53 protein-coding genes and 1 pseudogene (1 of these 54 only partly in view) are annotated in these 56,767 nt (G+C 61.1%); 17 read left to right on the top strand and 37 right to left on the bottom strand.

Features of this window, described 5'->3' with window-relative positions:
- The 13 genes from V3W27_RS07550 to V3W27_RS07485 all read right to left on the bottom strand — a co-directional run.
- Nucleotides 1-846: the 5' portion of a flavohemoglobin expression-modulating QEGLA motif protein gene (locus V3W27_RS07550; RefSeq protein ID WP_003222055.1), read on the bottom strand. 432 nt of this gene lie to the left of the window's left edge; the window shows 846 of its 1,278 coding nt (coding positions 1-846); the start codon lies at nt 844-846; its stop codon lies off the left edge, out of view.
- Between the two features lie 24 nt (nt 847-870).
- Nucleotides 871-1,428, bottom strand: a complete 558-nt coding sequence (locus tag V3W27_RS07545; protein ID WP_103368437.1) for a hypothetical protein — start codon at nt 1,426-1,428, stop codon at nt 871-873.
- 157 nt (nt 1,429-1,585) lie between these two features.
- Nucleotides 1,586-2,299: a TetR/AcrR family transcriptional regulator gene (locus tag V3W27_RS07540; protein ID WP_007964212.1), complete on the bottom strand. Its 714-nt coding sequence runs from the start codon at nt 2,297-2,299 to the stop codon at nt 1,586-1,588.
- Nucleotides 2,300-2,404: 105 nt separating this feature from the next.
- A complete protein-coding gene (gene lysS / locus V3W27_RS07535; protein ID WP_003222049.1) occupies nt 2,405-3,907 on the bottom strand; it encodes a lysine--tRNA ligase in 1,503 nt (500 codons plus the stop codon).
- A gap of 112 nt (nt 3,908-4,019) precedes the next feature.
- Nucleotides 4,020-5,115 (bottom strand): peptide chain release factor 2 gene (gene prfB, locus V3W27_RS07530; protein WP_096795805.1). Its coding sequence is split into 2 segments (ribosomal slippage): nt 4,020-5,042 and nt 5,044-5,115, totalling 1,095 coding nucleotides; the frame shifts between segments, so codons are not numbered across the junction.
- 235 nt (nt 5,116-5,350) lie between these two features.
- Entirely contained in the window at nt 5,351-6,352 is a 1,002-nt protein-coding gene (locus V3W27_RS07520; protein ID WP_025112221.1) for a diguanylate cyclase domain-containing protein, read from the bottom strand.
- 48 nt (nt 6,353-6,400) lie between these two features.
- Nucleotides 6,401-7,411, bottom strand: a complete 1,011-nt coding sequence (locus V3W27_RS07515) for a chemotaxis response regulator protein-glutamate methylesterase (RefSeq protein ID WP_007964205.1) — start codon at nt 7,409-7,411, stop codon at nt 6,401-6,403.
- Nucleotides 7,408-9,702, bottom strand: a complete 2,295-nt coding sequence (locus V3W27_RS07510; RefSeq protein WP_285375968.1) for a hybrid sensor histidine kinase/response regulator — start codon at nt 9,700-9,702, stop codon at nt 7,408-7,410. The genes V3W27_RS07515 and V3W27_RS07510 overlap by 4 nt, the downstream gene beginning before the upstream one ends.
- A complete protein-coding gene (locus V3W27_RS07505; RefSeq protein ID WP_007964201.1) occupies nt 9,699-10,394 on the bottom strand; it encodes a chemotaxis protein CheW in 696 nt (231 codons plus the stop codon). Before V3W27_RS07505 ends, V3W27_RS07510 begins: the two co-directional genes overlap by 4 nt.
- Nucleotides 10,391-11,668, bottom strand: a complete 1,278-nt coding sequence (locus V3W27_RS07500) for a CheR family methyltransferase (RefSeq protein ID WP_330206323.1) — start codon at nt 11,666-11,668, stop codon at nt 10,391-10,393. Before V3W27_RS07500 ends, V3W27_RS07505 begins: the two co-directional genes overlap by 4 nt.
- Nucleotides 11,665-12,183 (bottom strand): chemotaxis protein CheW, encoded by a 519-nt coding sequence (locus tag V3W27_RS07495; RefSeq protein WP_027610993.1) that lies wholly within the window; start codon nt 12,181-12,183, stop codon nt 11,665-11,667. The genes V3W27_RS07500 and V3W27_RS07495 overlap by 4 nt, the downstream gene beginning before the upstream one ends.
- Nucleotides 12,183-13,805, bottom strand: a complete 1,623-nt coding sequence (locus V3W27_RS07490; protein ID WP_330206322.1) for a methyl-accepting chemotaxis protein — start codon at nt 13,803-13,805, stop codon at nt 12,183-12,185. The genes V3W27_RS07495 and V3W27_RS07490 overlap by 1 nt, the downstream gene beginning before the upstream one ends.
- A gap of 365 nt (nt 13,806-14,170) precedes the next feature.
- Nucleotides 14,171-14,893, bottom strand: a complete 723-nt coding sequence (locus V3W27_RS07485; RefSeq protein WP_330206321.1) for a tellurite resistance TerB family protein — start codon at nt 14,891-14,893, stop codon at nt 14,171-14,173.
- Between the two features lie 178 nt (nt 14,894-15,071).
- Between V3W27_RS07485 and V3W27_RS07480 the strand changes: the two genes are divergently transcribed.
- The 8 genes from V3W27_RS07480 to V3W27_RS07445 all read left to right on the top strand — a co-directional run bounded on the left by V3W27_RS07480 (nt 15,072) and on the right by V3W27_RS07445 (nt 25,073).
- Nucleotides 15,072-15,986, top strand: a complete 915-nt coding sequence (locus tag V3W27_RS07480) for a LysR family transcriptional regulator (protein WP_007967749.1) — start codon at nt 15,072-15,074, stop codon at nt 15,984-15,986.
- 130 nt (nt 15,987-16,116) lie between these two features.
- A complete protein-coding gene (locus V3W27_RS07475) occupies nt 16,117-17,574 on the top strand; it encodes a gamma-aminobutyraldehyde dehydrogenase (protein WP_330206455.1) in 1,458 nt (485 codons plus the stop codon).
- An 83-nt stretch (nt 17,575-17,657) separates the two neighbouring features.
- Nucleotides 17,658-18,809, top strand: coding sequence for a putative ABC transporter substrate-binding protein YdcS (ydcS, locus tag V3W27_RS07470; protein ID WP_096795797.1), 1,152 nt, complete (start codon nt 17,658-17,660; stop codon nt 18,807-18,809).
- 201 nt (nt 18,810-19,010) lie between these two features.
- Nucleotides 19,011-20,048 (top strand): ABC transporter ATP-binding protein, encoded by a 1,038-nt coding sequence (locus V3W27_RS07465; protein ID WP_150370346.1) that lies wholly within the window; start codon nt 19,011-19,013, stop codon nt 20,046-20,048.
- A gap of 1 nt (nt 20,049) precedes the next feature.
- Nucleotides 20,050-20,985, top strand: coding sequence for an ABC transporter permease (locus tag V3W27_RS07460; protein WP_330206320.1), 936 nt, complete (start codon nt 20,050-20,052; stop codon nt 20,983-20,985).
- The gene (locus V3W27_RS07455) at nt 20,975-21,784 is read left to right on the top strand and encodes an ABC transporter permease (RefSeq protein WP_003222021.1); all 810 of its coding nucleotides are present in this window, start codon (nt 20,975-20,977) and stop codon (nt 21,782-21,784) included. Before V3W27_RS07460 ends, V3W27_RS07455 begins: the two co-directional genes overlap by 11 nt.
- Before the next feature lie 166 nt (nt 21,785-21,950).
- Nucleotides 21,951-23,375 (top strand): gamma-aminobutyraldehyde dehydrogenase, encoded by a 1,425-nt coding sequence (locus V3W27_RS07450; RefSeq protein ID WP_330206319.1) that lies wholly within the window; start codon nt 21,951-21,953, stop codon nt 23,373-23,375.
- A 213-nt stretch (nt 23,376-23,588) separates the two neighbouring features.
- The gene (locus V3W27_RS07445; RefSeq protein ID WP_330206318.1) at nt 23,589-25,073 is read left to right on the top strand and encodes an APC family permease; all 1,485 of its coding nucleotides are present in this window, start codon (nt 23,589-23,591) and stop codon (nt 25,071-25,073) included.
- Here V3W27_RS07445 and V3W27_RS07440 read toward each other — a convergent pair.
- Entirely contained in the window at nt 25,070-25,234 is a 165-nt protein-coding gene (locus V3W27_RS07440; RefSeq protein WP_160056119.1) for a hypothetical protein, read from the bottom strand. The genes V3W27_RS07445 and V3W27_RS07440 overlap by 4 nt on opposite strands.
- A gap of 438 nt (nt 25,235-25,672) precedes the next feature.
- Here V3W27_RS07440 and V3W27_RS07435 point away from each other — a divergent pair.
- Nucleotides 25,673-26,178, top strand: a pseudogene (locus tag V3W27_RS07435) (BRO-N domain-containing protein).
- Nucleotides 26,179-26,227: 49 nt separating this feature from the next.
- Here V3W27_RS07435 and V3W27_RS07430 read toward each other — a convergent pair.
- Nucleotides 26,228-26,413, bottom strand: coding sequence for a hypothetical protein (locus V3W27_RS07430; RefSeq protein ID WP_003222012.1), 186 nt, complete (start codon nt 26,411-26,413; stop codon nt 26,228-26,230).
- A 392-nt stretch (nt 26,414-26,805) separates the two neighbouring features.
- On the opposite strand from V3W27_RS07430, the gene V3W27_RS07425 reads away from it, so the two are divergent.
- On the top strand, nt 26,806-28,434 hold the full coding sequence (locus V3W27_RS07425) for a glucan biosynthesis protein D (protein WP_139053775.1): 1,629 nt from the start codon (nt 26,806-26,808) through the stop codon (nt 28,432-28,434).
- A 159-nt stretch (nt 28,435-28,593) separates the two neighbouring features.
- Here the strand turns inward: V3W27_RS07425 and V3W27_RS07420 are convergent, their stop codons facing one another.
- From V3W27_RS07420 to V3W27_RS07405, 4 genes are all read right to left on the bottom strand, one after another.
- Nucleotides 28,594-29,127 carry a GNAT family N-acetyltransferase gene (locus V3W27_RS07420; RefSeq protein WP_330206317.1) on the bottom strand — a complete coding sequence of 178 codons (534 nt, stop codon included), beginning with the start codon at nt 29,125-29,127 and terminating at the stop codon, nt 28,594-28,596.
- Between the two features lie 82 nt (nt 29,128-29,209).
- Nucleotides 29,210-30,316, bottom strand: a complete 1,107-nt coding sequence (locus V3W27_RS07415) for an NADH:flavin oxidoreductase/NADH oxidase (protein WP_330206316.1) — start codon at nt 30,314-30,316, stop codon at nt 29,210-29,212.
- 270 nt (nt 30,317-30,586) lie between these two features.
- Nucleotides 30,587-32,296, bottom strand: coding sequence for a single-stranded-DNA-specific exonuclease RecJ (gene recJ, locus V3W27_RS07410; RefSeq protein ID WP_330206315.1), 1,710 nt, complete (start codon nt 32,294-32,296; stop codon nt 30,587-30,589).
- Between the two features lie 55 nt (nt 32,297-32,351).
- Entirely contained in the window at nt 32,352-32,894 is a 543-nt protein-coding gene (locus tag V3W27_RS07405) for a YaeQ family protein (protein ID WP_330206314.1), read from the bottom strand.
- 146 nt (nt 32,895-33,040) lie between these two features.
- Here V3W27_RS07405 and V3W27_RS07400 point away from each other — a divergent pair, with 146 nt between their 5' ends.
- Nucleotides 33,041-34,240 (top strand): CaiB/BaiF CoA transferase family protein, encoded by a 1,200-nt coding sequence (locus V3W27_RS07400; protein ID WP_330206313.1) that lies wholly within the window; start codon nt 33,041-33,043, stop codon nt 34,238-34,240.
- Nucleotides 34,188-35,147 carry a TIGR02285 family protein gene (locus tag V3W27_RS07395; RefSeq protein WP_330206312.1) on the top strand — a complete coding sequence of 320 codons (960 nt, stop codon included), beginning with the start codon at nt 34,188-34,190 and terminating at the stop codon, nt 35,145-35,147. The genes V3W27_RS07400 and V3W27_RS07395 overlap by 53 nt, the downstream gene beginning before the upstream one ends.
- A gap of 175 nt (nt 35,148-35,322) precedes the next feature.
- On the opposite strand, the gene V3W27_RS07390 is transcribed toward V3W27_RS07395, so the two are convergent.
- The 7 genes from V3W27_RS07390 to xerD form a co-directional block, all read right to left on the bottom strand.
- Nucleotides 35,323-35,604, bottom strand: a complete 282-nt coding sequence (locus V3W27_RS07390; protein ID WP_027610974.1) for a DUF3509 domain-containing protein — start codon at nt 35,602-35,604, stop codon at nt 35,323-35,325.
- A 162-nt stretch (nt 35,605-35,766) separates the two neighbouring features.
- A complete protein-coding gene (locus V3W27_RS07385; RefSeq protein ID WP_330206311.1) occupies nt 35,767-36,174 on the bottom strand; it encodes a DNA-binding protein in 408 nt (135 codons plus the stop codon).
- A 116-nt stretch (nt 36,175-36,290) separates the two neighbouring features.
- Complete coding sequence (locus tag V3W27_RS07380) at nt 36,291-37,655, bottom strand: transporter substrate-binding domain-containing protein (protein WP_103368453.1); 1,365 nt, start codon at nt 37,653-37,655, stop codon at nt 36,291-36,293.
- 119 nt (nt 37,656-37,774) lie between these two features.
- Nucleotides 37,775-39,184, bottom strand: a complete 1,410-nt coding sequence (gene thrC / locus V3W27_RS07375) for a threonine synthase (protein WP_027610971.1) — start codon at nt 39,182-39,184, stop codon at nt 37,775-37,777.
- 66 nt (nt 39,185-39,250) lie between these two features.
- Nucleotides 39,251-40,555 (bottom strand): homoserine dehydrogenase, encoded by a 1,305-nt coding sequence (locus V3W27_RS07370; protein ID WP_007908972.1) that lies wholly within the window; start codon nt 40,553-40,555, stop codon nt 39,251-39,253.
- Between the two features lie 131 nt (nt 40,556-40,686).
- On the bottom strand, nt 40,687-41,418 hold the full coding sequence (gene dsbC / locus V3W27_RS07365) for a bifunctional protein-disulfide isomerase/oxidoreductase DsbC (RefSeq protein WP_007967782.1): 732 nt from the start codon (nt 41,416-41,418) through the stop codon (nt 40,687-40,689).
- A gap of 253 nt (nt 41,419-41,671) precedes the next feature.
- Entirely contained in the window at nt 41,672-42,568 is an 897-nt protein-coding gene (xerD, locus tag V3W27_RS07360) for a site-specific tyrosine recombinase XerD (protein ID WP_007967784.1), read from the bottom strand.
- Nucleotides 42,569-42,676: 108 nt separating this feature from the next.
- Between xerD and V3W27_RS07355 the strand changes: the two genes are divergently transcribed.
- Nucleotides 42,677-44,485, top strand: coding sequence for a cation:proton antiporter (locus V3W27_RS07355; protein ID WP_330206310.1), 1,809 nt, complete (start codon nt 42,677-42,679; stop codon nt 44,483-44,485).
- Nucleotides 44,486-44,602: 117 nt separating this feature from the next.
- Here V3W27_RS07355 and V3W27_RS07350 read toward each other — a convergent pair whose 3' ends face one another.
- The 6 genes from V3W27_RS07350 to ffh form a co-directional block, all read right to left on the bottom strand.
- A complete protein-coding gene (locus V3W27_RS07350) occupies nt 44,603-45,016 on the bottom strand; it encodes an acyl-CoA thioesterase (RefSeq protein WP_108181783.1) in 414 nt (137 codons plus the stop codon).
- A 91-nt stretch (nt 45,017-45,107) separates the two neighbouring features.
- Nucleotides 45,108-45,458 carry a 50S ribosomal protein L19 gene (rplS, locus tag V3W27_RS07345; RefSeq protein ID WP_003175895.1) on the bottom strand — a complete coding sequence of 117 codons (351 nt, stop codon included), beginning with the start codon at nt 45,456-45,458 and terminating at the stop codon, nt 45,108-45,110.
- A gap of 45 nt (nt 45,459-45,503) precedes the next feature.
- On the bottom strand, nt 45,504-46,256 hold the full coding sequence (gene trmD / locus V3W27_RS07340) for a tRNA (guanosine(37)-N1)-methyltransferase TrmD (RefSeq protein ID WP_003221981.1): 753 nt from the start codon (nt 46,254-46,256) through the stop codon (nt 45,504-45,506).
- 3 nt (nt 46,257-46,259) lie between these two features.
- Nucleotides 46,260-46,796, bottom strand: coding sequence for a ribosome maturation factor RimM (gene rimM / locus V3W27_RS07335; protein ID WP_047601381.1), 537 nt, complete (start codon nt 46,794-46,796; stop codon nt 46,260-46,262).
- Between the two features lie 5 nt (nt 46,797-46,801).
- Nucleotides 46,802-47,053, bottom strand: coding sequence for a 30S ribosomal protein S16 (rpsP, locus tag V3W27_RS07330; RefSeq protein ID WP_003185073.1), 252 nt, complete (start codon nt 47,051-47,053; stop codon nt 46,802-46,804).
- Nucleotides 47,054-47,314: 261 nt separating this feature from the next.
- The gene (gene ffh, locus V3W27_RS07325) at nt 47,315-48,691 is read right to left on the bottom strand and encodes a signal recognition particle protein (RefSeq protein WP_330206309.1); all 1,377 of its coding nucleotides are present in this window, start codon (nt 48,689-48,691) and stop codon (nt 47,315-47,317) included.
- A 195-nt stretch (nt 48,692-48,886) separates the two neighbouring features.
- Here ffh and V3W27_RS07320 point away from each other — a divergent pair, with 195 nt between their 5' ends.
- From V3W27_RS07320 to V3W27_RS07310, 3 genes are all read left to right on the top strand, one after another.
- Nucleotides 48,887-49,699 carry a cytochrome C assembly family protein gene (locus tag V3W27_RS07320; protein WP_027610969.1) on the top strand — a complete coding sequence of 271 codons (813 nt, stop codon included), beginning with the start codon at nt 48,887-48,889 and terminating at the stop codon, nt 49,697-49,699.
- A gap of 12 nt (nt 49,700-49,711) precedes the next feature.
- The gene (locus V3W27_RS07315; protein ID WP_330206308.1) at nt 49,712-50,944 is read left to right on the top strand and encodes an HlyC/CorC family transporter; all 1,233 of its coding nucleotides are present in this window, start codon (nt 49,712-49,714) and stop codon (nt 50,942-50,944) included.
- Between the two features lie 356 nt (nt 50,945-51,300).
- Nucleotides 51,301-52,617, top strand: a complete 1,317-nt coding sequence (locus V3W27_RS07310; protein WP_098967376.1) for an MFS transporter — start codon at nt 51,301-51,303, stop codon at nt 52,615-52,617.
- Between the two features lie 118 nt (nt 52,618-52,735).
- Here V3W27_RS07310 and purT read toward each other — a convergent pair whose 3' ends face one another.
- From purT to V3W27_RS07285, 5 genes are all read right to left on the bottom strand, one after another.
- Entirely contained in the window at nt 52,736-53,917 is a 1,182-nt protein-coding gene (gene purT, locus V3W27_RS07305) for a formate-dependent phosphoribosylglycinamide formyltransferase (RefSeq protein WP_003221968.1), read from the bottom strand.
- A gap of 99 nt (nt 53,918-54,016) precedes the next feature.
- The gene (locus tag V3W27_RS07300) at nt 54,017-54,484 is read right to left on the bottom strand and encodes a VUT family protein (RefSeq protein ID WP_007967799.1); all 468 of its coding nucleotides are present in this window, start codon (nt 54,482-54,484) and stop codon (nt 54,017-54,019) included.
- A gap of 155 nt (nt 54,485-54,639) precedes the next feature.
- Nucleotides 54,640-54,855 carry a DUF1289 domain-containing protein gene (locus tag V3W27_RS07295; protein ID WP_095138285.1) on the bottom strand — a complete coding sequence of 72 codons (216 nt, stop codon included), beginning with the start codon at nt 54,853-54,855 and terminating at the stop codon, nt 54,640-54,642.
- Nucleotides 54,852-55,376 carry a gamma carbonic anhydrase family protein gene (locus tag V3W27_RS07290; protein WP_330206307.1) on the bottom strand — a complete coding sequence of 175 codons (525 nt, stop codon included), beginning with the start codon at nt 55,374-55,376 and terminating at the stop codon, nt 54,852-54,854. The genes V3W27_RS07295 and V3W27_RS07290 overlap by 4 nt, the downstream gene beginning before the upstream one ends.
- Before the next feature lie 47 nt (nt 55,377-55,423).
- Nucleotides 55,424-56,023: a CoA pyrophosphatase gene (locus tag V3W27_RS07285; RefSeq protein ID WP_007967803.1), complete on the bottom strand. Its 600-nt coding sequence runs from the start codon at nt 56,021-56,023 to the stop codon at nt 55,424-55,426.
- Between the two features lie 146 nt (nt 56,024-56,169).
- Between V3W27_RS07285 and V3W27_RS07280 the strand changes: the two genes are divergently transcribed.
- A complete protein-coding gene (locus V3W27_RS07280) occupies nt 56,170-56,721 on the top strand; it encodes an NUDIX hydrolase (RefSeq protein WP_027610966.1) in 552 nt (183 codons plus the stop codon).
- Nucleotides 56,722-56,767: the final 46 nt, after the last annotated feature.

The raw sequence follows: 56,767 nt of genomic DNA, 5'->3' as shown, positions 1-56,767 counted from the left end.
GGTGCGGTTGGTCAGTTTGCGCAGGCGGCTCGGGTAGGAGGCGAAGGTGATGATTTCCATCAGGATCGCCAGGCCTTCCTGGGTCACCGTCGAAGACGGTGGGCCTTTGGACAGGAAGGTGCAGATCGGCTGGTTCAAGCCATTGAGCGTGGTGCCGACGTGCACCAGACCTTCGTGGACTTCCAGTGCACGCACGTCGCGGTCGTTGAACAGCGCGTCGGTGCGGATCTTGATGTAGTCGGCGCCTGCCGCCGCGTCGGCGACGATGCCGTCGGACTCGAACACGCGGATGGTTTCCTCGGCCTCGCCGAACACCTTGTTCAACCGGGTTTGCAGCAGGTGCACGGCATCCTTGGCGGTGAGGATCTTCGGTTCGTCCTTCAGGTCGCCACGGCCATCGATGTTGTTCAGGTAGTCGGACATCATCAGGCCGAGGTCGGCCAGGGTCGGGTCACCGGCGTGGAACGCATCGGAGGCGGCGCCGTAGAGTTCCTGGGAGATCAGGCCGAAATCCTCGGTGCCGCGCGCTTCGAGCATGCGCACCACCATGCGGTATTCCTTGCACATGCGCCGCATGATCTGCCCGACCGGATTGAACTGGCCGAGCTGGCGGGTGATGTCGCGCTCGATGTTCTGGAATTCCAGTTTGACCTTGCTCGAATCGAAGGACAGCGGCCGATTGAGGTAGTAGTCGCGATCCACCGCCGGCATTTCCTTGCCCTTGGCCTTGAGAAAGCCCTTGCGGATGTTCTCGTCCCACTTCACCGCATCGAGCACGCGGATCGGCGTCTGCGCCAGCACAATGCGATCGGACAGCGTGCGTATCGTCTGCTGGTAATCGTCCACCCGAAACTCCTGTAGAAAACTGAATTATTTGGCGCGGGCCTGGCGCTGATAGCGCGCGGCCTCGACGAATACATCGGAATTGGCCGGATCGTCGAGATAAGCAAAGACCTTGTCGAGGCTACTGTCGACTTGCACGCCGTCGCCGTCGTCTTCAGTCTGGAAAGCCTTGCCGTCGAGGGCTTGCTGTTTGATCGCCTGATTGATCTGTTCGAGGTCGAGGTTGTACACCACCAGCTCGTGTTTGTCGGTGAGTTCGAAACCGGCGATGGTGTATTGGCCACCGTAACGCGCCGGCACTTTCGCCGACAGGTACCAGCGACTGCCATGGCGCGACACGGTGAACGGGTACGCCTCGCGCTCGTGAGGCCGGGCCTTGAACCAGGTGATGGCCTGATAGCGATCATTGCCGACGCGGGTCAGCTCAAGGTTCATCGGCTCGCCCCAGGCATTGGTGCTCGACCACGTGCCCAGCAGGCCCTTGGGCGCCGGGTCACTGGCAGGCAGCGGATCCTTGAAGGTCACCAGACAGCCACTGAGCAGCAGGAACGACAAGGCGATCAGCACGCCACGCCAGGCTTTCATTCAATACTCCCTATGAACATGCGTCGCCCTGATGATCGGCTCAGTCCCTTGTGGGAGCGGGCTTGCTCGCGAAGGCGGTGGGTCAGTCAACTGAAGCGTTGAATGTGATACCGCCTTCGCGAGCAAGCCCGCTCCCACAGGGGATCTGCGTCGGCTATCAGACCGAGGCCAGGACCAGATGCATATACCGCGTCAGAATCCCGAGCATGTCCTGTTCGGCCAAAGGCTCGGCGTCGTTGAGCAGGCCCTGATATTCCATCCGTCCGATAATCGCCGTCAACACCTTGGCATCCTGCTGCGGTTCACGCGAGCCCAGCACCTGGAACAACTGGCAGGTGCCTTGCAGCAGAATCTGCTGATGCGAGCGCACCAGATCCGCCAGACGCGGGTTGAGCAGCGCTTCCTGGCGGAACGCCTGCTCGGCCATCAGGTGTTCGCGGCGATTGACCAGTTGCCGGTGCACATAGTCGGCCATCAGCCGCGCGATGTCGTCGGCCAGTTGCGAGCGCGACTCGGGGCTGCCGTCACCACTGACGACCATCTCGCGCAGCAGGCCTTCGTTGTTGATCCACAGCTTGGCCATGTAGGCCGCGCTGCGTTCGACGTATTGGGCGAAGGTATCGGTGAGCAGGTCATCGATATCCTTGAAGTAATAAGTAGTGGCCGACAGTGGCACACCGGCCTCGGCCGCCACCGCACGGTGGCGCACGGCGCGCACGCCGTCACGCACGACAATGCGCATCGCCGCGTCGAGAATGTCCTGTCGACGCTGCTCACTGCCCTGTCGGCTGGCCTTGCGGCCCTGGTACTGAACACTTTCAGCGACCGCAGTGGCGATACCCGCTGCACCTTCTTGAGCGATTGCAACCATCACGACTGGACTTCCTCTGCTATTGCAAAATTAACCAATTGATACATTTGTACCAGACAGGCAATAAAAAGCCGCCTGTTTTAGGCGGCTTTTCAACTGAAACGTTTACGCTTGCGGTCGCATGTGCGGGAACAGGATCACATCGCGGATCGACGGCGAGTTGGTCAGCAACATCACCAGACGGTCGATGCCGATACCTTCACCGGCCGTTGGCGGCATGCCGTACTCCAGCGCGCGCACGAAGTCGGCGTCGTAGTGCATGGCTTCGTCGTCGCCAGCGTCCTTGTCGGCCACCTGCGCCATGAAGCGCTCGGCCTGGTCTTCCGCGTCGTTCAACTCGGAGTAGGCGTTGGCGATTTCACGGCCGCCGATGAACAGCTCGAAACGGTCGGTGACGTTCGGGTTCTCGTCGTTACGACGGGCCAGCGGCGACACTTCGAACGGGTACTGAGTGATGAAGTGCGGCTGCTCCAGCTTGTGCTCGACCAGCTCTTCGAAAATCATCACCTGCAGCTTGCCCAGACCTTCGAAGCCCAGCACCTTGGCGCCGGCCTTCTTGGCGATGGCGCGCGCCTTGTCGATGTCGTTCAGGTCATCGGCGGTCAGCTCAGGGTTGTACTTGAGGATCGAGTCGAACACCGACAGACGGGCAAACGGCTCGCCGAAGTGGAACACCTTGTCGCCGTACGGCACGTCGGTGCTGCCCAGCACCAGTTGTGCCAGTTCACGGAACAGTTCTTCGGTCAGGTCCATGTTGTCTTCGTAGTCGGCGTAAGCCTGGTAGAACTCCAACATGGTGAATTCAGGGTTGTGACGGGTCGAAACGCCTTCGTTACGGAAGTTGCGGTTGATCTCGAACACTTTCTCGAAACCGCCAACCACCAGACGCTTCAGATACAGCTCAGGCGCGATACGCAGGAACATTTCCATGTCCAGCGCATTGTGGTGGGTTTCGAACGGCTTGGCTGCGGCGCCGCCAGGAATGGTCTGCAGCATCGGCGTCTCGACTTCGAGGAAGTCGCGCTTCATCAGGAAGCTGCGGATGTGCGCGATCACTTGCGAACGCACGCGGAACGTCTGGCGCACGTCTTCGTTGACGATCAGGTCAACGTAACGCTGACGGTAGCGCTGTTCGGTGTCGGTCAGGCCGTGATGCTTGTCCGGCAGCGGGCGCAGCGACTTGGTCAGCAGGCGCACGTTGGTCATTTCGACGTACAGGTCGCCCTTGCCGGAACGCGCCAGGGTGCCTTCGGCGGCAATGATGTCGCCCATGTCCCAGGTCTTGACGGCGGCCAGGGTGTCTTCGGACAGGGTTTTACGGTTGACGTAGACCTGGATGCGACCGGTCATGTCCTGGATCACCATGAACGAGCCACGGTTGAGCATGATGCGACCGGCAACCTTGACCGGGATTGCAGCCTCGGCCAGCTCTTCCTTGGTCTTGTCCGCGTATTTCTTCTGCAGATCTTCGCAGTAGTTTTCGCGGCGGAAGTCGTTCGGGAAGGCGTTGCCCTTGGCGCGCTCGGCAGCCAGCTTTTCCTTGCGCAGGGCGATCAGGGAGTTTTCTTCCTGTTGCAGGGCTTGCGGGTCGAGTTGTTGGTCGCTCATGTCTTCAGATATTCCATCAGGTTCGTTGCCCCCGGGCCTGGCGGCCCGGGAATCGCCAGCAGGGCTGGCTCCTACAGGGATCGCGTTGCATCAGCGACCCTGCGTGCGTCTTTTACAGCCCCGACTTCAGGCTGGCTTCCAGGTATTCATCGATGTCGCCGTCGAGCACCTTGTCGCAGTCGCTGCGTTCAATGTTGGTGCGCAGGTCCTTGATCCGCGACGCGTCGAGCACGTACGAACGGATCTGATGACCCCAGCCGATGTCCGACTTGGTGTCTTCCAGCGCCTGGGAAGCGGCGTTGCGCTTCTGCATTTCCTGCTCGTACAACTTGGCCCGCAGCATTTTCATGGCGGTGTCCTTGTTGGCGTGCTGGGAACGCTCGTTCTGGCAGCTGACCACGGTGTTGGTCGGTACGTGAGTAATACGTACGGCCGAGTCGGTGGTGTTTACGTGCTGACCACCGGCACCGGAGGAACGATAGGTGTCGATCCGCAGGTCTGCCGGGTTGATTTCGATTTCGACCTTGTCGTCGATCTCTGGCGAGACGAAAACCGCAGAGAACGAGGTGTGGCGACGGTTGCCGGAGTCGAACGGGCTCTTGCGCACCAGACGGTGCACGCCGATCTCGGTACGCAGCCAGCCAAAGGCGTATTCGCCCTTGATGTGCACGGTCGCACCTTTGATACCGGCGACTTCACCGGCCGACAATTCCATGATGGTCGCGTCGAAACCGCGTTTGTCCGCCCAGCGCAGGTACATGCGCAGCAGGATGTTGGCCCAGTCCTGGGCCTCGGTGCCGCCGGAGCCGGCCTGGATGTCCAGGTAGGCGTTGTTCGGGTCCATCTCGTGGCTGAACATGCGGCGGAATTCAAGCTTGGCCAGTGACTCTTCAAGCCCTTGAAGCAGTTCAACGACGTCGTTTACCGCGCCTTCGTCGTTTTCTTCAACGGCCATGTCGAGCAGCTCGCGGGAATCGGCCAGACCGCTGGACAGCTCATCCAGGGTGTCGACGATCTGCGCCAGCGATGCTCGCTCGCGGCCCAGTTCCTGGGCGTATTCAGGTTTGTTCCAGACTGCAGGATCTTCAAGCTCGCGATTGACTTCGATCAGACGCTCATGCTTTTGATCGTAGTCAAAGATACCCCCGAATAGTTTCGGAGCGCTCGGACAGGTCCTTGATGGTGTTCAGGATCGGGTTGATTTCCATGACGGGCAGCACTCGTTGGCGAACTTTTGAAAGCCGGCGAGTATAACGTAATCAGGCTGTGACGGCAGCCCGTCTGGCGGCTGTTAAGGCGATTCACTTGACATGGCCTGATGCGCATCCTCTGTGGGAGCGGGCTTGCTCGCGAAGGCGGTGTGTCATTAAGCATTGATGTCGAGTGATACTCCGCCTTCGCGAGCAAGCCCGCTCCCACAGGGGATTTGCAGGTTCGAGAGACCTATTCGATACCCACCTGATTACGCCCGTTGTTCTTCGCCAGATACAACCCGCGATCCGCCGCCGAAATCAGCAGCCGGCAATCGCTGCCCGCCTGCGGCACCATGGTCGCCAGGCCGATGCTGATGGTCAGGCTCGCCCCGTCGCCCGGGGTGTTGTGCGGAATCTTCAGCGCCGCCACGGTCTGGCGCAGTTTCTCCGCCACCAGGCGTGCGCCGCCCGGCGAGGTATTCGGCAGCACCAGGGCGAACTCTTCACCGCCGTAGCGGGCCGGCAGGTCCGACGGTCGGGCGCTGGCGTCGCGGATCGCCGTGGCGACCTTGCGCAGCGCCTCGTCGCCTTCGACGTGGCCGAAGCTGTCGTTGTAGGACTTGAAGTAATCGACGTCGATCATCAGCAGCGACAACTGGCTTTGGTCGCGCAGCGAGCGGCGCCATTCCAGCTCCAGGTACTCGTCGAAGTGCCGGCGGTTGGACAGCCCGGTCAGGCCGTCAGAGTTCATCAGCCGTTGCAGCACCAGGTTGGTGTCGAGCAACTGCTGCTGGCTGACGCGCAACGCACGGTACGCCGCATCCCGCTGCAGCAGGGTCATGTAGGAGCGCGAGTGATAGCGGATGCGCGCCACCAGCTCGATGGTGTCCGGCAGTTTCACCAGATAGTCGTTGGCCCCGGCCGAGAACGCCGCGCTCTTGATCAGCGGGTCTTCCTTGGTCGACAGCACGATGATCGGGATGTCCTTGGTCGCCGGATGATTGCGGTATTCGCGCACCAGGCTCAGGCCGTCGAGGCCGGGCATCACCAGGTCCTGCAGAATCACCGTCGGCTTGATCCGTACCGCCTGGGCGATGGCCTGGTGCGGATCGGAGCAGAAGTGGAAGTCGATGTTCTCTTCATTCGACAGCCCACGGCGCACGGCTTCGCCGATCATCGCCTGATCGTCCACCAACAACACCATGGCGGCGTTTTCGTCGGTTTTAATGTCGTCGATCTGTAAATCATTCATGGGCGGTCACCTGAGTACTGCGGGGGCCAGGATTGCGGAATAGCCTGTTCATTTGGGGAATACCTCCAGCAATCGTGGCGCTATCTTTTCCAGTGGACGGATTTCGACGGCCGCATCGATCGCCGCTGCTGCCTTGGGCATGCCGTACACCGCACTGCTTTGCTGATCCTGCGCGATGGTCAGATAACCCTGCTGGCGCATGAGCTTAAGCCCTTGCGCCCCGTCGCGTCCCATCCCGGTCAATAAAACCCCGATGGCATCGCCGTTCCAATAACTGGCGACACTTTCGAAAAACACGTCGATCGAAGGCCGGTAGATCTCGTTGACCGGCTCGGCGGTGTAGGCCAGCGTGCCGTTTTTCAATAAACGAATATGGTGGTTGGTGCCGGCCAGCAGCACCGCGCCTGCCTGCGGTGGCTCGCCCTCGCGGGCCAGGCGTACATCGAGGCCACTGGCGCTGGCCAGCCATTCGGCCATGCCCGCGGCAAACACCTGATCCACGTGCTGCACCAGCACGATGGCGGCCGAGAAATGGCGTGGCAGGCCCTTGAGCAGGACTTCCAGCGCGGCCGGTCCGCCGGCCGACGAGCCGATCGCTACCAGCCGCTTGCACGACGCCGAACTGCGGTGGGGCGTCGGCACCGGGCGCGAGCGTGGGGTTTTCTCGCCGATCAGCCAGCCGATGTTGAGGATCTTGCGCAGCAACGGCGCCGCCGCTTCCTGCGCGTTCCCCGCACCAATGGCCGGGGTGTCGACCACGTCCAGCGCGCCGTGGCCCATGGCCTCGAAGACCCGGTGCACGTTCTGCTGGCGGTCGACCGTGACAATGACGATCGCGCACGGGGTTTCGGCCATGATCCGTCGCGTGGCCTCGACGCCATCCATGACCGGCATGATCAGGTCCATCAGGATCAGATCCGGGGTGTTTTCGGCGCACAGACGCACCGCCTCGGCGCCGTTGTTGGCGACCCAGACCACCTGATGCGCCGGCTCGAAGGCCAGCGCACGGCGCAAAGCCTCCACCGCCAGGGGCATGTCGTTGACGATTGCGATTTTCATGCCCGCGCTCCTCCAATGAGCTCAACCACTGCATCAAGCAGGGCGTCGTCATGAAAACTGGCCTTGGCTAAATAATAGTCGGCGCCAGCGTCCAGTCCACGACGCCGGTCCTCTTCACGATCCTTGTACGAGACCACCATCACCGGCAGCGATTGCAGGCGGTTGTCGCGGCGCAACAGGGTGACCAGTTCGATGCCATCCATGCGCGGCATGTCGATGTCGGTGATCAGCAAATCGAAGTCCTCCGAACGCAGCGCGTTCCAGCCGTCCATGCCGTCCACCGCGACCGCCACGTCATAGCCGCGATTGAGCAGCAACTTGCGTTGCAACTCGCGCACGGTCAGCGAGTCATCGACCACCAGAATCCGTTTGCGCGCCACTTCGGCGGCCTGATTGCCATGGCGAGCAATACGCTCCAGACGCCCGGTGTTGAGCAGTTTGTCCACCGAGCGCAGCATGTCTTCGACATCGACGATCAGCACCACCGAACCGTCGTCGAGCAGCGCCCCGGCGGAAATATCCTGAACCTTGCCCAGTCGCTCATCCAGCGGCAGCACCACCAGCGTGCGCTCGCCGACAAACCGCTCGACCGCCACCCCGTAGACCGCGTCACGCTCGCGGATCACCACGACCTTGAGGGTTTCGCCGCTGCTCTGACTGGCCGGACGATTCAGCAACTGACTGGCCGCGACCAGCCCGACATGCCGACCTTCGTGCCAGAAATGCTGACGGCCCTCGATCTGCACGATGTCCTGTGGCTCCAGGTCGCACATGCGCTCGATGTGCGCCAGCGGAAACGCATAAGCCTCCTCGCCGACTTCGACCACCAGACTGCGCACCACCGACAGGGTCAGCGGCACTTCCAGATGAAAGCGGCTGCCCTCGCCCGCCGTCTGCTCCAGCACCACCGCGCCGCGCAGTTGCCGCACCATGTGCTGCACCGCATCAAGACCGACGCCACGCCCGGACACTTCGGTCACCGTGTCGCGCAGGCTGAAGCCCGGCAAGAACAGGAAGGTCAGCAGTTCTTCTTCGCTCAACTGCGCGGCAGTTTCTGCCGGTGACAATTGGCGTTCAACGATGCTGCGGCGGACCTTTTCCAGATCGACGCCATTGCCGTCATCGCTCAACTCCAGCACCAGCAAACCGGCCTGATGCGAGGCACGCAGGCGGATCAGGCCTTCTTCGGACTTACCCTTGAGCAAGCGTTGTTCCGGGGTTTCGATGCCGTGATCGACCGCGTTGCGTAGCAAATGAGTCAGCGGCGCTTCGAGCTTTTCCAGCACGTCGCGATCGACCTGGGTCTTCTCGCCTTCGATCTCCAGCCTTACCTGTTTGCCGAGGCTGCGCCCCAGGTCTCGAACCATGCGCACCTGACCGGTGAGCACGTCGGCAAACGGGCGCATGCGGCAGGCCAGCGCGGTGTCGTAGAGCACTTGGGCGCGCTGGCTGGCTTGCCAGGCGAACTCGTCGAGCTCGGCGTTCTTTTCCGCGAGCAATTGCTGAGACTCGGCCAGCAAGCGCCGCGCATCTTCAAGGGCTTCCTGGGCCTCAAGGCTCAGCGCATGTTCCTTGAGATGCACGTTGAGGCTTTCCAGTGCCCGCAGGCCATTATTCTGCATGCGTTTGAGACGCTGCATGGTCGCCAGATGCGGCTTGAGGCGCTGGGTTTCGACCAGCGATTTACTCGACAGGTCGAGCAGGCTGTTCAGGCGTTCGGCGGTGACCCGCAGCACGCGCTCGCCGCCCTCGGTGGTGCGCTTGTTCTTGCGCGGTGCCGGGTCGGAGGTTTCCAGCGGTGTCTCGATCACTTGCGCCGGGGTTTCAATCGGTGCAGGCGCAGGCGGCGGCGCCTGCATCTGCAACTCGGCCATCGGCGGTGGCGCCACTGTGGGCGCTGCCGAAGGGTCGAGCAGGAGTCCCATCAACGCCACATACGCTTCGATGTCCGGCGCTTGCGGAGCATTGGCCGGCGTGGCGATGCGCATCAACAGATCGGTGCCTTGCAACAGCGCATCGATGTGCTCGGGACGCAACAACAGCCGACCTTCCTGCGCACTGACCAGGCAATCTTCCATCACATGGGCGACGCTGACACCGCTGTCGATGCCGACGATCCGCGCCGCGCCCTTGAGCGAGTGCGCCGCACGCATGCACGATTCCAGATAGTCGGCCTGAGTCGGGTTGCGCTCCAGCGCCAGCAGCCCGCTGCTGAGCACCTGGGTCTGGGCTTCGGCTTCCAGGCTGAACAGCTCCAGCAGCGAGGCGTCGCGCATTTGCTCGGGGGTCATGTGAGGCTCCGGGTCACGGCGGACAGCAGCTGTTCTTCATCCAGCCAGCGCAGGCTGCGCCCCCGAAATTGCAGGACACCACGGGTGTATTTGGCGCTGGCCGTGCTGTTGTGCTCACCGCCGGCACGCGACGCGGCGTCGAGAATTTTTTCATCGATGGCGTGGATGCCGTCGACCTCGTCCACCGGCACCACCACCGGTCCGCCGTGGGCGGCGATGATCAGCATGCGCGGCATGATCCGCGCGCCGGTGGCTGGTGCGGCGTTGCCATCAAGGTCGAGCAACTCGACCAGCGACAGGCACGCGACCAGCGCGCCGCGCACGTTCGCCACGCCAAGCAAGGCCCGCGAACGCTGATGCGGCAACGAGTGAATCGCCTGCAGCGGCGCCACTTCCACCAGACTGCGGGTGGCCAGCCCCAGCCATTCCTCGCCGAGGCGGAACATCAGTAGCGAACGGGTTTTCACATCGGTTTCGACCGCCACGGCGACCGGATCGCGTTCGTCCTGCTGCAATGCATAACGGTCCAGCAGGCGCGTGGCGGCGGCGGAATACACCGCGCAGTTGCGGCAGTGAATATGCTCGGCCAGCAACGGGCACGACTTGTCGCCATGAATACCGATACGGTTCCAGCAATCATCGATGGCCCGGGCGTCTTCGTGGGTGACGTTCAAGGTGTCGGACGGGATCATCGTTTACGCTCACTGTCGGCGGTGCGGCCGCTGCGGGCGGCACGTTCCTGCAATCGTCTGGCACCGGCGCTGTCGCCCTGGGCCTGCAGCAAGGCGGCCAGGTGCATCAACGCTTCGGGGTGTTGCGGTTCAAGGTACAAGGCCTTGCGGTAATGACTCTGGGCTTCGAGCGCGGCACCGGCAACATCGCTGAGCAGACCGAGCCAGTAAAACACCTGCGCCACCGGTTCGTGACTGCGCAGATACTGCTCGCATGCCGCGCGGGCCTCGGCGCTTTTGCCTTCGTTGGCCAGCGCGGCGATGTTGGCGAGCAAGGTCGCCGCGTCCGGGTTGGCGCTTTTGCTGCTGACGGGCAACGGTGCAACGCTGGCAAACGGCCGCGGACGCACCGGCGGCGATACTGGCGGCGGACTGCGCAGCGGTTGGCGCACGGGCAAAGGGGTCGGGGTGGGCAATGCCACAGGTTCGGGCATGAGTTCAGCGTGTCGACTGAAGGCAAACGACTGCGGGATGCTGATCGAGCGCATGCCCAGGCGCCCAAGCAGACTGCCCTCGGCCGGGCCGATGAACAACACGCCATCAACGTGCGTCAGACGCTTGAGCACTTCGAAGACTTGCTTCTGCGTCGGCTGGTCGAAATAGATCAGCAGGTTGCGGCAGAACACAAAATCGAACGGCGGTTCACCCGCCAGCAGCGTCGGATCCAGCACATTGCCGGCCTGCAGGCGCACCTGCTCACGCACCGCTTCGCTGACCCGATGGCCGTCCTGCTCGGCGGTGAAATGACGCTCGCGAAAATCCAGATCCTGCCCCCGAAACGAGTTCTTGCCGTACAACGCCCGTCGCGCCTTGTCCACCGACAGCGGGCTGACGTCCATGCCGTCGACCTTGAACTGATGCGGCTTGAGCCCGGCATCGAGCAAGGCCATGGCAATCGAATAGGGTTCTTCGCCGGTCGAGCACGGCAGGCTGAGGATGCGCAGCGCGCGCATGTTGTTCAATTCGTCCAGACGCTTGCGCGCCAGCTTGCCGAGGGTGGCGAAGGATTCCGGATAACGGAAAAACCACGTTTCGGGGACGATCACCGCTTCGATCAACGCCTGCTGTTCGTCCCGAGAACCTTGCAGCAGTTGCCAGTATTCATCGCTGTGCGCGGCTTGCGAGAGCGTGGTGCGTTGGCGCACCGCGCGCTCGATGATCGCCGGCCCCACCGAGGTGACATCCAGGCCGATGCGTTCCTTGAGGAAATCGAAAAAACGCTGGTCGCTGCTCATGACTGCGCCCCAAGTGGCGCCGGGAACAGCAGGCTGCGCACCGCGTCATCCAGCAAGTCGTTGACCCGCACCCATTGCACCAGCCCCTGAGCATCTTCGCGCACCGGGCCGAGGTACGGTGCCTGACGATTGTCCAGGCCATACGGCTGAAAATCCTCGGGATTGCAGCGCAGGGTGTCGGTCGCCTGCTCAAGGATCAGCCCGAGCCAGCGCGACGGCTGCTGTTCATCCGGACGGTAATGCACCAGCACCAGCCGCGTACTGGTGCGCGCCTCGGCGGGATGGCCGAAAGTCAGCGCGCTGAGGTCGATGGCCGGTACCACCGCACCGCGATAGGCGAACACCCCGGCGACCCAGTTCGGCGCTTGGGCAATCGGCTTCAACGGCAGGCGCGGCAACACTTCCGCCACCTCGGTGGCGCGCAAGGCGTAACGCTCGCTGCCGATGCGAAACAGCAGGAACAACGCCTGCTTCGCCACCGGCGCAGCGCTGCGTTTGGCGGTGACTTCGCTCATCAGACTTTGAATCGCGAAACGCCGCTGCGCAGCCCGACGGCCACCTGGCTCAGTTCGTCGATGGCGAAACTGGCCTGACGCAGCGACTCGACGGTCTGGCTGCTGGCGTCGCCCAACTGCACCAGCGCATGGTTGATCTGTTCGGCACCGGTGGCCTGGGCCTGCATGCCTTCGTTGACCATCAACACCCGCGGCGCCAGCGCCTGCACCTGATGGATGATCTGCGACAGTTGCTCGCCGACCTGCTGCACTTCGGCCATGCCCCGGCGCACTTCTTCGGAGAACTTGTCCATGCCCATCACGCCAGCAGACACCGCCGACTGGATCTCGCGGACCATCTGCTCAATGTCGTAAGTGGCGACGGCGGTCTGATCCGCCAGACGCCGTACTTCGGTGGCGACCACGGCAAAACCACGCCCGTACTCGCCGGCCTTCTCGGCCTCGATGGCAGCGTTGAGCGACAGCAGGTTGGTCTGATCGGCGACCTTGACGATGGTCACCACCACCTGATTGATGTTGCCGGCCTTCTCGTTGAGGATCGCCAGTTTGGCATTGACCAGATCGGCTGCGCCCATCACCGAGTGCATGGTGTCTTCCATGCGCGCCAGGCCTTGCTGGCCGGAACCGGCGAGCACCGAAGCCTGATCGGCGGCGGTGGACACTTCGGTCATGGTGCGCACCAGATCCCGCGAGGTGGCGGCGATTTCACGTGAGGTCGCGCCGATTTCGGTGGTGGTGGCCGCGGTTTCGGTGGCGGTGGCCTGTTGCTGCTTGGAGGTGGCGGCAATTTCGGTCACCGAAGTGGTCACCTGCACCGAGGAGCGTTGGGCCTGGGACACCAGCGAAGTCAGCTCGGTCATCATGTCGTTGAAGCCGGTTTCCACCGCGCCGAACTCGTCCTTGCGGTCCAGATTCAGCCGGCTGCTCAAGTCGCCGGTACGCATGATTTCGAGGATTTTCACGATACGGTTCATCGGCGCCATGATCGCGCGCATCAGCAACAGACCGCAGGCGCCGGCTGCGAGCACGGCCACCAGCAGCGAGACGAACATGCTGACCTTGGCCGCCGCCACGGCTTCGTCGATGTTGGCCATGGCCTGATCGGCGACCCGCTTGTTCTCGCCGATGATGTCATTGAGTTTCATGCGACCGGTGTACCAGGCCGGGGTCAGCTTCTCGGTGAACAGCTTGACCGCGTCGGCTTCCAGATTGCGCTTGTGCAGATCGAGTACCTGATCCTGAATCTGCATGTAGGTGTCGTGATCCTTCTCGAACGCGGCAAACTCGACCCGGTCTTCGTCGGTGGTGACGGTGTTGCGGTAGTTGGTCATCTGCTCCTGCAGGCGCGTCTCGAACGCCTTGTAGTCCGCCGCATCTTCGCTGCTGATGCCCTGCCCTTCCTTGAGGCCCAGCAGTTCCTGGGTCTGCAGATAGCTGTCAACCCACGCCCCGCGGATCATCGAGCTGTAATAGACGCCGGGAACCGCGTCGTCACGCACGCTGCTTTCACTGGCCTCGATCTTCAGCAAGCGTGAATACGAGACAACGACCATCAGCAACATGATGGCGATAATCACCGCAAAGCTCGCCAAAATGCGTTGGCGCAACGTCCAGTTCTTCACAGTGATTCCTCGTGCCTAAGTCGAAATGCGGGGAGTATAGCCGAGGGCGGTGTTTCATTTATAAGACGCTTTTTAACCCTCGGGCCGGCCCGACTTGGTTCGCGGGAAGGCTCTGGGGTGGGACTGTCCGACAATCCGGGGCTGGCGTGCCAGTGATGGAATGGCAAAAAGGGGCGCTGGATCAGCCATTGCTGTTGTTGTGAGGCTGGAAAGCAATCGCGAGCAGGCTCACTCCTACACATTTCGGCGTCCAGTCCAAAACTTTGTAGGAGCTGCGGCACGCTGCGATCTTTTGATTTTTAAAGCCAACATCAAAAGATCGCAGCGTGCCGCAGCTCCTACATGAGTACCGTGTTCAGGCAGTTCTATTGCGATGCCAGGCGCACCTGCTTCTCCAGCTCCACCTTCAACCCCGGCTCCAGCTTCAGTTGCTTGGCCAACTCCTCCAGATACGCCTTTTCCATAAAGCTCTCCTCATCCACCAGCATCACGCTGGCGATGTACATCTCGGCAGCCATCTCCGGCGTGCTCGCGGCCCGGGCGACGTCGACCGGGTCGAGGGGTTTGTTGAGTTCGGCGTGCAGCCAGTGTCGCAATTCCTGATCGTTGTCGAGTTTGGTGAATTCGCCTTCAATCAGTTGACGTTCGCGGTCATCGATATGGCCGTCAGCCTTCGCGGCGGCGACCAGCGCCTTGAGAATGGCCTGGCTGTGTTGTTCGGCTTGCGCGGGGGGCAGACGATCCAGGGTTTGCGGTTCGGTTTGTGGGGCGGTGCCTTTCTGGGCGTTCCAGTTGCCGTAAGCCTTATAGGCCAGCACACCAAGGGCAGCGAGGCCACCGTAGACCGCAACTTTGCCGCCGACCTTGCGCGCCTTTTTGCTGCCGAGCAGCAGGCCCATGGCCCCGGCCGCCAGAGCACCACCGCCCGCCCCCGAGAGCAGGCCGCCCAGCGCACCGGAGCCTGAAGACCCACCCAGCAAACCGCCCAGCCCGCCAGCCGCCGGTTTGTTCTGCGCGCCACCGGCCTTGTTCTGCAAAAGATCCTGGCCAGACTTGAGTAGTTGATCGAGCAATCCACGGGTGTTCATGTTCCGCCTCCAAAACAGGGGTTATCCGGATCTATCAGGCCCTCAGCCTAGTTCGAAAGTGCCCCGGCCCTGCCCGCAAGTGTACTTCCAGATGTTGCTCAGCAGGCGCAGGCCCTTCGCGAAAATAGATATACACTCAGGCCAATCTATAAAAGCCGCCCACCGGGTACCCCTCCTCATGATGACCCTGCGTCAGATCCGTCACTTCATCGCGGTGGCCGAGACCGGCTCGATTTCCGCCGCCGCGCAAACCGCGTTCATTTCCCAATCGACCCTGACCCTGGCGATCCAGCAACTGGAAGAGGAAATCGGCGTCAGCCTGTTCAGCCGCCACGCCAAGGGCATGACCCTGACTCACCAGGGCCACCAGTTCCTGCGGCAGGCGCACCTGATCCTGGCCACGGTGGATAACGCCAAGCGCAGCCTGCAACAGAGCACCGATCAGGTCGCCGGTCAGTTGATTGTCGGCGTGACCAGCCTGGTCGCCGGTTATTACCTCGCCGATCTGCTCACCCGCTTCCAGCGCGCCTATCCCAACGTCGAGATTCGGGTGATGGAGGACGAGCGGCCGTACATCGAGCATTTGCTGGTCAGCGGCGAGATCGATGTCGGCGTGCTGATCCTCTCCAACCTCGAAGACCGTCACGCCCTGCAGACCGAAGTGCTGACCCACTCACCGCACCGTCTGTGGCTGCCGGCCCAGCATCCGCTGCTGGAACACGACAGCATCAACCTCGCCGATGTCGCGCGCGAGCCGCTGATTCAACTGAATGTTGATGAAATGGATCGCAACGCCCAAAGACTTTGGCGCGGCGCCGGGCTGCAACCGAAGATCACTCTCAGAACCGCATCCACCGAGGCGGTGCGAAGTCTGGTGGCGGCAGGTCTGGGCGTATCGATTCAACCGGACATGACTTACCGCCCGTGGTCACTGGAGGGCGACATCATCGAAGCGCGGCCGATTGCCGACCTCAACCAGACCCTCGACGTCGGTCTGGCCTGGCGCCGAGGGACCGCGCGCCCTGCCCTGGTTGATCCATTCCTGACCGTAGCCCGCGAACAACCGCACGGCGGACGCAAGCCATCTATTTAATCGAATGCCACCTTCAGTATTTAGAATTTGTCGACCTCGGAGCCGCGCACTAGTCTTGCTGCATCTATAAGACGGTCGGCTCCCGGACACGGGAGCCACAATGACCACACAAGAAAAGAGATCGCGGAAAATGGCTGGCGTGCAGACCCCGATGTGTACCGCGTTGTTGATCGACGGCGAACTGGTCGCCGGGCAGGGTTTTGTCGAACCGATCCTCAACCCGGCCAGCGGTGAAATCCTCACCCACATCGCCGAGGCCAGCACCGAGCAGGTCGAAACCGCGATCCTCGCCGCCCATCGCGCTTTTGGCGAATGGTCGCGCACCACGCCGCAACAACGTTCCAGTCTGCTGCTGGACATCGCCAACGCCGTCGAAAAACACGCCGATTACCTCGCCCGCCTCGAAGCGCTGAACTGCGGCAAGCCGCTGCACTTGGCGCGGCAGGACGATCTGACCGCCACCGTCGACGTGTTCCGCTTCTTCGCTGGTGCCGTGCGCTGCCAGACCGGTCAGCTCAGCGGCGAATACCTGCCGGGCTACACCAGCATGGTGCGTCGCGATCCGATTGGCGTGGTGGCGTCGATTGCCCCGTGGAACTACCCGATCATGATGGCCGCGTGGAAAATCGCCCCGGCCCTCGCCGCCGGCAATACGCTGGTGTTCAAGCCGTCGGAACACACACCGCTGTCGATCCTCGCACTGGCGCCAGCACTCGCCGAGATCCTGCCGCGCGGGGTGATCAACATCATCTGCGGCGGCGGTGAAGGCGTCGGCAGCCATCTGGTCGGGCACGCCAAGGTGCGCATGGTCTCGCTGACCGGCGATATCGTCACCGGGCAGAAGATCCTTCAGGCGGCAGCAAAAACCCTCAAGCGCACGCATCTGGAACTCGGCGGCAAAGCCCCGGTGATCGTCTGCAACGATGCCGACATTCAAGCGGTGGTCGACGGCGTGCGCACCTACGGTTACTACAACGCCGGGCAGGACTGCACCGCCGCGTGCCGGATCTACGCGCAAACAGGCATTCACGACAAATTGGTCGCCGAGCTCGGCGCAGCGGTCAGCAGCCTGCGCTTCGCCGGCAAGCGCGATGCCGACAACGAGATCGGCCCGCTGATCAGCACCCGCCAGCGCGACCGCGTGGCCAGTTTCGTCGAGCGCGCCCTCGGCCAGCCGCACATCGAGCGCGTGACTGGCGCGGCGGTGCATTCCGGCGCCGGGTTCTTCTACCAGCCGACGTTGCTGGCCGGTTGCAAACAGACTGATGAAATCGTCCAGCGCGAAGTGTTCGGCCCGGTGGTCACCGTGACCCGCTTCGACGAACTCGCGCAAGCCGTGGACTGGGCCAACGACTCCGAATACGGCCTCGCCTCGTCGGTGTGGACGCAGAATCTGGACAAGGCAATGCAGGTCGCCGCCCGTTTGCAGTACGGCTGCACGTGGATCAACAGCCATTTCATGCTGGTCAGCGAAATGCCCCACGGCGGGCTGAAACGCTCCGGATACGGCAAAGACTTATCCAGTGATTCGCTGCAGGACTACAGCGTGGTGCGGCACATCATGGCCCGCCACGGCCAGCATCTCTGACTACGCTAATAACAAGCCGCCAACGGCATGCTGCACCGCGTTCACAACTGCCCCGACCATAATTTAAAGAAGAGGGTTCAACCATGTTCGTGCACAAGACCGCACTGCTCAGTGCAATCACCACAGCCTTGCTGGCAAGCGCCAGCCTGCAAGCTGCCGAGCCGCTGAAGGCGGTCGGCGCCGGCGAGGGTCAGCTGGATATCGTGGCCTGGCCGGGCTACATCGAACGTGGCGAGAGCGACAAGGCTTACGACTGGGTGAGCGGTTTCGAGAAAGAAACCGGCTGCAAGGTCAACGTCAAGACCGCCGCGACCTCCGACGAGATGGTCAGCCTGATGGCCAAGGGTGGTTACGATCTGGTCACCGCTTCGGGCGATGCCTCGTTGCGCCTGATCGTCGGCAAGCGTGTGCAACCGATCAACACCGCGTTGATCCCGAACTGGAAAACCCTCGATCCACGGCTGAAAGATGCGCCGTGGTACGTGGTCAACAACCAGACCTACGGCACCCCGTATCAGTGGGGCCCGAACGTGCTGATGTACAACACCAACGTGTTCAAGACGCCGCCGACCAGCTGGAACGTACTGTTCGACGCGCAGAATTTCCCCGACGGCAAACCGAACAAGGGTCGCGTGCAGGCCTATGACGGCCCGATCTACATCGCCGACGCGGCGCTGTACCTGAAGACCGCCAAACCTGAGCTGGGGATCAAGGATCCGTATCAACTCACCGAAGCGCAGTACAAGGCTGTGCTTGATCTGTTGCGCGCGCAGCAGCCGCTGATCCACCGCTACTGGCACGACACCACGGTGCAGATGAGCGACTTCAAGAACGAAGGTGTTGTCGCGTCGAGCGCGTGGCCGTATCAGGTCAACGGCCTGATCAACGAGAAACAGCCGATCGCCTCGACCATCCCCAAAGAAGGCGCCACCGGTTGGGCCGACACCACCATGCTGCACGCCGAAGCCAAGCACCCGAACTGCGCGTACAAGTGGATGGACTGGTCGTTGCAGCCGAAAGTCCAGGGTGACGTGGCGGCGTGGTTTGGTTCGCTGCCAGCCGTGCCGGCGGCGTGCAAGGAGAGCGAACTGCTCGGCGCCGAGGGTTGCAAGACCAATGGCTTCGACCAGTTCGACAAGATCGCCTTCTGGAAAACCCCGCAGGCTGAGGGCGGCAAGTTCGTGCCTTATAGCCGCTGGACTCAGGACTACATTGCGATCATGGGCGGCCGTTAGCCTTTGAGTTGACTCCGCTCTCCCTGTGGGAGCGGGCTTGCTCGCGAAAGCGCCAGGTGAGTCAGCATCAAAGTCGAATGAAAGACCGCATTCGCGAGCAAGCCCGCTCCCACATTTGATCTCCATCACCGGTAGATCGCATTCGTTTCAGCTTTTTCAGAAGTCCAGGCGACGGCCCACGCCTTTTTGGAGCACCGCACCATGACGCTTGCAGTCCAGTTCACCAACGTTTCCCGGCAGTTCGGCGAAGTGAAAGCCGTTGACCGGGTTTCCATCGATATCCAGGACGGCGAGTTCTTTTCCATGCTCGGCCCTTCCGGCTCTGGCAAGACCACCTGCCTGCGCCTGATCGCCGGTTTCGAACAACCGAGCGCCGGCTCGATCCGCATTCACGGCGCTGAAGCGGCCGGTCTGCCGCCGTATCAACGTGATGTGAATACCGTCTTCCAGGATTACGCACTGTTCCCACACATGAACGTGCTGGACAACGTCGCCTATGGCTTGAAGGTCAAAGGCGTGAGCAAAACCGAGCGCCACAAGCGCGCCGAAGAGGCGTTGGACATGGTCGCCCTCGGTGGCTACGGCGCACGCAAACCGGTGCAGTTGTCCGGCGGTCAGCGCCAGCGTGTCGCCCTCGCCCGGGCCTTGGTCAATCGCCCACGGGTGCTGTTGCTTGATGAACCGTTGGGCGCGCTCGACCTGAAACTGCGCGAGCAGATGCAGAGCGAACTGAAGAAGCTGCAACGCCAGCTCGGCATCACTTTCATCTTCGTCACTCACGACCAGACCGAGGCGCTGTCGATGTCCGATCGCGTCGCTGTATTCAACAAGGGCCGCATCGAACAGGTCGACACCCCGCGCAATCTGTACATGAAACCCACCACCACGTTCGTCGCCGAATTCGTCGGCACCTCGAACGTGATTCGCGGCGATCTGGCCCGCCAGCTCAGCGGCCATCCGCAGCCGTTTTCGATTCGCCCCGAACACGTGCGTTTCGCCGAAGGGCCGCTCGCCAGCCATGAAATCGAAGTCAGCGGTCTGCTCCACGACATCCAGTATCAGGGCAGCGCCACGCGCTATGAACTGACGCTGGAAAACGGCCAGACCCTGAGCATCAGCCACGCCAACAATCAGTGGATCGACAGCAGCGCGCAGCACCAGCCCGGTCAGCGCCTGAGCGCACGCTGGGCGCGGGAAGCGATGATCCCGCTGCATGACACCGTCGCGAGCGGGGTCTGAAATGAGCACGCTCGCAATGACCCAGGCACCGCCGTTGCGGCGGTTTTCCAACCTGCTCTATCGCAAGCCGAATCTTTATCTGTCGCTGCTGCTGGTGCCGCCGTTGCTGTGGTTTGGCGCGATCTACCTCGGCTCGCTGCTGGTGCTGTTGTGGCAGGTTTTCTACACCTTCGACGACTTCACCATGGCGGTCACCCCTGACCTGACGCTGGCGAATTTTGCCGCGCTGTTCCAGCCGTCGAACTTCGACATCATCCTGCGCACGCTGAGCATGGCCGTCGTCGTATCGATCGCCAGCGCCATCGTCGCGTTCCCGATTGCCTACTACATGGCGCGCTACACCACGGGCAAGACCAAGGCGTTTTTCTACATCGCGGTGATGCTGCCGATGTGGGCCAGTTACATCGTCAAGGCCTACGCCTGGACGTTACTGTTGGCCAAGGGCGGCGTCGCGCAATGGTTCGTCCAGCATCTGGGACTGGAGCCGGTGTTGCAGTTCATCCTCGGCATTCCCGGGGTGGGCGGCAGTACCTTGTCGACCTCACATCTGGGACGGTTCATGGTGTTCGTCTACATCTGGCTACCGTTCATGATCCTGCCGATTCAGGCGTCGCTGGAGCGTCTGCCGCCATCGCTGTTGCAGGCTTCTGCCGACCTCGGCGCCAAGCCGCGTCAGACCTTCATGCAGGTGATCTTGCCGCTGTCGGTGCCGGGGATTGCGGCCGGTTCGATCTTTACCTTTTCCCTCACTCTGGGCGATTTCATCGTGCCGCAACTGGTCGGCCCGCCGGGCTACTTCGTCGGCAGCATGGTCTACGCCCAGCAAGGTGCGATCGGCAACATGCCGATGGCGGCGGCGTTCACGTTGGTGCCGATTGTGTTGATCGCGGTTTACCTGTCCATCGTCAAACGACTGGGGGCCTTCGATGCACTCTGAGCGCGCTTCACTGGGTCTGCGCATCGCCGCCTGGGGCGGGTTGGTGTTCCTGCACTTCCCGATCCTGATCATTTTCCTTTACGCCTTCAACACCGAGGAAGCCGCATTCAGCTTTCCGCCGAAGGGCTTCACCCTGCACTGGTTCAGCGTGGCGTTTTCACGGCCGGATGTGCTGGAGGCGATCAAGCTCTCGCTGCAGATTGCCGCCATCGCCACGTTGATCGCGATGGTGCTCGGCACGCTGGCTTCAGCCGCGTTGTACCGTCGCGATTTCTTCGGCAAGCAGGGCATTTCGCTGATGCTGATTTTGCCGATCGCCCTGCCGGGGATCATCACCGGGATCGCGCTGCTGGCGACGTTCAAGACACTGGGGATCGAGCCGGGGATGTTCACCATCATCGTCGGCCACGCGACCTTCTGCGTGGTGATCGTCTACAACAACGTCATCGCCCGTCTGCGCCGCACCTCGCACAGTTTGATCGAGGCGTCGATGGATCTTGGTGCCGACGGTTGGCAGACCTTCCGCTACATCATCCTGCCGAACCTCGGCTCGGCGTTGCTGGCCGGCGGCATGCTCGCCTTTGCGCTGTCGTTCGACGAAATCATCGTCACCACGTTCACCGCCGGGCATGAGCGCACGTTGCCGTTGTGGCTGCTCAACCAGCTCAGCCGCCCACGGGATGTGCCGGTGACCAACGTCGTCGCCATGCTGGTGATGATGGTGACCATGCTGCCGATTCTCGGCGCGTATTACCTGACCCGGGGTGGCGAGAGTGTCGCGGGCAGTGGTGGGAAATAACCGAATAACTGAAGAAACCGGATCCCTGTAGGAGTGAGCCTGCTCGCGATGACTGACTGTCATTCAACAGGGGAGTCGACTGTAAGACCGCTATCGCGAGCAGGCTCACTCCTACATTGGGAATCGGTTTCGACAGAACAATAAAAGTGTTAGCGAGGACAATGAAATGCAAACCAGACTCTTGATCAACGGCCACCTGGTCAACGGCGAAGGCCCGGCCCAACCGGTGCTCAACCCGGCGCTCGGCAGCGTACTGGTGGAGATCAACGAGGCCTCCGAGGCCCAAGTCGATGCCGCCGTGCGCGCCGCCGATAATGCGTTCGCCGAGTGGTCGCAAACCACACCGAAAGACCGTTCGCTGCTGCTGCTCAAACTCGCCGACGCCATCGAAGCCCACGGCGAGGAACTGGCGAAACTCGAATCCGACAACTGCGGTAAACCCTACAGCGCTGCATTGAACGACGAGATCCCGGCGATTGCCGACGTGTTCCGTTTCTTCGCTGGCGCCAGCCGTTGCATGAGCGGTTCGGCCGGTGGCGAATACCTGCCCGGCCACACCTCGATGATCCGCCGCGACCCGGTGGGCGTAATTGCCTCCATCGCGCCGTGGAACTACCCGTTGATGATGGTCGCCTGGAAAATCGCCCCGGCCCTCGCTGCCGGTAATACCGTGGTGCTCAAGCCGTCGGAACAAACCCCGCTGACCGCGTTGCGTCTGGCCGAACTGGCGTCGGAAATTTTCCCGGCCGGTGTACTCAATCTGGTATTCGGTCGCGGTCCTAGCGTCGGCAGCCCGTTGGTCACGCATCCTAAAGTGCGCATGGTCTCGCTGACCGGTTCCATCGCCACCGGTTCGAACATCATTTCCAGCACCGCCGACAGCGTCAAACGCATGCACATGGAACTGGGGGGCAAAGCGCCGGTGATCATCTTCGACGACGCCGACATCGATGCCGCCGTCGAAGGCATCCGCACCTTCGGTTTCTACAACGCCGGGCAGGACTGCACCGCCGCGTGCCGGATCTACGCGCAGCAAGGCATCTACGACCAGTTCGTCGAGAAGCTCGGCGCGGCGGTCAGCACAATCAAGTACGGCTTGCAGGATGATCCGTCGACCGAGCTGGGGCCGCTGATCACCGCGCAGCATCGCGACCGCGTCGCTGCTTTCGTCGAACGCGCCGTGGCGCAGTCGCACATTCGCTTGATCACCGGCGGCAAGGCTGTGGAAGGCAACGGTTTCTTCTTCGAACCGACGGTGCTGGCCGACGCGCAACAGGATGACGAGATCGTCCGCCGCGAAGTGTTCGGGCCGGTGGTGTCAGTAACCAAGTTCACCGATGAAGCGCAGGCGCTGGAGTGGGCCAACGACTCCGACTACGGCCTGGCGTCCTCGGTGTGGACGGCGGATGTCGGACGCGCGCATCGCTTGTCCGCGCGATTGCAGTACGGCTGCACCTGGGTCAACACCCACTTCATGCTCGTCAGCGAAATGCCCCATGGCGGTCAGAAATTGTCCGGCTACGGCAAGGACATGTCCATGTACGGACTGGAGGACTACACCACGGTTCGGCATGTGATGTTCAAGCACTAAAAGCATCGCTGGCAAGCCAGCTCCCACAAGGTTCGGTGCAGCTCTTGTGGGAGCGGGCTTGCTCGCGAAGGCGTCACCTCGGTTTCAGGAAGGAAACCGGCATTACGCACCACCAGGATCCCAAAACAATAACTACCGACCCGGGCGGTGCCCACAAAGCCCCGCCACGGCCTCGGCCATCCGAAATCTGCCGATTTCACGGAGCAAACACCCATGAGTGCCTCACCCGAATTCTCGGCCGCCATTGCCGACAGCGATGCCGAACAACTGCGCAAACTCGGCTACACCTCGAACTTCAATCGCAGCATGAGCCTGTGGGAAAACTTCGCTTTGGGCTTCACTTATCTGTCACCGGTCGTAGGGGTTTATACCCTGTTCGGTCTGTGCCTCGCCGCTGGCGGCCCGCCGATGTTCTGGGCTTACCTGCTGGTCGGTTGCGGCCAACTGCTGGTGTGCCTGATCTTCGGCGAAGTGGTTTCGCAGTTCCCGATTTCCGGTGGCGTTTATCCGTGGGCGCGGCGTCTGGTCGGCAAGAAATGGGCGTGGATGGTCGGCTGGATCTACTCCATCGCCCTGTGCGTGACCATTGCTGCGGTGGCTGTCGGTGCCGGCCCGTATCTGGCGGCGATGCTCGGATTTGAGCCAAGCAACAACACCAACATCGTCATCGCGCTGGTGCTGACCTTGTTCGCCACGCTGGTCAATCTGAGCGGCACCAAAGTGCTGGCGCGTATCGCCATGTTCGGCTTCCTCTGCGAACTGATCGGTGCGGTGATCGTTGGCGTGTACCTGCTGATCTTCGAACGTCATCAGCCGATTAGCGTGCTGTTCAACACCTTCGACATCCGCGTCGACGGCTCGTACCTGCCGGCGTTCCTCACCGCTTCGCTGGCGGGGATGTTCCTCTACTACGGCTTCGAGGCCTGCGGCGACGTTGCCGAAGAAACCCCGAACCCCAGCGCAAAAATCCCGGTGGCCATGCGCATGACCATCTACATCGGCGGCATCGCGGCGATGTTCGCCTGCCTGGCGCTGATCCTCGCCGTGCCGGACATGCAAGCGGTGATCAACGGCACCGACAAGGACCCGGTCACCACCATCCTCAACAACGCCTTCGGCCCGGTCGGCTCGAAAGTGGTGATGGGCGTGGTAATGATTTCCTTCATCTCCTGCGTCATCAGCCTGCAGGCTGCGGCGAGTCGTCTGCTGTATTCCTACGCTCGCGACGAAATGGTCATCGGCAGCCGACTGCTGAAAAAGATTTCTCCTACCACTCAGGTGCCGGTTGCCGCGCTGTTCGTGTCCGGCGTCCTGCCCGCCCTGATCATCGCCCTCGGCTTCTTCCTGCAAGACGCCGTGGCCACCATCGTCAGCTTCGCCGCCATCGGCATCTACCTCGCGTTCCAGATGATCGTGCTGGCCGCTTTGTACGCGCGGATGAAAGGCTGGAAACCCAGCGGCAAATTCACCCTCGGCGCCTGGGGCTGGCCGGTAAACATCGGCGCGCTGGTGTATGGCGTCGGCGCGATCATCAACATGGCCTGGCCACGTACGCCGGATGCGGCGTGGTATGTGAACTATGCGATGGTGTTAAGCACGGTGATCGTGATTGGGTTGGGGCTGGTTTACATGTGGATCGGCAAGCCGTATGACCATGGGAAGGCGCCGGCTGGGGATGCTTGGAAGGTGAGTCGCTAAGAAGAATCACCCCGGAATCGAGATTTGATTCCGGGGTCTCCTCGAAGCACTGTCATCAATTCATCAGTACGCCATTTGATATCGGCTTTACCTCTAACAGCTTCGAAGCGATCCAGATCGATCACCTTTCTCTTTTTACCCTTCGCTTCATCTTTGCTCACAGAATTGCTTCTCCCTTTTCCCGATTGCTAACTCATAAAGGAAAATCTTCGGTGCAGGGATGGTTTAGCAGCGGAATCTAAAAAAACAGGCATTTCCTACAGCTAAAGCCTGCCTGAAAAAGCCCCATTTCCTACGATGTGGGGCGAAAGGGTAGACTTGTCGCCGCAAGCGCCTGACCGATAGGCTTTATCCCGTCGCTGTTCATTCAGCGACCCGGGGTCGAAGCCGGAAACTGTCAACGCGGTGCTTGCATGCCCTCCATTGAATTGTGGCTGTTTCGCAGCTTCAGTTTTGCTTTATGGCGGGCCGTGTGGCGCGGGCCTTCTGGCTTTTCCGTGTTTGACTGGAAGTATCCCGACTTCGAACGCCATACGGTTCGCCACCCAACTTGTCGAAGAGTTGATGGCGACTTTCCTACTCAAATCGGAAGTCACTACATGTCTGCACAAATCCAAAACTCATCGTCGACCCACTTCACCCCCACCGTCTTCACCCGCCACAACCGCTTCCTCCACGCATTCATGCAAGACCACGAAGCCTGGTTCTGCGTGCAAGATCTCGGTCGCTTGATGGGTTACCCCCTGAACGAACGCCTTACCCTGAAACTCGATCCCGACCAGCGTCGCCATGTCCTCCTGCGTCGGGACGGCGAAATCATCGATTGCGCGATGGTCAGCGAGTCCGGCCTGTTCGCCCTGCTCGTCCATCACTTCGTCCCGGAAAACCGACACCTGCGCCAATGGCTGAGCCATGAAGTCATCCCGATGCTGCGCGAAACTCAATCAAGCCCTGTGGAAAACCACCCGAGCTTGAGCTCAATGCATTGGGCAGGCGTTACGTGCCGTTGCTGCACTGGCAACAGCAGGCGTGGGTCAAATGGCGGGATGTGCCGGAGTTGATGCGCGGCCAGCGGCCGTATCCAGTCCTGGGAACGTGTAGCTGATCCAAATAAAAAAGGGCGGACCTTTCAGTCCGCCCCTTTTTATTTCCACTCAAAACCGCGAAACACTGCGCATCGCATCCACCAGATACCGCATCGCTATCCGGTCACTCTCCGACAACTCGCGATAACGCTCCACCAGCTTCAGCTCTTCAGAACTCAATCGACGCCTTCTGCGGCCGCTGCCGAGGCAGGGAAAGATGCCGAGCATTTCGGCGATACCTTGTATTTTTGCCATGGACGATGTCCTTCAATACTTCAAAGAATTGCTAAACCACCACATCGCCCTGCCCCTTACAGCAGCGCCGTGTGCCCTACCGGTCAGCACCGGTCATGCCCATAGAATAGAAATTAAATCGGCGCTGAAAAGCGGTTTTTAGAGTAATTAGTCGAAAAAAGCAGATATGCCGCATAAATCAGAACGCCCTGTCAGATTTTTAACCGACATGTCTTGTTTCATTGACACTCTGTCACTGTGAATCAACGAATTTTGCTCGGCGAGCGAACCGTTTAAGCTAGCCGGCATCTGTTTATAGTCCGTTGCGTTTGGCCGAAGGCTTGTCCGAACCGTTATTTCTGATCCAGCACGTGCCAGGAAAGGCGCGGGATTGCTCACGACAGGTTGTATTTATGCACCGCAGGAATTTGCTCAAAGCGTCGATGGCCATTGCGGCTTACACCGGTCTCTCGGCTTCCGGCCTGCTGGCCGCCCGTGCCTGGGCCGCCAATGGTGGCGCTGCCGATGGTGAAGCACAGGCCTTCGATTTCGAAGCGCTCAAGCGCCAGGCCAAGCAACTGGCCGGCTCGGCCTATCAGGACAGCAAACAGGTGCTGCCGCCAACGCTGGCGACCATGACCCCGCAGAACTTCAACGCGATCCGCTACGACGGCGATCATTCGTTGTGGAAAGAAAACAAGGGTCAGCTGGACGTGCAGTTCTTCCACGTCGGTATGGGTTTCCGCCAGCCGGTGCGCATGTACAGCGTCGATCCGAAGACCCGCACCGCCCGCGAAGTGCATTTCCGCCCGACGCTGTTCAACTACGAGAACACCTCAGTCGACACCCAGCAGCTCAAGGGTGACCTGGGGTTTGCCGGCTTCAAGCTGTTCAAGGCGCCGGAGCTGGATCGCCATGACGTGGTGTCGTTCCTCGGCGCCAGTTATTTCCGCGCGGTGGACGCCACTGGCCAATATGGCCTCTCGGCCCGTGGTCTGGCCGTCGACACCTACGCGAAAAAGCGCGAAGAATTCCCTGACTTCACCAAATTCTGGTTCGAGACCCCGGATCAGAACGCCACGCGTTTTGTGGTCTATGCGCTGCTCGACTCGCCGAGCGCCACCGGTGCCTACCGCTTCGACATCGATTGCCAGGCCGAGCGCGTGGTGATGGAGATCGATGCCCATATCAACGCGCGTACCGCCATCGAACAACTGGGCATCGCACCGATGACCAGCATGTTCAGCTGCGGCACCCACGAACGCCGCATGTGCGACACCATCCACCCGCAGATTCACGACTCCGATCGCCTGGCGATGTGGCGCGGCAACGGCGAGTGGATCTGTCGCCCGCTGAACAACCCGGCGACCCTGCAGTTCAACGCGTTCGCCGATACCGATCCGAAAGGCTTCGGTCTGGTGCAGACCGACCACGAGTTCGCCAACTATCAGGACACCGTTGACTGGTACAGCAAGCGCCCGAGCCTGTGGGTTGAACCGACCACCGCGTGGGGCGAAGGCTCGATCGATCTGCTGGAAATTCCGACCACCGGCGAAACCCTCGACAACATCGTCGCGTTCTGGACCCCGAAGAAGCCAGTGGCTGCCGGCGACTCGCTGAACTATGGCTACAAGCTCTACTGGAGCGCCCTGCCACCGGTCGGCACGCCGCTGGCGCGAGTGCATGCGACCCGGTCGGGTATGGGTGGTTTCGTCGAAGGCTGGGCACCAGGCGAGCATTACCCGCCGGTCTGGGCCCGTCGTTTTGCCGTGGACTTCACCGGTGGTGGCCTGGATCGCCTGCCGCAGGGCACCGGGATCGAACCGGTGGTCACCTGCTCCAACGGCAAGGTGCAGGACTTCAGCGTGCTGGTGCTCGATGACATCAAGGGTTACCGGATCCTGTTCGACTGGTACCCGACCAGCGACAGCGTCGACCCGGTGGAACTGCGCCTGTTCATCCGCACCAATGACCGCACATTGAGCGAGACCTGGCTGTACCAGTACTTCCCGCCGGCGCCGGACAAGCGCAAATATCCTTGATGATTTGAGGCGCCTGTAAGGGCCTCTTCGCGAGCATGCCCGCTTCCACCCTGGATCCCGGTCGATCACACAGTTTGCGACCGACACAGAACCAGGGTGGGAGCGGGCTTGCTCGCGAATGCGTCAGAACATTCAACATCGGATATTGAAGAAACTGCGTCAGGTCAGTGGGCAATACAGATGAATGTCTCTGGGTTCTTGATCAAACAACTCTGGATCCGCCTGATCAACCAACCGGCAACCCTGTCTCTGATAAAACTCCACAGTGTTGCGCGATTCAGTCGCTGAAACATACAACGCCTCGGCACCGAATCGCCGGCCCTGCTCGCAGGCCAGCGCAAACAACTTCGCCCCCAGCCCTTGCCCGCGGTAATCACGGCTGATGTGCAGAAACTTCAACTGGCGCATGCTCAACCCCTGATTGTGAATAACCCGGTTATCCACAACCACCGCCGCGACCAGCGCCTGCCCATCGAAAACCCCGTACAACCAGCCACCGCGCCGCAAGCACTTCTCCAGCGCCAGCGCGTTTTCCTCAGCTTCGCCTTCCGGCCAGCCACGCATATCGAAATGCACCGGATACAGAATCAGCTCACCTTTTTCCAGCCGATAACATTCCTCCACCAGCTCGCTGCGGTCGATCTGCGCCAGCAACGGCAAGTCGTGTTCGGTCAGTTCTCGCTCGATCAACATGCTCGACTTCCTTGGCAAATGGCAGGCAAGAAAAAACCCGCCGGTTCAATGGCGGGTTTATAGACGTTGCGCCGGTTTGAAATCAATCGCGCAGATCGGATTCGTGAATCGGCTGATCACGATGGGTCGCGCGCTGATACTGCGCCGGCCATACCGCTTTGCGCCCACCCAGATCATCGTCGGCATGCAGCGGCCAGTACGGGTCACGCAGCAGCTCGCGGGCGAGGAAGATGATGTCGGCCTGACAGGTGCGCAGAATGTGCTCGGCCTGCGCCGGCTCGGTAATCATGCCGACGGTGCCGGTGGCGATGCCCGACTCCTTACGCACCCGTTCGGCGAAGCGCGTCTGATAACCCGGCCCCACCGGAATCTCGGCGTTGGCGGCGGTACCACCGGAGGAGACGTCGATCAGGTCCGCTCCCAGTGCCTTGAGGCGGCGCGCCAGTTCCACGGTTTCATCCGGGTTCCAGCCGTCTTCCACCCAGTCGGTGGCCGAAACCCGGACAAACACCGGCAACTCTTGTGGCCAGACCTCGCGCACGGCCTCGGTGACTTGCAACACCAGCCGAATACGGTTTTCGAACGAACCACCGTATTGATCGCGGCGCTGATTGCTCAATGGCGACAGAAACTGATGCAGCAGATAACCATGGGCGGCATGCACCTCGACCACGCTGAAACCTGCGGTCAACGCACGTCTGGCCGCAGCAACGAAGGCCTGGATGACTTCGGCGATTTGCCCTTCATCCAGCTGCTTGGGTTGCGTGTGTTGCGGGTCGAAGGCAATCGGTGACGGCCCGACCGGAATCCAGCCGCCATCCTCCGGTTTGACGCTGCCGTGTTTGCCGATCCATGGCCGATGGGTGCTGGCCTTGCGCCCGGCGTGGGCCAGTTGAATGCCGGCGACAGCGCCCTGAGCCGTAATGAAACGGGTGATGCGTTGCAGCGGTTCGATCTGTTCGTCGTTCCACAAACCGAGGTCTTCAGCGGTGATTCGCCCGTCGGCGGTGACCGCCGTGGCCTCGGTAAAAATCAGGCCGGCACCGCCCACTGCGCGGCTGCCCAGGTGCACCAGATGCCAGTCGTTGGCCAGACCGTCGACGCTGGAGTATTGGCACATCGGCGAGACGGCGATGCGGTTGGGCAGGGTCAGTTGGCGAAGGGTAAAGGGTTCGAGCAGCAGACTCATGGGGCACCTCTCAAATCAGTGGGCAGGCTCCAGGGTTCTGTTTGAAAAGTCGACGAGTGACAGGAAAAGGTGCAGCACCCGCCCCCGCGGGCAAAACATTCGACAAGACGTCACAAGGCCAATCAAGCAGTGCTTAGAGCCTAGTCGACAACCGGGGATGAGGGAGGGTTCAGAGTGATTCAGTGTGTGAAAGGGTGCTTTCGCGAGCAGGCTCGCTCCCACATTTTGGAATGCATATCCCTGTGGGAGCGGGCTTGCTCGCGAATGGCGTCAGCGCGGTTCGATGTGGGCAATCATCAGTTGCACCGTCTCGTTGCCCCGAAATTCGTTGACGTCGAGTTTGTAGGCCAGCTCGACCCACTGAATGGTCGGGTTCGGCCAGACATCACGGTCGATACCGAAAGCGATGCCATCCAGCTTCACCGACCCGCACTCGCTTTTCAGCACCACTTTCAGGTGCCGCTCGCCGACCACCCGCTGCTCGACCAACTGGAACACGCCGTGGAACAGCGGCTCCGGAAAGTGCTGGCCCCAAGGCCCGGCATGGCGCAGGGCGCGGGCCAGTTCCAAATGGAATTCCTCGACCGCCAGCGTGCCATCCGAAAGCATGCGCCCGGTCAGGTCTTCCTCACGAAGTTGCCGACGCACTTCGGCATCGAAAGCCTCGGCGAACAGCGGAAAATTCTCTTGCGGCAAGGTCAGACCGGCCGCCATCGCGTGGCCACCGTACTTGGCAATCAGGTTCGGATGCTGCGCCGCAACCACGCTCAAAGCATCGCGAATGTGGAAACCCTGCACCGAACGCCCCGAGCCCTTGAGCAAACCGTCACCGGCATCGGCGAAGGCGATGGTCGGACGGAAATAACGTTCTTTCATCCGCGAGGCAAGAATGCCGATCACTCCCTGATGCCACTCGGGATCGAACAGGCACAGGCCAAACGGCATCGATTCCACCGGCAAGTCCTTGAGCTGCGCCAGCGCCTCACGCTGCATGCCCTGCTCGATGGATTTGCGATCCTGGTTCATGCCGTCCAGTTGCGCGGCCATTTCCCGCGCCAGATTGGCATCGGAGGTGAGCAGGCATTCAATGCCGAGGCTCATGTCATCCAGGCGCCCCGCCGCATTCAGGCGCGGGCCGACGATGAAACCCAGGTCGGTGGAGGTAATCCGCGCCGCGTCACGCTTGGCCACTTCAAGAATCGCCTTGATCCCCGGTCGTGCGCGCCCGGCGCGAATCCGCTCAAGGCCCTGATGCACCAGAATCCGGTTGTTGGCGTCCAGCGGCACCACGTCGGCAACGCTGCCCAGCGCCACCAGATCCAGCAGTTCGCCGATGTTCGGCTGCGGCTTGCTCTCGTACCAGCCGAGGCTGCGCAGGCGCGCGCGCAAGGCCATCAACACGTAGAAAATCACCCCGACCCCGGCCAGCGCCTTGCTCGGAAACTCGCAGCCGGGCTGGTTCGGGTTGACCAGCGCATCGGCCAGCGGCAGTTCATCGCCGGGCAAGTGGTGGTCGGTGATCAACACCTTGAGCCCGGCCTTTTTCGCCGCCGCCACACCTTCGACGCTGGAGATGCCGTTGTCGACAGTGATCAACAACTGCGGCTCGCACGCCAGGGCAACCTCGACGATTTCCGGGGTCAGGCCATAGCCGTATTCGAAGCGATTCGGCACCAGATAATCGACATGCGCCGCGCCCAGCAGACGCAAGCCAAGCACGCCGACCGTACTGGCCGTCGCGCCATCGGCGTCAAAGTCACCGACGATCAGAATCCGCTGACGCTGCTCCAGCGCCGTCACCAGCAGATCCACCGCTGCCTCGATGCCCTTGAGCTGCTGGAACGGAATCAGCCGCGCCAGACTTTTATCCAGCTCCGCCTCGGACTGCACACCCCGTGCCGCGTACAATCGGGTCAGCAAAGGTGGCAGGTCACCGAGAAACGGCAGCGTGGCAGGCAACGGTCGAGGATCAATACGCATGGGCTAACGGAAACTTCTCTTGAATACGTGGGATTAATCAGTAAGCGGCGCAGGATCAGCCGCGTTCACCGGCCAGCCATTCCAGCTGGACTTCGTGCTGACCACGGTCGTCAGTGACGAAGATCGTGCCTTCGCTGATCATCACGTCCCACTTGATGACGCGCGGCATGTCCTTGGCCAGGGTTTCCAGTACTTCCTGCGGCACGGCGGCGATGTTGACGTTTTTCAGGTTCTTCGCCACCGGCACCACTTTGCCTTCCCACACGCGCAGACTGCCATAGGCCAGCAGGCTGGTGCGTTCGGTGCGACGCGAGCACCAGGTCAGGCGATCAGCGTCTGGCTGGCCGACTTCGATCCAGTGCAGAACGCGGTCATCCAGGCTTTTTTCCCACAGCGCAGGTTCATCCACGTCCGACAGACCACGGCCAAACGACAACTGCTCGTTGTACCAGAGGGCGTAGGCCAGCAGCCGCACGGTCATGCGCTCTTCGGTTTCCGAAGGGTGACGGGCGATGGTCTGCTTGACGCTCTCGTAGACGCTGCGGTCGAGGTCAGTGAGGTTCAGTTCGAATTTGTACGTGGTAGACGGCTGGGCCATGAACGGGCTTCTTGATACGAGGAAAGTCGGCAAGTCTAACCGATGCCGTAGGCAATCATCGAATTGATGGCGATCAACCTGCGGCGTCTGACAGCCGGCTATGTTAAAACGCTGTATCCGCTCAGCCTTGTCCTACAGGATTCAGTATGCCGTTCGCCAACAAACCGCTCAGCAGTGTGAAAGTCATTGAATTGGGTACGTTGATTGCCGGGCCGTTTGCCTCGCGCATTTGCGGCGAGTTCGGCGCCGAAGTGATCAAGATCGAATCGCCCGACGGCGGTGATCCGCTGCGCAAGTGGCGCAAATTGTATGAAGGCACCTCGCTGTGGTGGTTCGTCCAGGCGCGCAACAAGAAGTCGCTGACCCTGAACCTCAAGCATCCGGAAGGCCTGGCGATCCTGAAAAAACTGCTGGGCGAAGCCGACATCCTGATCGAAAACTTTCGCCCCGGCGTGCTGGAAAAACTCGGGCTGAGCTGGGAAACCCTGCATGCGCTGAACCCGAAACTGGTGATGGTGCGCCTCTCGGGTTTCGGCCAGACCGGGCCGATGAAGGATCAACCGGGTTTCGGCGCGGTCGGCGAGTCCATGGGCGGTTTGCGCTACATCACCGGCTTCGAAGACCGGCCACCGGTGCGCACCGGGATCTCCATCGGTGACTCGATTGCCGCTTTGTGGGGCGTGATCGGCGCGCTGATGGCGCTGCGTCATCGTGAGGTCAACGGCGGTCTCGGCCAGGTGGTCGATGTCGCGTTGTACGAGGCGATTTTCGCCATGATGGAAAGCATGGTGCCGGAGTTCGACGTGTTCGGCTTCATCCGCGAGCGCACCGGCAACATCATGCCGGGCATCACGCCGTCATCGATCCACACCAGCGCCGACGGCAAGCATGTGCAGATCGGCGCCAATGGTGACGCGATCTTCAAGCGCTTCATGCTGATCATCGGCCGCGAGGATCTGGCCAACGACCCGACATTGGCGAGCAACGACGGGCGCGACAGTCGCCGCGACGAGTTGTATGGCGTGATCGACCGCTGGGTCAATTCGCTGCCGCTGCAAAGCGTGCTCGACCTGCTCAATCAGGCAGAAGTACCGGCCAGCCGGATCTTCAGTGCCGAGGACATGTTCAGCGATCCGCAGTACCTCGCCCGGGAGATGTTCCTGCAGGCGAAACTGCCGGACGGCAAGCCTTTCAAGATGCCGGGCATCGTGCCGAAACTCTCCGAGACACCGGGTACTTCCGAATGGGTCGGGCCGCAGCTCGGTGAACACAATGCGCAGGTACTGCACGATCTTGGCTACGACGAACAGCAGATCGCCCGGTTGCGCGCAGACGGAGCTATCTAAGCTGAAACATCGGCAGACATCGGACGCCAACCGCGCCCACCACTGGTGGACGTGGCGGCTGTTCGGCCTGTTGTTTCTGCTCGCCCTGCCCACCTGGGCGCAAGCGAAACCCACGCTGGTCTGGCTGTTGCGCGACCTGCCGCCGCTGACCATCTTCGAAGGCCCGAAAAAGGGCCAGGGTGTGATCGATCAACTGATGCCGATGCTGATCGCCGGCATGCCGCAATACGAACACACGCTGATGCGGGTCAATCGCGCCCGTGGCATGCAGATGCTGCACGAGCCGTCCTTCACCTGCGATCCGTCGCTGATCTGGAGCAAGGAGCGCACGCAATGGATCACTTTCTCTATCCCGGCGTTTCGCGCTGTCAGTAATGGTCTGGTGGTGCGTCAGAAAGATCGCGACGTACTGGCGCCGTACCTGATCGACGGTGAAGTCGATCTGCCGGCATTTCTGGCCAATGGCGAGATCAAGGTCGGAGTTGTCGCGGAACGCAGTTACGGCGAGTATCTCGACAGTCTGCTCAAGCAGGCTCCCGGCGGTGCGTTGACGCCGCATTATGGCAACGACGCCCTGAGCAGCCTGCTGTCGATGCAGCGCCTGGGGCGTCTGCAAGTGGTGCTGGGTTACTGGCCGGAGATCCGCTATCAGGCGCAGCAGGCGCAAATTGCCGAAGACGAACTGGTGTTCTTTCCGATTCGCGGCACCGGCAAGTATCTGTCTGGCTTTGTCGGGTGTTCCGATACTTCTCAGGGCCGTCAGGCGATCAGTGAGATCAACCAACTGCTGCGTACCCTGCCCCACGAGCAACTGAACCAGTCGTATGCCGACTGGCTGGACCCTGAAATGCGCACGGATTACCTGCAACAGGCGCGGATTTTTTTCGAGCAACAGGCCACGCAGTAAAACCTGCGGGCAAAAAGAAACCCCGAGCAGTGGGGAGACAACTCGGGGTTAAACGCGGTCTGCTTAAAGACCCGTAGCAGCAAGCGACAAGCACCGGAGCACAATGCTTGATCCTGCTGTTACGGGGTCTGACTGACGGGGATGCAGGAAGGTTCCCACAAAAAATATTTCATCTTTACAGGGCCGCACGCTTATCCAGCGCCGCATTGCGCAATGCCGCAATCACACAGGGCTCCAGCCGCCCTTCGGCGATCAGGACGTCACGGTGCAAACCGTCAACCACATCTGTCAGCAGGCGTTTGTCGCTCAACTGCGCCTGATTGAATTCGCGCTCCACCACGAGGGCGCCGTTGCTGTTCTTCAGCGTCACCAGGCATTCGCCATGGGCGCCACACGGAGTCAACGTCACCTGATACGGGCTCAGAGCCTCACCGAGCAATAGACTGATACTTTCCATCTCGATCTCCACTCAATAGTCCGAAAACATTGTGCCTGGGGCGTGTTCACAATAAATGACCACCGGCCCGAGAAGAAAGTTCTGAATACCGCGCTGCTCCCGGAGCAGTTAGCGGTCTGTCAGAGCATGCACGGTGAAGATGACAGAAACATAACCATCGGCTCAAGCCCCCGCCGGATGAGCTGCCGCTTGCAGGTAGCTGTCCAGCAGCCCGCGCATCAGCACTGCCGAGACCGGCGTTTGCAAACGCCCCAGGAGTTTCAGCTCCTGCTGGTGCAGCAGGCTTTCGAGATCACTCAGCAGGCCGGGTGCCACACGCCCCAGCAGGATAAGCGCCCGCGCTTCCCGCCCGGCCACCAGATGACGGATCAGCGCCAGGCCCTCTCCGCCGCGCAGTTGCGGATCGCAAATCGCTATGTCGACCCGGGTGCGGCGCTCCAGCGAGCACTTTGCGGACGCCAGCGACGACGCTGTCAGCACGTCGTAGATACCGACCGCATTGAGCATCTGGTGCAACGCCATCATTCGATAAGGATCGGGTTCGAGAATCAGTACTTTGAGCGAGCGCATGGACGACCTCTGAAACGGCAATCGCGGACTCGTCCGCAGTTGCTGCCCACTTTAGGGCAGCCTCCTTCAGTCCCCCATCGGAAAAGGAAGCGCGTGATATAGGAAATTTCCCTATATCAATGCGGATGTCCCGTCGTTGCCGCATCACGCCGGGTGATATCCGTCCACCCGCCGAGCAGGCCTCGCAACTCCCCACTGGCACAGTAAAACGGCACCGTCCATTGATAGATGTCGCGATTACCCTGCTTGAATTGCAGGCGACGTCTGCTGAAGCGGGTTCGGCGGGTTCTCAGCTGAATCATGAACTCCTCATGCAGCATGCCGGCGGTGGCACGCGGCAGGGCATCGACGTCGATCAAGCGACACCCCTGCACCTGCTCAAAGCGGATCGACAACGCCTCTTCGTAGCTTTTGTTACAGAGGATCAGACGCCCTTCCAGGTCGCGAACGAACACCGGGTCAGGCATGGCGTCTATCAGCGCGCGCTGGAAGACCAATTGATCACCGAGTTGGCTTTGCACGTCTCGATGCTGTTTGATCAGCGCCGCCATTCGCCGATGCCATAACAGCGACAACCCACAAAAAGCCCCCACCACAAACACACCCCAGTAGCCCAAACGCGACCAGTGTTGCCAGCCCGCAGCAGCTGGTTTCGGCCCGATGCCGCCCAGCCAGTTCAGGCGAATGGCCCGCAGTTCGGAAGCCGGGAACGCTTCAAGCGCCTTGTTCAGGATGCTCAGCAATTGCGGCTGACCCTTGCGCACGGCCAGAAGATCCGCCTCCCATTTTCCCTCCAGCAATTCGCCAACCTTCAGCAAGCCTGAGGGATAGAGCTGCGCACCGATTTCGTTTTCGATGGTGGCATAGGCCTCACCGCTTTCGACCAGCGCCCGTGCCTCGGCATAGGTTTTCACCGAACGTAATTCGATGGACGGATAATCGCGTCGGATCACCCCCTCCAGCGCGTGCCGACCCGGCAATACCAGCACCCGTTTGGCCAACTGCTCCAGCGATTGCACTCCAGGCTCGCCGGCGCGGCCGACAAATACCCAACCGGCACCGCCAAAGGCATGACTGAAATCCAGACTCAAACGGCGCTCATCATTCATCGCCAGGGTCGTGCTCATGTCTGCGGCACCGGTTTCCAGGCGCTCGAGCATCTGCGCGGTGGAAAACGACTCCCGGTAAACGAATTGCAACCCGGTCATGGCACTGATGCGTTTGAGCACGTCGTTGTTCAAGCCGCTCCAATGACCATGCTCATCCAGAAACAGGTACAACGGGTACTGCTCCGCCGCCACGATCACCGTCGGGTTATCGCGAACCCATTGCCGCTCGGCTTCACTCAGCACAACGGTGCCGATGTTCAACTGCTCTTCATCATGCGCCAGATGCGCCGCAACGCCCACGCGCCAGCCAACCAACAGGCACAACAGAAAAACCCGCTTCAGGGCGTGTTTCCATCCTCTTTCAAACAGCATTGCCACTTCCTTCGTGATCGACTCACCCGTCCTTCATGGGCGAAAACCCGAGCAGTGTGGCAGCAGAAACAAAAAAGCCCGTCAGGAGACGGGCTTCAAAATGTGACAGCTTTTTCGGCTTACAGCGGCTTGCCGCGGTTGCCGTGCTGGCTGACAAAGGCCTGTACGGCTTTCAGCTCGTTTGGCAGAACGGTGCAGCGCTCGTTTCGCTCAAACAAATCAGAAAGATGTGCAGGCAGTTCGAGAGCTTTTCCTACACCCGCTTTCTCCACGGCATCCGGGAATTTCACCGGATGTGCGGTACCCAGGATCACCATCGGGATGTCCAGGCTGCGGCGGCATTCGCGCGCGGCCTTGACGCCGATGGCGGTGTGCGGGTCCAGCACTTCGCCGCATTGCGCGTAGACTTCGGCGATGGTTTCGCAGGTTTGCGCGTCATCCACGGCCAGCGAGTCGAACAGCTTGCGGGCTTCGGTCCAGCGCTCTTGCTCGACGCTGAAACCACCGCCCTGCTTGAACGAATCCATCAGCCCGGCAATCGCCGCGCCGTTGCGACCGTGCAGGTCGAACAGCAGGCGTTCGAAGTTCGACGAAACCATGATGTCCATCGACGGCGACAGCGTGGCGTGCAGGGTTTCCTTGACGTACTGGTTGCCGCTCATGAAGCGGTGCAGGATGTCGTTGCGGTTGGTTGCGACGATCAACTGGTTGATCGGCAGGCCCATGTTGCGCGCCAGGTAACCGGCGAAGATGTCGCCGAAGTTGCCGGTCGGCACCGAGAACGCCACCGAACGCGCCGGGCCGCCCAGCTGCAGGGCTGCGTGGAAGTAGTAGACGATCTGGGCCATGATCCGCGCCCAGTTGATCGAGTTCACAGCTACCAGGCGCGTGCCCTTGAGGAAGCTCTGGTCAGCGAAGCTGTTCTTGACCATTTCCTGGCAGTCATCGAAGTTACCTTCGATGGCGATGTTGTGGATGTTCTCGCCGACAATCGTCGTCATCTGCCGACGCTGCACTTCGGACACGCGGTTGTGCGGGTGCAGGATGAAGATGTCGACGTTTTCGCAGTGCTTGCAGCCTTCGATGGCGGCCGAACCGGTGTCACCCGAGGTGGCACCGACGATGACCACGCGCTCGCCGCGCTTTTCCAGCACGTAATCGAGCAGACGACCGAGCAGTTGCAGGGCGAAATCCTTGAACGCCAGGGTCGGGCCGTGGAACAGCTCGAGCACCCACTCGTTGCCGTTGAGCTGACGCAGCGGCGCAACGGCGCTGTGCGAGAACACACCGTAGGTTTCTTCGAGGATCTTTTTGAAATCGGCGTCCGGGATGCTGCCGGTGACGAACGGGCGCATGACCCGGAAAGCCAGCTCGTGATACGGCAGACCGGCCCAGGAAGCGATTTCTTCCTGGGTGAAACGTGGCAGGTTTTCCGGGACGTACAGACCGCCGTCGGTGGCCAGACCGGCCAGCAGGACGTCTTCGAAATTCAGGGCCGGTGCCTGGCCGCGGGTACTGATGTAACGCATGACTGACTCCAATGGAGAGTGTGCACAACAGTGGCCCCTTTCACGGGGCCATTGCAGGACAACGACTTAGTTCAGGTGCTCGACGCGGATCCGTACAACCGGACCATTCACGCCGGCCAGGGCTTCGAGGGCAGCGATCGCATCGTTGATACGCTGCTCGACCACGCGGTGGGTCAGCAGGATCATCGGAACCAGACCGTCGTGTTCCTCGACTTCCTTCTGCATGATCGACTCGATGTTGATGCCGCGCTCCGAGAGGATGCTCGCCACCTGAGCCAGTACGCCCGGATGGTCCTTGGCCTGGATGCGCAGGTAGTAGGCGCTTTCGCAGGCTTCGATCGGCAGGATCGGATGCGCCGACAGCGAGTCGGGCTGGAAGGCCAGGTGCGGCACGCGGTTTTCCGGATCGGACGTCATGGCGCGAACCACGTCCACCAGGTCGGCGATCACCGACGAAGCGGTCGGCTCCATGCCGGCACCGGCGCCGTAGAACAGCGTCGAACCGGCAGCGTCACCGTTGACCATCACGGCGTTCATCACGCCGTTGACGTTGGCAATCAGACGATCGGCCGGGATCAGCGTCGGGTGTACGCGCAGCTCGATGCCGGCAGCGGTGCTGCGCGCCACACCGAGGTGCTTGATGCGGTAGCCCAGCGCCTCGGCGTAGTTCACGTCAGCGGTGGTCAGCTTGGTGATGCCTTCGGTGTAGGCCTTGTCGAATTGCAGCGGAATGCCGAACGCGATGGAAGCCAGAATCGTCAGTTTGTGCGCGGCGTCGATGCCTTCTACGTCGAAGGTCGGATCGGCTTCGGCGTAGCCCAGCGCTTGCGCTTCGGCCAGCACGTCTTCGAAGGTGCGACCCTTCTCGCGCATTTCGGTGAGGATGAAGTTACCGGTGCCGTTGATGATCCCGGCGACCCAGTTGATGCGGTTGGCGGACAGGCCTTCACGGATCGCCTTGATCACCGGAATGCCACCGGCCACGGCCGCTTCGAACGCCACGATCACGCCTTTCTCGCGTGCCTTGGCGAAAATCTCATTACCGTGAACGGCGATCAGTGCCTTGTTCGCGGTGACCACATGCTTGCCATTCTCGATGGCCTTGAGTACCAGCTCGCGGGCAACGGTGTAGCCGCCCATCAGCTCTATGACGATGTCGATCTCAGGGTTCGTGGCCACTTCGAAGACATCGTTGGTAATCGCAATACCGGTCGTCTGGAACTGAGGCTTTGGCGTGCGCATGGCAATTTGTGCCACTTCGATCCCACGCCCGGCACGACGAGCAATTTCCTCGGCGTTGCGCTGAAGTACGTTGAAGGTACCGCCACCGACGGTCCCTAACCCACAGATGCCTACTTTGACCGGATTCACTGTGAACTCCCCATGAAACGGCCGACGCAAGGTCGGCCGGAAAACAACCGCGTGTTCGCGGCTCTCTATTAATGGCCCGGCGATGTTGCTGCCGGACCATGATCGTCAACGGCGGACCGTGACGATGCGAATTACTTGGCGCCCAGCGCCAGTTTGGCGACTTGTGGCGCCGGCTGGTAGCCCGGAATGACTTGTCCGTCAGCCAAAACGATGGCCGGTGTGCCGTTCACGCCAATCGACTGACCCAAAGCGAACTGTTTGGAAACCGGGTTCGCGCACTTGGCGGCCTTGATTTCCTTGCCATCGACCATTTTGTCCATGGCGGCTTTCTTGTCGGTCGAGCACCACACGGCTTGCAGTTGCTCGTCACCCGGAGAGCCGAGGCCCTGACGCGGGAACGCCACGTAACGCACTTCGATGCCGCGCTTGTTCAGCTCAGGCACTTCGGCGTGCAGCTTGTGGCAGTACGGGCAGGTGGTGTCGGTGAACACGGTGATGTGCGATTTGGTTTCGCCCACCGCCGGATACACCACGGTTTCGGCAACTGGAATGGCATTGATCAGTTTGGAGATGCCCAGGCGTTCGGTCTTCTCGGTCAGGTTGACCGGTTTGCCGTCCTTGAGCTGGAACAGGTAGCCCTGAACGATGTACTGGCCGTCGGCGCTGGCGTACAGCACGCGGCTGCCCTTGAGCTTGACTTCATACATGCCCGGCAACGGGCTGGCGCTGATGCTTTCTACCGGAACCTCGAGTTCGAGTTTTTCCAGGCTTTGACGAATGGCTTTGTCGGCCGCGTCATCGGCGACGGCAAAGGTGCTGACCAACGCAATGGCTGCGGCGGCGAAAATCTGGGTCAGACGCATGAGAACTCCTGAAGGCGGACAAATGAAACGGTCAGAACGCCCGTGCCGGAACACCGGGTCATAACCGTCCATCGTGCAAACCGGCAAAGCCTACCACATAAGGCTCGCATGGCCGAATGCGCCTGTCGCCAGAGATTGTGGGCGACGCAAACCCTGTGGGAGCGGGCTTGCTCGCGAAGGCGTCCTGGCAGGCGACAAATATCTCGTCTGTGACGGCCTCTTCGCGAGCAAGCCCGCTCCCACAGGTTTTTCATCAGCCTCTTGGGTGGTGTTTGGCGTGCAGATCTTGCAACCGCGCGCGGGCCACATGGGTGTAGATTTGCGTAGTGGAAAGGTCGCTGTGACCCAGCAACATTTGCACCACCCGCAGGTCGGCGCCGTGGTTAAGCAGGTGCGTGGCGAATGCATGACGCAAAGTGTGCGGCGACAGCGATTTGCCGATCCCGGCGACCTTGGCCCAATGCTTGATCCGGTGCCAGAAGGTCTGGCGGGTCATCTGCTCGCCGCGCTGGCTGGGGAACAGCACATCGCTGGGGCGCCCGCCGAGCAGCTCGCTACGGCCATCACGCATATAGCGCTCGACCCAGACAATCGCCTCTTCGCCCATCGGCACCAGCCGCTCCTTGCTGCCCTTGCCCATCACCCGCAACACGCCCTGACGCAGGTTGACCTGCTCCAGCGTCAGACTGACCAGTTCGGTCACCCGCAGACCACAGGCATACAACACCTCAAGCATGGCGCGGTCACGCTGGCCGATGGCTTCGCTCAGATCCGGCGCCTTGAGCAGCGCCTCGACGTCGGCTTCCGACAGCGACTTGGGCAAAGGCCGACCGAGTTGCGGCATGTCGACGCGCAAGGTCGGATCGACCGTAATCAGCTTTTCCCGCAGCAGATAGCGATAAAAGCCACGCACACCGGAAAGAAATCTGGCGGTGGAACGCGGTTTGTAGTTCTGCTCCAGACGCCAGGACAGGTGATCGAGGATCAACTCGCGACCGGCATTGATCAGCTCGAGGTTTTTCTCCTGCAGCCAGCCATTGAACAGCGCCAGATCGCTGCGGTAAGCGCCGCGGGTGTTGTCGGACAGGCCTTTTTCCAGCCACAGGGCGTCGAGGAATTGGTCAATCAGCGGATGGTCGATGGCAGGCATGGGCGCTCAAGACACACAACCTCCGAGGCTGTGCGCAAATGTAGAGTGAACTGTAGGAATGGCCGCTAGTCTTTCATAGCCCGCTAATTCAAGGAACAGGGAGCATCAATGAACGAGCAGCAAATTCTCTTGGCATTTGGCGGGATCGGCGCCGCTGCGCTGGGTTGCCAGTGGCTGGCATGGCGCCTGAAGCTGCCGGCGATTCTGTTTCTGTTGCTGACCGGGATTCTCGCCGGGCCGGTGCTGGGCTGGCTCGACCCGCAGGAAATGTTCGGCCCGCTGCTGATGCCGCTGGTGTCGCTGGCGGTAGCGTTGATCCTGTTTGAGGGCAGTCTGACCCTGCACCTGTCGGAATGGCGCGAGATCGGCAGTGTCGTGCATCGGCTGGTGACAGTTGGCGCGCTCACGACCTGGGTGGTGATTGCCGTCGCCACCCATTTTTTGCTCGGCTTCGACTGGCTGCTGGCGATCCTGTTCGGCAGCCTGACGCTGGTGACCGGGCCGACGGTGATCGTGCCGATGCTGCGGGTGGTGCGGCCGAAAGCATCGATCGCCAACATCCTGCGCTGGGAAGGCATCGTCATTGACCCGATCGGCGCCCTGCTCGCGGTGGTGGTCTACAGCTTCATCATTGCCCGCTCCGAAGGAAACGGCCTCGAACAGAGCCTGCTGACCTTTGGCGGCGTGATTGTCTGCGGTAGCGTATTCGGGGTAGTCGGCGGCTGGGTGCTCGGCACCATCATCCGTCGCCAATGGCTGCCGGAATACCTGCACAACCTCGCCTCGCTGGCAGCCGTGCTGGGGATTTTTATTGCGTCGAATCAGGTGATGCACGAGTCCGGCCTGCTGGCGGTGACGCTGATGGGCATGTGGCTGGCGAACATGAAGGGCGTGGATGTGCGGCACATCCTGCACTTCAAGGAAAACCTCAGCGTGCTGCTGATTTCCGGACTGTTCATCCTGCTCGCGGCGCGCCTGGATCTGCATGCCTTGATCGGCCTCGGGCCGTTGGTGCTGATTCTGTTGCTGGTGATTCAACTGATCGCGCGCCCGCTGAACGTGCTGTTGAGCACTGCCGGCTCCAGCCTGAGCTGGCGTGAACGCGCCCTGCTGTGCTGGATCGCCCCGCGCGGGATCGTGGCGGCGGCAGTGTCGGCGATTTTCGCGATTCGTCTGGATCAAGCCGGGCACGAAGGTGCGCTGCTGCTGGTGCCGCTGACTTTCGCGGTGATCATCGGCACCGTGGTGCTGCAAAGTGCAACCGCTCGACCATTGGCACGTTTGCTTAACGTCGCCGAACCGGCGCCGAGCGGCTTCCTGATCGTCGGGGCCAACGGCCCGGCGCGTCTGTTGGGCAAATCGTTGCAGCAACTGGGCAGCCGCGTGCTGTTGACCGATTCGAGCTGGGAGAATATTCGTGCGGCGCGCATGGAGGGGTTGCCGACGTACTTTGGCAACCCGGCATCGCAGCATGCCGATGCGCATCTGGATCTGGTGGGGCTGGGGCATCTGCTGGCGCTATCGCCGTCGGGCGAACTGAACACCCTGGCGGCGATGCGCTTTCGACACGACTTTGGTCATCAGCGTTTATTCGGTCTGGCCAGCGGTCAGGAAAGTCGTCGCAGTGACAAGCATCGGGCGAGTCTGGAACATCGCGGCAATCAGCTGGGGAGCGAGGCGCTGACCTACGCCAAGCTGGCCAGCCTGATCAGCAACGGCGCCGAGCTGTACAGCACGACGCTGACGGACGGTTTCGGTTGGGAGGATTACCAGGCATTGCATGGCAATCGGGCGACGCTGCTGTTCATGCGCGATGACAGTGGCTGGGTGCATGTGGTGACGCCGGAGACTGCTTTGAAACCGGGATCCGGGTGGACGTTGTTGGCGTTGATTCAGCCGGAGGCCAGCGGCGCCTGAGCTGACGCTTCGCGAGCAAGCCCGCTCCCACAATGTCCGTGTCGTACATAAACGTTGTAGACGACACAAAACCTGTGGGAGCGGGCTTGCTCGCGAAGGCCGCGACTCGGTTCCGGATCAGGCAGGAAACCCAGGCAGCACCGGCACCGGCCGCTTGTCATCATCAATAGCGACAAAGCTGAACTGCCCATGAATCGCCTTCTCGCGGCCATCGCAACTCATGCTCTCGACAAACACTTCCACCTCGACCTTGAGGCTGGTGTTGCCGACTTTGATCACCCGTCCCACCAGTTCGACGATGGAGCCGGCCGGGATCGCGTGGTTGAAGTCGATGCGGTCGGTTGAAACAGTCACCAGCGGCAGGCGGCAGAAGCGGGTGGCGGTGATGAACGACACTTCGTCCATCCATGCCAGCGCGGTGCCGCCGAACAGGGTGTTGTGGTGGTTGGTGGTCGGCGGGAAGACGGCTTTGGTCACGCGGGTTACCGAGAGTTCGGTACGGCGCTGGATTTCCTGGTCGCGGGTGGTCATGGTTCTGGCCTGAAACAAAAATGCTGTGGATAAATTACAGGCAACAAAAAAGCAGCCCGTAGGCTGCTTTTTTCTGCATCGGAAGCTGGACTTAAGCCAGTTTTTCCTTGATGCGAGCTGCTTTACCCGACAGGTCGCGCAGGTAGTACAGCTTGGCTTTACGTACGTCACCGCGACGTTTAACAGCCATGCTGTCGATCTGCGGGGAGTAGGTCTGGAAAGTACGTTCTACGCCAACACCGTTGGAGATTTTACGAACGGTGAACGCACTGTTCACGCCGCGGTTACGCTTGGCGATGACAACGCCTTCGAACGCTTGCAGACGGGAACGATCGCCTTCCTTCACTTTCACCTGAACGACAATGGTGTCGCCTGGGGCAAAGGTAGGGATTTCTTTGGTCATCTGCTCTGCTTCGAGTGCAAGGATGATTTTGTTGGTCATGCTGTGCTCCTAAGGTAAATCAACTGATCTACCATCGATACGTTGTTAACTATCGTCCCGCTCGCGGATGTATTCCTCGAGCAGCTTCTTCTCTTCTCCAGAAAGCGAGCGGCTTTCCAGAAGATCGGCGCGTCGTTCATAGGTCCTACCAAGGGACTGCTGTAAACGCCAACGCCGGATATGCGCGTGATTGCCACTCAGCAACACGTCGGGAACACGCTGATCCGCATACACCTCAGGTCGGGTGTAGTGCGGGCAATCCAGCAGACCATCCGTAAAGGAATCTTCCTCAGCGGAATCCGCATGCCCTAAAGCTCCGGGCAGCAGTCGTGTAACCGCATCGATCATGACCATGGCCGGCAGCTCGCCGCCAGACAGTACATAGTCACCAATCGACCACTCTTCATCGACATGAGCCTCAATAAAGCGCTCGTCAATGCCTTCATAGCGGCCGGCAATCAGGATCAATGCATCCGATTTTGCCAACTCGCGTACCGCCGACTGAGTCAGTTGACGGCCTTGGGGGGACAGGTAAATCACCTTCGCCGCCTCCCCGGCTGCTGCCTTGGCCTGAACCAGAGCATCTTCCAGGGGCTTGATCTTCATCACCATGCCCGGACCACCGCCAAACGGGCGATCGTCCACAGTGTGATGCCGATCCGTCGTGTAATCCCGCGGATTCCAACAGGTCAGCTGCAAGAGCCCCTGTTTGACCGCACGACTGGTAATGCCGTACTCACTGATGGCCGAGAACATCTCGGGGAACAGCGTAATGACGTCTACGCGCAGGCTGGCCATTGCTTAGAAGTCCGCGTCCCATTCCACCCGCATCACGCCTGCTTCCAGGTCGATTGCCAGCACGCATTGCTCCGTATAGGGCAACAACCGCTCGCGATCATCCAGGCTGCCTGCGCAGGGCTTGACCACCAATACATCGTTCGCGCCGGTCTCCAACAGGTGATCAACCTTGCCGAACAATTGCTCGTCCTGGTTGATGACGCTCAGACCCTGCAACTGGTACCAGTAGTACTCGTCGCCTGTCAGGTTGGGCAAAAGGCTTCGTGAGATGCAAATCTCGTAACCGCTCAGAAGACGGGCTTCATCGCGATCGTCGAGGCCTTTGAGCTTGGCAACCAGATCCTTTTGAGTGGATCGGCCGCTGACCAGCTCGACCTGTTTCACCACGCCTTCGCGCCGAAGCGTCCAGTTGCGGTAGTCCAACAGGTTTTCAATCGGATCGGTAAAGGAAAAGACCTTCACCTCGCCGCGAACGCCGTGAACCGAAAAAATCTTGCCGACAACGATCAGGTCATCAGCTTTTTCTGGCGTCGCGCTCATACTGCTCAGGCTGCAGCCTTGGCAGATTCCTTCAGCAACTGAGCAACACGCTCAGATGGCTGTGCACCAACGCTCAGCCAGTAGGCTACGCGCTCTTGGTTCACGGACAGACGGATTTCCTGACCACGGGCAACAGGGTTGAAGAAGCCAACCTGTTCTTTGTGGGAGCCGTCACGCGGGTTACGCGAGTCGGTTACGGTCAGGTGGTAAAACGGGCGCTTTTTGGAGCCGCCAAGGGCAAGACGGATTGTTAGCATGTGAACATCGTTCCTGTAGTCGGTGCTGCAAATCTAAATGCACAGCGGGCATGGGTGCCCGAAAGGCCGCATATTCTAAGGAATATCCGGACTTTTGCAAATGACTTTTTCCGGCGCCTATGGCATGCCGTGCGGATTTGCATATAGAGCCGTCGATGAAAACGGCCAGTCAGCTCCCGCCGAGTGCGGGTTTGCTGTTGATCCTGCGTCCTTGCAGGGTCTGCGCCGGTGCGACGACCGGCGAAGTCATGGTGTCCTGAATCACATTTTCGGCATGCCGCCGCCGGGCAACATACCGCCCATGCCGCGCATCATTTTCGCCATTCCGCCTTTGGCGGTGAATTTCTTCATCATCTTCTGCATCTGCTTGTGCTGCTTGATCAAGCGACCGATGTCCTGCACCTGAGTGCCGGAACCCATGGCGATCCGGCGTTTGCGCGAACCACTGATCAATTCAGGGTCGCGGCGCTCGGCCGGGGTCATGGAGTTGATGATGGCTTCCATCTGCTTGAACTGCTTCTCTGCCGCGTTCTGGGCATTGCCCATTTGCGACAGATTGACGCCGCCGATGCTCGGCAGCTTGTCCATGAGGCCGCCGAGGCCGCCCATGTTCTTCATCTGTTGCAGCTGATCGCGGAAGTCTTCGAGGTCGAAGCCCTTGCCCTTCTTCAGCTTCTTGGCCAGTTTGTCGGCCTTGTCCTTGTCGAGGGTCGCTTCAGCCTGTTCGATCAGGCTGAGCACATCGCCCATGCCGAGGATCCGCGAAGCGATACGCTCAGGGTGGAACGGATCGAGCGCTTCGCTCTTCTCGCCCATACCGATGAACTTGATCGGCTTGCCGGTGATCGCGCGCACCGACAGCGCGGCACCGCCACGGGCATCGCCGTCGACCTTGGTCAGGATCACACCGGTCAGCGGCAGCGCATCACCGAAGGCCTTGGCCGTGTTGGCGGCGTCCTGACCGGTCATTGCGTCGACCACGAACAGGGTTTCCACCGGGTTGATCGCGGCGTGCAGCGCCTTGATCTCGCCCATCATCTCTTCGTCGATGTGCAGACGACCGGCGGTGTCGACGATGACCACGTCGATGAATTTCAGTTTTGCTTCATTAATAGCCGCGTTGGCGATGTCGACCGGCTTCTGGCTCAGATCGGACGGGAAGAACGTCACGCCGATGTCGTTGGCCAGGGTTTCCAGCTGTTTGATCGCAGCCGGACGGTAGATGTCCGCCGACACGACCATCACCGACTTCTTCTTGCGCTCTTTAAGGAAGCGCGCGAGTTTGCCGGCGGTGGTGGTTTTACCGGCACCCTGCAGACCGGCCATCAGAATGACGGCGGGCGGCACGGCGCTCAGGTTCAAGTCTTCGTTGGCCGCGCCCATCAGGCTTTCGAGTTCGGCCTGGACGATCTTCACGAAGGCCTGGCCCGGCGTCAGGCTGCGCGACACCTCGGTGCCGACAGCGCGCTCCTTGACCGAATTGACGAAGTCCTTGACCACCGGCAGGGCGACGTCGGCTTCGAGCAACGCCATGCGCACTTCGCGCAGGGTGTCTTTGATATTGTCTTCAGTCAGCTTGGCCTTGCCGGTGACATGGCGCAGCGTCTGCGAGAGACGGTCGGTTAAGTTTTCAAACATTGCGCGATCCTTTCAGGCCCTGTGTAGACCGGGATAATGGCGGCCCAGACCGGATTCAACATGTGCTCGGCGAGCCTGCGGCGTGGGCAGGTCGCGGATTATAGCGAAGACTGCGTCGGGCGGACACCTCGCACTTTCGTGGTGTGGCGGTTCTATGCCAAACTCAGCGCCTTTCGGGCCTGCCTAACAGGATTTATGCTCCCCTTGTCACCCAGTTTGCTGACTACCATCGCCGCCGCGCTTCTTTATGCCGCTGCGACCCTTTATCAGGGCACCCGCCTGGCCTCCGGCGCCAAGGCGAACAAGCGCCTGCTGGTTACGCTCGGCATCCTCGCCGTGCTCGCCCACAGCGCCAGCCTGCTCACTCACCTGCTGACGCCGATCGGCCTGGGCCTGGACTTCTTCAGCGCCGCCAGCCTGATCGCCGCGGCTGTCATCGCCCTGACGCTACTGGCCTGCTCGCGGATCCCGGTTGAAAACCTGCTGGTGCTGCTGTTCCCGCTCGGCGCGGCGACGGTGTTGCTGGCGCAGTTCGCCCCGGCCGGCACGGTACAAATCATCGACGAAGAACCGGGCATCCTCGCCCACATCCTGCTGTCGATCCTCGCCTACGGCATGTTCACCATCGCGGTGTTCCAGGCCTTGCTGCTGCTGGTGCAGGATCACCAGCTCAAGCACAAGCACCCGTCGGGCCTGATCAAGAATTTCCCGCCACTGCAAACCATGGAAAGCCTGCTGTTCGGTTTCCTCTGGGCCGGCTGGACGCTGCTGTCGCTGTCGCTGATCTCCGGCTGGCTGTTCGTCGAGAACCTGTTCGCCCAGCATCTGGTGCACAAGACCCTGCTGGCGTGCCTGGCCTGGATCGTGTTCAGCGTGCTGCTGTGGGGCCGCAATCGCCTCGGCTGGCGTGGCCACAAGGCGATTCGCTGGACTCTCGCCGGTTTCTGCCTGCTGATGTTGGCGTATTTCGGCAGCAAGCTGGTTCGTGAATACATCCTGCACATCTGACGGGCGGCATAAATGGACGGTTTGCCCATAGGGCCGATGCTCGCGGTATTTGTCCTGCTGATTTTATGGTCGGGGCTGTTTACCGCCGTCGAAATCGCGCAGCAGCACTTGCTCGCGCAACGCACCGCCTCGCGCGCCAGCGATAAACCGCTGGCGAAGCTGAGCTTCCCGCTCGACAGTCTGATCCTGTGCAACACCCTGTGCCGCGCCCTCGCGGTAATCATTGCCACGTTGCTGGCGATCTTCCTTTGCGAGGAGAACGGCCCGTGGGCCGCCTGCCTCGTCGCCGGCGCCGTATTGCTGGTGTTTGCCGATTACTTTCCGCGCACCGTGGCCCAGCGCTACCCGGATGCGGTGCTGTCGTTCGGTAATACCCTGCTGGCGGTTCCGCTGAAGATTCTTTACCCGCTGGCGTGGCTGCTGAGCCGCATCAGCGGTTTGCTGCTGCGCCCCTTCGCGCGCAAACCCCAAGTGGTGCAGCAAAGCGAAGACGAAGAACCTGCCGACCCGAACGAAGACCCGGAACACCCGTCTCGCACACACCCGGTGTCAGGGATTCACGCGCTGGACAACATCACGGTCAATGACATTCTGGTGCCCCGCAGCGACGTCGACGGCATCAACCTCGACGATTCGATCGAGGAGATCATCGAACAACTGCGCCAGAACAAACGCACGCGCCTGCCGGTGTTTCACAGCGACATCAACCAGGTCGAAGCGGTGCTCAATACCCGGCAGATCCGCCATCTGCTCAACGATGGCCAGCTGACCCGCGAAGCGCTGCTGGCCGCCAGCTACGAACCGTACTTCGTTCCGGAAAGCACGCCGCTGCAACTGCAACTGCTGAACTTCCACAAGCAGCAGCGCCGCTTGGGCATGGTGGTGGACGAGTACGGCGAAGTGCTGGGCATCGTCACTCTGGAAGACATTCTCGAAGAAATCGTCGGCGAATTCGAAAGCGAGCACAGCCTCGACAACCCGCACATCCATCCGCAGCCCGACGGGCGCATGGTGATCGATGGTACCGCGTCGATCCGCGAGTTGAACAAATGCCTCGGCTGGCATTTGCCGAGCGACGGGCCAAAAACCCTCAACGGTCTGGTGACCGAAGCGCTGGAGACCATTCCGGACAGCGCGGTGTGTCTGAAGATCGGGCGCTATCGGCTGGAGATTCTCGAGACCGAGGACAACCGGGTGAGCAAGGTGCTGATCTGGCATACGAGCGCTGTGCCTGCCAAGGTTTAGGCGCTTTTGTGGCGAGGGAGCTTGCGTCCGCTCGGGCGCGCAGCGGCCGTAAATGTGTTGGGGTCGCTTCGCAACCCAGCGGGAGCAAGCTCCCTCGCCACAGGAAGATCAATCGACGTCAATCCGCTGCGATCTTTTGCTCTTGTTTGATCGTTAGCCCCCTTCCTATAATCGAGGTGCTCACCCAAGCGCCACCGAACCTCGTGCTTACCCCGCACAAGACAGGTTTCGGCAATTTCCGCATCACCCCGACGACTGTTCCTACTCGAAACAGCGCTCGCGTCTCATCCCACATCCCTGGGTGTTCAACCATAATAATTCGCTCCAATGGAGCCATGACTGTCAGGGATCACCGCATGACGACCAGTACCGCTTACAGCGCCACCGCGCCTGCCCAGCCGACCAACTCCGCCACTCGCGTGGCGACAGCGAGTTTCATCGGCACCGCCATCGAGTTCTACGACTTCTACGTTTATGCCACGGCCGCCGCGCTGGTTATCGGTCCGGTGTTCTTTCCGCAGACGTCCGGCACCGCGCAGATGCTTTCGGCGTTTCTCACCTTCGGCATCGCCTTCCTCGCCCGCCCGCTGGGTTCGGCACTGTTCGGCCATTTCGGTGACCGCATCGGGCGCAAGTCGACACTGGTCGCCTCGCTCTTGCTGATGGGCGTGTGCACCACGCTGATCGGCGTGCTGCCGGGTTACGCCAGCATTGGCGCCTGGGCACCGATTCTGTTGTGTGTGCTGCGTTTCGGTCAGGGTTTGGGATTGGGTGGCGAATGGGGTGGCGCGGCGTTGCTGGCCACGGAGAATGCGCCCAAGGGCAAACGGGCGTGGTTCGGCATGTTCCCGCAGCTTGGCCCGTCAATCGGCTTTCTTGCAGCCAATGGCCTGTTCCTGACCCTGGCCATGACACTCGATGACGAGCAGTTTCGCAGTTGGGGCTGGCGGATTCCGTTTCTGCTCAGCGCGGCACTGGTGATGGTCGGCCTGTATGTGCGCCTCAAGCTCCATGAAACCCCGGTGTTCGCCAACGCCATTGCTCGTCAGGAACGGGTGAAAGTGCCGCTGGTCGAGTTGTTCAGCCAATACTGGGCGCCAACACTGCTTGGCGCAGCGGCCATGGTGGTGTGCTATGCGCTGTTTTACATCTCGACGGTGTTTTCTCTGAGCTACGGCGTGTCCACCCTCGGCTACAGCCGTGAGACGTTTCTTGGACTGCTGTGTTTTGCCGTGCTGTTCATGGCCGCCGCAACGCCGTTGTCCGCCTGGGCGAGTGACCGTTACGGGCGCAAACCGGTGCTGATCGTTGGCGGCGTGCTGGCGATTCTGTCCGGGTTTCTGATGGAGCCGTTGCTGACGCAAGGTTCGACCTGGGGCGTGGCGCTGTTCCTGTGCATCGAGCTTTTCCTGATGGGCGTGACGTTTGCCCCGATGGGCGCGCTGCTGCCGGAACTGTTTCCGACCCACGTGCGCTATACCGGCGCATCGGCCGCTTACAACCTCGGCGGGATCGTCGGCGCCTCGGCGGCTCCGTTCTTCGCGCAGAAACTGGTGGCAATGGGTGGTTTGAGTTATGTCGGCGGGTATGTGTCGGCGGCAGCGGTGCTCAGCCTGATTGCTGTGCTGTGCCTGAAGGAAACGCGCAATAACGATCTGAATCAGGTTGCCTGACGGAAGATCAAAAGCTTCGCGAGCAGGCTCGCTCCCACAGTGTCCGTGCAGTACACAAAATTTGTGAACACCGCCGAACCTGTGGGAGCGGGCTTGCTCGCGAATGCCGCGCCTCGGTTTACAGCTCTACAACAACAGCCTGAGCAGCACGGGTCGCCTTGGCACGCGCAGCTTCGATCGACTCATCCCGCGCCAACGCCACGCCCATCCGGCGCTGACCATTGACTTCAGGCTTACCGAACAGACGCAACGCCGTATCCGGCTCGCTCAGCGCTGCGCCCAGGTTGGCGAACGCGGTCTGGGTCGACTGCCCTTCCACCAGAATCACCGCCGAAGCCGATGGGCCGAACTGACGGATCAGCGGCACCGGCAGACCGAGAATGGCGCGCGCGTGCAGGGCGAACTGCGACAGATCCTGAGAAATCAGGGTCACCAGACCGGTGTCATGCGGGCGCGGCGAAACTTCGCTGAACCACACCTGATCGCCCTTGATGAACAGCTCGACGCCGAACAGACCGCGACCGCCCAAGGCCTCGGTCACGGCTTTGGCCACGCGCTCGGACTCAGCCAGAGCAATCGGGCTCATGGCTTGCGGCTGCCAGGATTCCTGATAGTCGCCCTTCTCCTGACGGTGACCGACCGGTGCGCAGAACGTGGTGCCGCCGATGTGGCGCACGGTCAGCAGAGTGATTTCGTAGTCGAAATCGATGAAGCCTTCGATGATCACCCGACCTTTGCCGGCGCGACCGCCCTCTTGCGCGTAATCCCAGGCTTTCTGCACGTCATCGGCGCTGCGCAGCAGGCTCTGGCCTTTGCCCGACGAGCTCATGACTGGCTTGACCACGCACGGGAAGCCCAAGTCCTGAACGGCTTTGCTGTAGTCCTCGAAGGTGTCGGCAAAATGGTACGGCGAGGTTGGCAGGTCCAGCTCTTCAGCGGCCAGGCGGCGGATGCCTTCGCGGTTCATGGTCAATTGCGCGGCGCGGGCGGTCGGAATCACGGTGAAGCCTTCGGCTTCCAGCTCGACCAGCGTGGCGGTGGCGATGGCTTCGATTTCCGGCACGATGAAGTGCGGCTTCTCGGCTTCGATGACTGCACGCAGCGCGGCGCCGTCGAGCATGTTGATCACGTGGCTGCGGTGCGCCACCTGCATCGCCGGCGCGTTGGCGTAACGGTCGACGGCAATCACTTCAACGCCCAGGCGTTGCAGCTCGATCACCACTTCCTTGCCCAACTCACCACAGCCACACAGCAATACGCGGGTCGCGGTCGGCGACAATGGAGTTCCGATACGGGTCATCTCAGGTCCTCAAAGAAGCGGATCATCGAGGAAAGCAACGCCAGACGCGCTTTCCATGGGGAGAAAGCGCGGCATTTTACATGAACCGCAGGGTTTGGCTCAGCTGGCGACAGCCTGTTTGCGCTCGCGCCAGGCCATGATCAGCCAAACGGCAGTGACGCCGGCAAACTTCGAGACCAGTGCGGTGATGATCACCGGTGGCGTCATCAGGTCGATCATGCCGAAAAAGATGAAGGTATCGAGCGGAATGCTCAGCGCCGAGCTGATCCACAGGCGGTCGCGCAGCGGCCGTTTGGTGACGCTGAACACCAGCCAGTCGATGATTTCCGACACCGCGAACGCCGTGGCGCTGGCCAAGGCGATGGATGGATCAGAAGTGACGTAAGACAGCACCAGCGCCGCCAGCATCGCCACGAGCGCACCGTGGCCGAAACGGGTTTGCACCATGTCGCGCAACACGAACACCAACCCGCCCCAGGCCGACCAGATGATGTCCAGGTGTGGCGCGGTGGAGAAAGCGAAGTTGATCAGCACGACGCTGCTGATGTAGGCGATGAGGAAAATCATGGGGGCGACCTGTCAAATTGGCGCACAGGTTACTTCAGGCTTGGAGTCGGGCCAATAAGAAGTGGCGACTGTTCTGGCCTCTTCGCGAGCAAGCCCGCTCCCAGAGGGGAATGCATTTCAAATGTGGGAGCGGGCTTGCTCGCGAAGGCGGGCTGTCAGGCGCCTGATTTTCCGGGAATCATCCACACCAACCCGCTCGCCTTCGCCCGCTCATGACACAACCCCAGCACCACCCGCCGCTCGTCATTGGTCATGCGTCCCCAGCGCGTGATCTCCGCGACCGTGCGCTGGCAACCGGTACAAATATCGTCTTCATCCAGTGCGCAGATATTCACACACGGCGAGGCAACCGGTCTTTCGGGAGTACTCATTCTTCCTGCTCGACCAGATCACGCGCATAGCGCTGGGAATTGTGCACGTAGTGCGCGGCGCTGGCCTCAAGCATTTTCTTCTGCGCCTCGGTCAGCTCACGCACGACCTTGCCCGGCGAGCCCATCACCAGCGAGCCATCGGGAATTTCCTTGCCTTCGCCGATCAGCGAATTGGCGCCGATGATGCAGTTCTTGCCGATTTTCGCGCCGTTGAGGATTACCGCGTTGATGCCAATCAGGCTGTAATCGCCGACGGTGCAACCATGCAGCATGGCGTTGTGACCGATGGTCACGCCGGTGCCGATGGTCAGCGGATAGCCCATGTCGGTGTGCATCACCGTGCCGTCCTGGACGTTGCTGTTCTTGCCGATCAGGATCAGTTCGTTGTCGCCGCGCAATACGGCGTTGAACCAGACGTTGGCGCCCTCTTCCAGTCTGACCTTGCCCACCAGCACGGCATTGGGCGCGACCCAGCTCTGTGGATGGGTGTCGACGCGGGCGTCGCCCAGGCGGTATTTCATCTTGTTTTCCTCAGGGCTCACGATGACGGGCCATTCGAGCGATGGCTTCAGGTGTTGATATAGCTTTTGGGCGGATGATGCAGGCTGATCTGTTCGTCATAGAGCAGATTGATCAGTTCGACGATCATGATAGCGGTCAAACCCCAGATCTTGAATTCGCCGTAGCGATAACTCGGCACATACCAACTACGGCCCTGGTAATCGATACGGTGCGTGTGTTCGCGCGGGTCTTTGCGGAAGAACTCCAGCGGCACATTGAATACCGCTGCGATCTCGGCATCGTTGGCCTGGTATTCGACGAAGTCCGGGATCACCCCGACATACGGCGTGACCTTGATGCCGTGCAGGGAGATCAGCGGGCTGAGCGGGCCGATCACCTCGACCAGCCCCGGTGGCAGGCCGATTTCTTCCTCGGCTTCGCGCAGAGCGGTGAAGATCAGGTCGGGGTCTTCCGGGTCACGGCGTCCGCCGGGGAAGGCCACCTCGCCGCCATGGGTCGAGAGGCCGCTGGCGCGCAGGGTCAGCACCAGCTCGGGTTCGTCACTGCGGGTGATCGGCACCAGAACAGCGGCCTCGGGGAAACGTTTATCGGTCTCCAGCGTGCGCGGTGTGTGGTTGCTTACCCTATGCAGTAGCTCGTCCAGCATGAGTGTTCTCGATCTGTGCCTTACCCTGCATCATGCACCAATCATTGCAGCCGCCCAAGCCCCTCGCCGGGCCATGTCGCGAAACGACAACTTGCCGACCGGCACCGCTGCACGCCAAGATAGGCGCAGCATTCAGGAACCCCAGCATGAAATTTTGCAGCCAGTGCGGCAACCCGGTGACCCAGCGCATTCCCGAAGGCGATTCGCGGCTGCGATTTGTCTGTGACAGCTGTCAGACCATTCACTATCAAAACCCCAATATCGTCGCCGGTTGCGTCGCGACCTGGGGCAGTAAAGTGCTGCTCTGCCGCCGCGCCATCGAGCCACGCCTCGGTTACTGGACGCTGCCCGCCGGTTTCATGGAAAACGGCGAAACCATCGAGCAAGCCGCGATCCGCGAAACCGCCGAGGAAGCCTGCGCCCGAGTGCGTAATCTGAGCATCTACACGCTGATCGACGTGCCGCACATCAGCCAGGTACACGTGTTCTTCCGTGCCGAACTGGCCGATCTGGACTTTGCTGCCGGGCCCGAAAGCCTCGAAGTACAACTATTCGACGAAGCCGACATCCCGTGGGACGAGCTGGCTTTCCGCACCGTGGGGCGTACCTTAGAATGCTTCTTCGCTGATCGCCGCGCCGAAAGCTACCCGGTTCGCTCCGAATCGATTCCGCCGTTGACGCAGCCTGCCATCACCTAAAAGCTTCTATAAATAAAATATCTGCGTCACTCCCTGGGGAATCGTT

Source organism: Pseudomonas sp. AM14(2022), assembly GCF_036346455.1.
Lineage (GTDB): Bacteria > Pseudomonadota > Gammaproteobacteria > Pseudomonadales > Pseudomonadaceae > Aquipseudomonas > Aquipseudomonas putida_A.
The sequence above is the reverse complement of the archived record's forward strand: the minus strand, read 5'-3'. Positions and strand labels throughout refer to the sequence as shown.

Excerpts from the sequence above, each read along its gene's own strand:
- V3W27_RS07545 (WP_103368437.1), bottom strand. The coding sequence starts at position 1,428 with ATGAAAGCCTGGCGTGGCGTGCTGATCGCCTTGTCGTTCCTGCTGCTC.
- V3W27_RS07540 (WP_007964212.1), bottom strand. The coding sequence starts at position 2,299 with ATGGTTGCAATCGCTCAAGAAGGTGCAGCGGGTATCGCCACTGCGGTC.
- lysS (WP_003222049.1), bottom strand. The coding sequence starts at position 3,907 with ATGAGCGACCAACAACTCGACCCGCAAGCCCTGCAACAGGAAGAAAAC.
- V3W27_RS07520 (WP_025112221.1), bottom strand. The coding sequence starts at position 6,352 with ATGAATGATTTACAGATCGACGACATTAAAACCGACGAAAACGCCGCC.
- V3W27_RS07515 (WP_007964205.1), bottom strand. The coding sequence starts at position 7,411 with ATGAAAATCGCAATCGTCAACGACATGCCCCTGGCGGTGGAGGCTTTG.
- V3W27_RS07510 (WP_285375968.1), bottom strand. The coding sequence starts at position 9,702 with ATGACCCCCGAGCAAATGCGCGACGCCTCGCTGCTGGAGCTGTTCAGC.
- V3W27_RS07505 (WP_007964201.1), bottom strand. The coding sequence starts at position 10,394 with ATGATCCCGTCCGACACCTTGAACGTCACCCACGAAGACGCCCGGGCC.
- V3W27_RS07500 (WP_330206323.1), bottom strand. The coding sequence starts at position 11,668 with ATGAGCAGCGACCAGCGTTTTTTCGATTTCCTCAAGGAACGCATCGGC.
- V3W27_RS07495 (WP_027610993.1), bottom strand. The coding sequence starts at position 12,183 with ATGAGCGAAGTCACCGCCAAACGCAGCGCTGCGCCGGTGGCGAAGCAG.
- V3W27_RS07485 (WP_330206321.1), bottom strand. The coding sequence starts at position 14,893 with ATGAACACCCGTGGATTGCTCGATCAACTACTCAAGTCTGGCCAGGAT.
- V3W27_RS07480 (WP_007967749.1), top strand. The coding sequence starts at position 15,072 with ATGATGACCCTGCGTCAGATCCGTCACTTCATCGCGGTGGCCGAGACC.
- V3W27_RS07475 (WP_330206455.1), top strand. The coding sequence starts at position 16,117 with ATGGCTGGCGTGCAGACCCCGATGTGTACCGCGTTGTTGATCGACGGC.
- ydcS (WP_096795797.1), top strand. The coding sequence starts at position 17,658 with ATGTTCGTGCACAAGACCGCACTGCTCAGTGCAATCACCACAGCCTTG.
- V3W27_RS07465 (WP_150370346.1), top strand. The coding sequence starts at position 19,011 with ATGACGCTTGCAGTCCAGTTCACCAACGTTTCCCGGCAGTTCGGCGAA.
- V3W27_RS07460 (WP_330206320.1), top strand. The coding sequence starts at position 20,050 with ATGAGCACGCTCGCAATGACCCAGGCACCGCCGTTGCGGCGGTTTTCC.
- V3W27_RS07455 (WP_003222021.1), top strand. The coding sequence starts at position 20,975 with ATGCACTCTGAGCGCGCTTCACTGGGTCTGCGCATCGCCGCCTGGGGC.
- V3W27_RS07450 (WP_330206319.1), top strand. The coding sequence starts at position 21,951 with ATGCAAACCAGACTCTTGATCAACGGCCACCTGGTCAACGGCGAAGGC.
- V3W27_RS07445 (WP_330206318.1), top strand. The coding sequence starts at position 23,589 with ATGAGTGCCTCACCCGAATTCTCGGCCGCCATTGCCGACAGCGATGCC.
- V3W27_RS07430 (WP_003222012.1), bottom strand. The coding sequence starts at position 26,413 with ATGGCAAAAATACAAGGTATCGCCGAAATGCTCGGCATCTTTCCCTGC.
- V3W27_RS07425 (WP_139053775.1), top strand. The coding sequence starts at position 26,806 with ATGCACCGCAGGAATTTGCTCAAAGCGTCGATGGCCATTGCGGCTTAC.
- V3W27_RS07420 (WP_330206317.1), bottom strand. The coding sequence starts at position 29,127 with ATGTTGATCGAGCGAGAACTGACCGAACACGACTTGCCGTTGCTGGCG.
- V3W27_RS07415 (WP_330206316.1), bottom strand. The coding sequence starts at position 30,316 with ATGAGTCTGCTGCTCGAACCCTTTACCCTTCGCCAACTGACCCTGCCC.
- recJ (WP_330206315.1), bottom strand. The coding sequence starts at position 32,296 with ATGCGTATTGATCCTCGACCGTTGCCTGCCACGCTGCCGTTTCTCGGT.
- V3W27_RS07405 (WP_330206314.1), bottom strand. The coding sequence starts at position 32,894 with ATGGCCCAGCCGTCTACCACGTACAAATTCGAACTGAACCTCACTGAC.
- V3W27_RS07400 (WP_330206313.1), top strand. The coding sequence starts at position 33,041 with ATGCCGTTCGCCAACAAACCGCTCAGCAGTGTGAAAGTCATTGAATTG.
- V3W27_RS07390 (WP_027610974.1), bottom strand. The coding sequence starts at position 35,604 with ATGGAAAGTATCAGTCTATTGCTCGGTGAGGCTCTGAGCCCGTATCAG.
- V3W27_RS07385 (WP_330206311.1), bottom strand. The coding sequence starts at position 36,174 with ATGCGCTCGCTCAAAGTACTGATTCTCGAACCCGATCCTTATCGAATG.
- V3W27_RS07380 (WP_103368453.1), bottom strand. The coding sequence starts at position 37,655 with ATGCTGTTTGAAAGAGGATGGAAACACGCCCTGAAGCGGGTTTTTCTG.
- thrC (WP_027610971.1), bottom strand. The coding sequence starts at position 39,184 with ATGCGTTACATCAGTACCCGCGGCCAGGCACCGGCCCTGAATTTCGAA.
- dsbC (WP_007967782.1), bottom strand. The coding sequence starts at position 41,418 with ATGCGTCTGACCCAGATTTTCGCCGCCGCAGCCATTGCGTTGGTCAGC.
- xerD (WP_007967784.1), bottom strand. The coding sequence starts at position 42,568 with ATGCCTGCCATCGACCATCCGCTGATTGACCAATTCCTCGACGCCCTG.
- V3W27_RS07355 (WP_330206310.1), top strand. The coding sequence starts at position 42,677 with ATGAACGAGCAGCAAATTCTCTTGGCATTTGGCGGGATCGGCGCCGCT.
- V3W27_RS07350 (WP_108181783.1), bottom strand. The coding sequence starts at position 45,016 with ATGACCACCCGCGACCAGGAAATCCAGCGCCGTACCGAACTCTCGGTA.
- rplS (WP_003175895.1), bottom strand. The coding sequence starts at position 45,458 with ATGACCAACAAAATCATCCTTGCACTCGAAGCAGAGCAGATGACCAAA.
- trmD (WP_003221981.1), bottom strand. The coding sequence starts at position 46,256 with ATGGCCAGCCTGCGCGTAGACGTCATTACGCTGTTCCCCGAGATGTTC.
- rimM (WP_047601381.1), bottom strand. The coding sequence starts at position 46,796 with ATGAGCGCGACGCCAGAAAAAGCTGATGACCTGATCGTTGTCGGCAAG.
- rpsP (WP_003185073.1), bottom strand. The coding sequence starts at position 47,053 with ATGCTAACAATCCGTCTTGCCCTTGGCGGCTCCAAAAAGCGCCCGTTT.
- ffh (WP_330206309.1), bottom strand. The coding sequence starts at position 48,691 with ATGTTTGAAAACTTAACCGACCGTCTCTCGCAGACGCTGCGCCATGTC.
- V3W27_RS07320 (WP_027610969.1), top strand. The coding sequence starts at position 48,887 with ATGCTCCCCTTGTCACCCAGTTTGCTGACTACCATCGCCGCCGCGCTT.
- V3W27_RS07315 (WP_330206308.1), top strand. The coding sequence starts at position 49,712 with ATGGACGGTTTGCCCATAGGGCCGATGCTCGCGGTATTTGTCCTGCTG.
- V3W27_RS07310 (WP_098967376.1), top strand. The coding sequence starts at position 51,301 with ATGACGACCAGTACCGCTTACAGCGCCACCGCGCCTGCCCAGCCGACC.
- purT (WP_003221968.1), bottom strand. The coding sequence starts at position 53,917 with ATGACCCGTATCGGAACTCCATTGTCGCCGACCGCGACCCGCGTATTG.
- V3W27_RS07300 (WP_007967799.1), bottom strand. The coding sequence starts at position 54,484 with ATGATTTTCCTCATCGCCTACATCAGCAGCGTCGTGCTGATCAACTTC.
- V3W27_RS07295 (WP_095138285.1), bottom strand. The coding sequence starts at position 54,855 with ATGAGTACTCCCGAAAGACCGGTTGCCTCGCCGTGTGTGAATATCTGC.
- V3W27_RS07290 (WP_330206307.1), bottom strand. The coding sequence starts at position 55,376 with ATGAAATACCGCCTGGGCGACGCCCGCGTCGACACCCATCCACAGAGC.
- V3W27_RS07285 (WP_007967803.1), bottom strand. The coding sequence starts at position 56,023 with ATGCTGGACGAGCTACTGCATAGGGTAAGCAACCACACACCGCGCACG.
- V3W27_RS07280 (WP_027610966.1), top strand. The coding sequence starts at position 56,170 with ATGAAATTTTGCAGCCAGTGCGGCAACCCGGTGACCCAGCGCATTCCC.